Here is a 56005-nt window from a genome sequence, read left to right as displayed (position 1 = left end):
CGGCCTTCACCAGGCCGGACGCCTTGCCGAAATCCATCTGTCCGGCGTATTTCGCTCGCAATACCGCGATCACCTTGCCCATGTCCTTCATGCCGGCGGCGCCCGTTTCAGCGATCGCATCCGCGATCGCCTTCTTCACCTCGTCGTCCGACATCTGCTTCGGTAGGTACGCCGAGATCACCGCGATCTCCTCGCGCTCCTGGGCGGCGAGCTCGGCGCGGCCACCCTTGTCGTAGAGCTCGACCGCCTCCTGGCGCTGCTTGATCATCTTCTGCAGCACGGCGAGGATGTCGGCGTCCGACAGCGGCGGCTTGCCGCTGCCGCGCGCGTCGATGTCGGCATTCTTGATGGTCGAGTTGACCATGCGCAGCGTGGACAGCTTGCGCTCGTCCTTGGCCTTCATGGCCTCCTTGACCGCATTGTTGATGTCGTCGCGCAGCATGGTCGGATCCTCTCAATCTGTCGCGCCTGATCTAAGCCGTTCGCGGGCAAGAGGCCATACCGGACCGGCCGCCGGTGCATTGTTTCCTTGCCAGGGCTCGAAATGGCTCAAAATTGCCAGTTCCGGCTTAAGTACCTGAAGCCGCCCGCCAAATATGCAAAAACGCATGTGAATCCGGCCTCTCCCGCTTTGACGGCGGCGTTTGCGCAGACTATGAAACGCGCTCATGACACAACATGACAACGATCCCGCCTGGCCGGACCACAAACCGACCGCGCTCCTCGTGCTTGCCGATGGCACGGTGCTCGAAGGCTTTGGTCTCGGCGCCGAAGGCCACGCCGTCGGTGAAGTCTGCTTCAACACCGCGATGACCGGCTATGAGGAGATTTTGACCGATCCCTCCTATGCCGGCCAGCTCATCACCTTCACCTTCCCGCATATCGGCAATGTCGGCACCAATGAGGACGACATCGAGACGGTGAACATGGCGGCGACGCCCGGCGCGCGCGGCGTGATCCTGCGCACCGCGATCACCGATCCCTCAAACTACCGCGCCACCAAGCATCTCGACCAGTGGCTGAGGGCCCGCGGCATCATCGGCCTCTCCGGCATCGACACCCGCGCGCTGACCGCGCTGATCCGCTCGAAGGGCATGCCCAACGCCGTGATCGCCCATTCCAGGACCGGCGAGTTCGACCTGCATGGCCTCAAGGAAGAGGCGCGCGAATGGCCGGGCCTCGAAGGCATGGACCTCGTGCCGATGGTCACCTCCGGCCAGCGCTTCACCTGGGACGAGACGCCCTGGCTGTGGGACAAGGGTTTTGGCCGCCAGGACGAGCCGGAGTTCAACGTCGTCGCCATCGACTACGGCATCAAGCGCAACATCCTGCGCCTGCTCGCCGGCGTCGGCTGCAAGGTGACGGTGGTGCCGGCGACGACCTCGTCCGAAGACATTTTGGCGATGAAGCCGGACGGCGTGTTTCTGTCGAATGGCCCTGGCGATCCCGCCGCCACAGGCAAATATGCCGTGCCCGTCATCCGGGACGTGATCAAGTCGGGCACGCCGACCTTCGGCATTTGCCTCGGCCACCAGATGCTCGGCCTCGCCGTCGGCGCCAAGACCAAGAAGATGCATCAGGGCCATCACGGCGCCAATCATCCCGTCAAGGATGAGACCACCGGCAAGGTCGAAATCACTTCGATGAACCACGGCTTTGCCGTGGACGAGACGACGCTGCCGAGGGGAGCGACGCAGACCCACATCTCGCTGTTCGACGGCTCCAATTGCGGCATCCAGCTCGACGGCAAGCCGGTGTTCTCGGTGCAGTACCACCCTGAGGCATCCCCGGGTCCGCGCGACTCGCACTATCTGTTCCAGCGCTTCGCGGAGCTGATGCGGCAGAAGAAGAGCGCTTGAGGCACACTGCGGCTCTCGTGCCCCGGGCGCAGTGCAGCGCGCCGCTTTTCGCGGCGTGATGCGCTGCTGAACCGGGGCATTCTGGGTCCCGGCTCTGCGAAGCAGCGCTTCGCGCTGCATCGCGTCTGGGACACGAACGGAACGCATTGCGGGCGACTCCGGTTGAACGAGCACGCGTTCTTTTCTCGGAGCCCCGCCATGTCCGTCGTCCGCGACAAGGCCGAGCCGCTTGCCATCGTGTTCGAGGATGACGGGCTCGTGCCGAACAACATCCTCCCGTTCCTGGTTTACCAGAGCGCGGTGAAGCTCGATCCGGAGCATCCGGAGGAGACCATCGAAGAGCTGTTCAAAGCGAACGGCTGGGGCGGCACATGGCGCAACGGCGTCTTCGACTATCTGCACTATCATTCGACCGTGCACGAGGTGCTCGGCGTTGCGCGCGGCAGTGCTCGCGTCCGCTTCGGCGGCGATCATGGCCAGGAACTTCAGATCAAGGCCGGCGACGTCGCGATCCTGCCGGCCGGTACCGGCCATCAATGCATCAAGGCGAGCGACGATTTCTGCGTGATCGGCGCCTATCCGCCGGGCGCCAAGATGGAGATCACGCGCGCCACACCGGAGAACCACGCCAAGGCGCTGAAGACGATTCCGAACGTGGCGCTGCCGCCAGCTGATCCCGTGACGGGCAAGGATGGCGCGTTGATGCGGCTGTGGCGGTAGCCAAAGCGCAGGTGCCCGTGGGCAAAGCGACTCGTCCGCCGTAGCTCGAAGAGCGAAGGCGGAAGCGTGCCCACCAAACACATCGACCGTAAGGATGGATGGTGGGCACGGCGCGCAATGGCGCGCCTTTGCCCACCCTTGCAGTTGCGGCCCCTACGCCGCGTTGCTGCCCTCCTGCCGTGTCGCTTCGAACAGGAACCAGGTACGGCGCTCGGTCTCGTCGATGAAGACTTCGAGGATGCTGGCGCTGGCGACATCGCCGGCCTCGTCGCAGACGTCATGTGCCTTGCGCATCGCAGCGGCGACATGCTTGTTGTCCTGCATCAGCTCGCGCATCATCTCGCGCGGCGGGACGTAGTTCTCGTTGTTGTCCTTGATGGTCTGGAGCTTTGCGACCTGGCCGATCGACTTCAGCGTGGTGCCGCCGATCTTGCGGACGCGCTCGGCGAGCTGGTCGGTGGTGGCGAAGATCTGATCCGACTGCTCGTCGAGCAGCAAATGGTAATCGCGGAAATGCCGGCCGCTGATGTGCCAGTGGAAATTCTTGGTCTTCAGATAAAGCGCGAACGCGTCGGCCAGAAGCACGTTGAGCGCCTCCGAGACCTTCTTGACCCCATCGGGCGACAGATCGGTGGGGGTGTCGAGATCGGGCGAGACCTTGTTGTTGGTTTTGCTCACGGGAGACCTTCCTGTTAGGACGCGGACATTGACGGCGCGCCGTCGCACCCCTAACGCAAGGCGGGCAGCGCCGGTTCCCTTTAGCGGAACCATTTGGCCGGGACCCTCGAGTACCATGGACGATTGGATCGATTATTACGACTCCACGCATACGATCTATGTCAGCAAGCTGCATCGCGACTTGCACTTCCAGATCATTGCGCGGGACATCATCGGCTATATCCCCTCGCCTGAGGCCGTAGTGCTGGACTATGCCTGCGGCGAGGCGCTGTCGGCGAACCAGGTGGCATCCGCCTGCGGCAAGCTGATCCTGGCGGAGCCCGCGCCCGGGGTGCGCGGCCGACTGATCGCGCGGTTCGCCCCGAACACCAAGATCCGCGTCCGCTCGCTCGAAGACGTCCGCAAGATGCAGGACCAGTCGGTCGATCTCGTCGTGATGAACTCGGTCGCGCAATACATGACGCCGGAGGAGCTCGATGCCGCCCTCCTCAACATCCGCCGGATTCTGAAACCCTCCGGCAAGCTGGTGCTCGGCGATATCCTCCAGCCCAATGTCGGCATGGTCAGGGACGTGATGGCGCTGCTCGGCTTCGGCCTGCGGCACGGTTTCCTGAAAGACGCGCTGGTCGGGCTGATCAGCACCGCGCTGTCGGATTACCGCCAGCTGCGCACGCGCATCGGGCTCCAGCGCTACAGCGAGGCGGAGATCACCGCCAAGCTGACCGCGGCCGGGTTCGTGGTCCAGCGCGCACACAGCAATATCGGCCACAATCGCTGGCGCATGACCTTCGTCGCGCGGCAGCCTCTTATTCGTTAAGCATAACAATCAGCCGTTGTGGCTTGTCGCACTGCAATCGGTAATGATCGCCCTGGCCCGGTGGCGGAAGCGTCTACGCGAGGGCGGTGCAACGCTCTTCATCCTGGTTCAAATCCAGGCCGGGTCTCCAGCCTTCGCTGCTACCGCAGCTTCCAAGCCAGCCTCGCCTCGCCATAGCTCGCAGAGCGAAGGCGGGTTCGCTAGGCAAGCCCTTTCATAGTGAAGGCTGCCGGGGCGAACCCCGAAGGGCGAAGACGGGCGTGGCGCAGCCTCGTGAGACCCCCATGGGCGAAGCGTTTCCGGCGTAACTGAAGCGAAGCTGAAGCGTAGACGGACTGTATCCGCCGCTCAATCTGCCCCAATCAGATCGCACTCGGACAGAAGCTGAAGCCGGCGGGCATCCCTGGCTGCGGAGCTGATGATGGCATCGAGCAGGCCGGGGAAGCGCGCGTCCAGATCCTCGCGGCGCAGCCGCATGAAGCGGTTTGTTCCGGCCACGCGGGTCTGCATCAGCCCACATTCGCGCAGCTTGGCGAAGTGATAGGCGAGGTTGGACTTGCCGCCGAGGCCGCTGAAATCGCCACAACAGAGCTCGCCGCTGACACGTTTTTGCTGCGCGAGCTGATAGACGATTGCCAATCGGATCGGATCGCTCAGGCAATCCAGGACCATCGGCAGCTCGATCTGCTCGCGGGTCGGGTGAAGGGGCGTGCGGCTCATGGATCAATCATAGCGAAAAGGCCGCGATGTTCAATAGTTCTTGAACCAATTGACTCCTGGATCAGCCGAGCCAATAGTTCAATAAACATTGAACATAAGGATTTCTCCATGAGCGTGTTCTGGCTGGCCTTGGCGGCCTTCGCGATCGGCACGGAAGGCTTTGTTATTGCAGGACTTTTACCCGCGATCGCCACCGACCTCACGATTTCGGTCTCGGCCGCCGGGCAACTGGTCACGGCTTACGCCCTCACCTATGCCGTGGGCTCGCCGATCCTGGCTGTGACGCTCAACAACATCGACCGCCGCACCGTGCTGGCGCTGGCACTGACGACCTTCATCGCCGGTAACCTCGCCGCGGTGGTGGCATCCAACTACGCCCTGCTGCTGGCCTCGCGCATGCTGATGGCGCTGGGCTCGGGGCTGTGCATGCCGACGGCGCTCGCGGTGTCCGTGGCGGTCGCCTCGCCCGAACGGCGCGGACGTGCGGTGGCCCTCGTCACCTCGGGCCTCACGGTCGCGACCGTCATCGGCGTTCCCCTGGGAAATCTCGTCGGCAGCCTGCTCGGCTGGCGCGCAACTTTCGCCATGGTCGCGCTGATCGGCGCGGTGGCGCTGGCGGGCCTGCTGCTCGGGCTACCCAAAGGCCTGCCGCGCAACACGGCCTCGCTCAGCGAGCGGCTGGCGGTAGCGCGTCACAGCAACGTGCTGGTCGCGCTTGTGATCACCATTCTCTGGGCGCTCGGCGGCTTCACCGTGTTCACCTATTTCGCGATTCCGCTGCGCGGCCTCGGCTTCGACGCCTCGCAGATCAGCCTGGCGCTGCTGGTGTTCGGCGGCGCCGCCGCGATCGGCAACATGCTCGGCGGCGTCCTGGCCGACCGGCTCGGCACGCTCGCCACCGCGGCCCTCGGGCTTGCCGGCATGGCGAGCGCGCTGATCCTGCATTCGCTGGTCCTGAAGCTGATGCCGGGACAGGCGCATTATGCGGTGCTGGGCGCGATCTTCCTCTGGGGCCTCTCGGGCTGGGCATTCTATCCGGCCCAGATCGCCAGCATCATCCGGATCGAGCCGCAGGCCTCGATAATCGCGCTCTCGCTCAACGCTTCCGCGATGTATCTCGGCTTCGCGATCGGCGGCGCGCTGGGCGGCGCGGTGCTGGCCACCCTCTCGCCCAACGACCTCGGCTGGATCGGCGGAACGAGCGTTGCGGCCTCGCTTCTGGTGCACCTCGCCCGCGGCTGGCAGGCGCGGCCAAAACCGGTCAAAATTGCCGGTTGATGGGCGTTTTTCGGGGTTTCGCCGCCCCGAAAACTGGTCTAAGACCCACCCGCGCGCGAGGGAAACCCGCGCTCTCGGCTAAAGGGGACGCGCGGCAAGCGCGCCCTTTTTTTGTGCCCAAAATCCAGCCCGCGAGCGGTGATGCCTAAACGAACCGACATCTCGACCATCCTCATCATCGGCGCCGGTCCCATCGTGATCGGCCAGGCCTGCGAGTTCGACTATTCGGGCACACAGGCGGTGAAGACGCTGAAGGAAGAAGGCTATCGCATCGTCCTCGTCAATTCCAACCCGGCCACCATCATGACCGACCCGGAGTTGGCCGATGCGACCTATATCGAGCCGATCACGCCCGAGATCGTCGCCAAGATCATCGAGAAGGAACGCCACGTCATTCCCGGCGGCTTCGCGCTGCTGCCGACCATGGGCGGCCAGACCGCGCTGAACTGTGCGCTGTCGCTGCGCCGGCAGGGCACGCTGGAGAAGTTCGACGTCGAGATGATCGGCGCCACCGCTGACGCGATCGACAAGGCCGAGGACCGCCAGCTCTTCCGCAACGCCATGGAGAAGATCGGGCTGCAGACGCCGAAGTCGCGGCTCGCCAACGCGTCCGAACTGAAGAAGTCGTTCCGCGACAAATACCACGCCGAACGCGAGAAGCTGTCGGGCGCGGCTCTCGAAGAGCTCGACCGGCAATGGACGCTCGGCGAAGGCGACCGCCGCAAGCGCTATCAGGAATATGCGCTGGGCCAGGCGATGATGGCGCTGTCCGAGATCGGCCTGCCCGCGATCATCCGCCCCTCCTTCACGATGGGCGGCACCGGCGGCGGCATCGCCTACAACAAGGAAGAATTCCTCGACATCATCGAACGCGGCCTTGATGCATCGCCCACCAACGAAGTGCTGATCGAAGAATCCGTGCTCGGCTGGAAAGAGTACGAGATGGAGGTGGTGCGCGACAAGAAGGACAATTGCATCATCGTCTGCTCGATCGAGAACCTCGATCCGATGGGCGTGCACACCGGCGATTCCGTCACGGTGGCGCCGGCGCTGACGTTGACCGACAAGGAATACCAGATCATGCGCGACGCCTCGCTGGCGGTGCTGCGCGAGATCGGGGTCGAGACCGGCGGCTCCAACGTGCAGTTCGGCGTCAATCCCGACGACGGCCGCATGGTCGTCATCGAGATGAATCCGCGTGTGTCGCGCTCGTCCGCACTGGCCTCCAAGGCCACCGGCTTTCCGATCGCCAAGGTCGCCGCAAAGCTCGCGGTCGGCTACACACTCGACGAGATCGCCAACGACATCACCGGCGGTGCCACGCCCGCCTCGTTCGAGCCGACCATCGATTACGTCGTCACCAAGGTGCCGCGCTTCGCCTTCGAAAAATTCCCAGGTGCTTCGACCACGCTGACGACCTCGATGAAGTCGGTCGGTGAAGTCATGGCGATCGGCCGCACCTTCCAGGAAAGCCTTCAGAAGGCCTTGCGCGGGCTCGAGACCGGATTGACCGGCCTCGACGAGATCGAGATCGAAGGTCTCGGCCGCGACGACGACAAGAACGCGATCCGCGCCGCGCTCGGCACGCCGACGCCGAACCGGCTGCTTCAGGTCGCCCAGGCCATGCGGCTCGGCTGGTCGGACGAGGACATCTTCAACTCCTGCAAGATCGATCCGTGGTTCCTCGGCGAAATGCGCGGCATCGTCGACATGGAGGAGAAGGTTCGCAAGAACGGCCTTCCTGGCAATGCCTTCGGCATGCGCTCGCTCAAGGCCATGGGCTTCTCTGATGCGCGCCTTGCGGTGCTCGCCGAGACGACGGAGGCCGAGGTCAAGGCGAAGCGCCACTCGCTCGGCGTTCGCCCGGTCTACAAGCGCATCGACACCTGCGCGGCCGAGTTCGCCTCCCCCACCGCCTATATGTATTCGACCTATGAGGCGCCGTTTGCGGGTGCGCCTGCGGACGAGAGCACCCCGTCTGACAAGAAGAAGGTCATCATCCTGGGCGGCGGGCCGAACCGCATCGGCCAGGGCATCGAGTTCGACTATTGCTGCTGTCACGCCTGCTTCGCGCTGCATGACGCCGGCTACGAATCCATCATGGTCAACTGCAACCCGGAGACCGTGTCGACCGACTACGACACTGCCGACCGGCTCTATTTCGAGCCGCTCACCGCCGAGGACGTGCTGGAGATCATTGCCAAGGAGCGCAGCAAGGGCACGCTGCACGGCGTGATCGTGCAGTTCGGCGGTCAGACCCCGCTGAAGCTGGCGCACGCGTTGGAAGCCGCCGAAGTGCCGATCCTCGGCACCTCGCCGGACGCCATCGACCTTGCCGAGGACCGCGACCGCTTCAAGCGCGTGCTCGACAAGCTCAGGCTCAAGCAGCCGAAGAACGGCATCGCCTATTCGGTCGAGCAGGCGAGGCTCGTCTCCGCCGATCTCGGCCTGCCGCTGGTGGTGCGACCGTCCTATGTGCTCGGCGGCCGCGCCATGCAGATCATCCGCGAGGAGAACCAGCTCAACGACTATCTGCTCGGCACGCTGCCGGAGCTGGTGCCGGCCGACGTCAAGGCGCGCTATCCCAACGACAAGACCGGGCAGATCAACACCGTACTCGGCAAGAACCCGCTGCTGTTCGACCGCTACCTGTCGGATGCGACCGAAGTCGACGTCGACTGCCTCTGCGACGGCAAGGACACTTTCATCGTCGGCATCATGGAGCATATCGAGGAAGCCGGCATCCATTCCGGCGATAGCGCCTGCTCGCTGCCGCCGCACTCGCTCGATGCCGGGATGATCGAGGAGCTGAAGCGGCAGACCCGCGAGCTCGCGCTCGGCCTCGACGTGGTCGGCCTGATGAACGTGCAATACGCCATCAAGGACGGCGAGATCTACGTGCTCGAAGTCAATCCGCGCGCCTCGCGCACGGTGCCGTTCGTCGCCAAGGTGATCGGCACGCCGGTGGCAAAGATCGCCGCGCGCATCATGGCCGGCGAGAGGCTCGCCGACTTCAAATTGAAGAAGGCAGAGCTCAAGCATGTCGGCGTCAAGGAATCGGTCTTCCCCTTCGCCCGCTTCCCCGGCGTCGACACGGTGCTCGGCCCCGAGATGCGTTCGACCGGCGAAGTGATGGGCATCGACCGCTCGTTTGCGGTGGCGTTCGCCAAGAGCCAGCTCGGCGGCGGCACGCGGGTGCCGCGCAAGGGCACGGTGTTCGTCTCGGTTCGCGAGAGCGACAAGACGCGGATCGCCGACGCCGTTCGCGAGTTGCATTCGCTCGGCTTCAAGGTGCTGGCGACGTCGGGCACTCAGCGCTTCCTGACCGATCAGGGCATCCCGACCGAGAAGGTGAACAAGGTGCTGGAGGGCCGGCCGCACATCGTCGACGCAATCACCAATGGCGACGTCCAGCTCGTCTTGAACACCACCGAAGGTCCGCAGGCGCTCGCCGACAGCCGCTCGCTGCGGCGCGCGGCCCTCTTGCATAAAGTGCCGTATTACACCACTCTTTCCGGGGCCGTGGCGGCCGCGCAGGGCATCCGCGCCTATCTGGGCGGGGACCTTGAGGTTCGTACCCTGCAGAGCTACTTTTCGGAAACCTGATCGCTAGCGGGGGGCCAAGGCCTTGGGGGCTCAAGCTTTCCGCTAAGTGATTGGCAATGAAGCCACAATGGCCGGAGGAACTGTCCGGCCATGGGGGTGTTCTGTTCCGACGCTAAGCCCATATCTGTCAACGTCCGGCGGCCCGCGTGTCGAGCCCCGGAAAGACCGACGAATCAAGGTTGGGCGCTCATTCATGTTCTGGGGCGCGCGACCGAAGGACGAGAGAAAAGATGGAAAAGGTTCCGATGACTTCGGCCGGATTTGCCGCGCTCGGGGAAGAATTGAAGCATCGCCAGTCCGTGGATCGTCCGCGGATCATCGAGCATATCGCGGAGGCGCGCTCGCACGGAGACCTGTCGGAGAACGCGGAATATCATGCCGCGAAGGAAGAGCAGTCCCACAATGAAGGCCGCATCGCCGAACTCGAGGACAAGCTTGCGCGCGCCGACATCATCGACATCTCGAAACTCTCCGGTGACACCATCAAGTTCGGCGCCACCGTGACGCTGGTCGACGAGGACACCGAGAAGAAGACGGTGTGGCAGATCGTCGGCGAGGTCGAGGCCGACGCCAAGAAGGGCCGCATCTCCATCACCTCGCCGCTCGCCCGCGCACTGATCGGCAAGAAGAAGGGCGCCTCCGTCGAGGTCAACACGCCGGGCGGCGCCAAGGCGTATGAGATCACCAAGGTGGAGTGGCGGTAAGGATTTGCCGTTGCCTGTGACGACGTTTCGAAAAAGGCCGCGCACTGCGCGGCCTTTTTTGTGTGTGCGCGTTGCTCGGTGCACGAGATGAAGTCGCGCTCTCTCCACTCGCAATGACAATGTTGATGCAGCGAGCATCACTCCATCACCGTCATCCTGAGGTGGCCGCTTCTTCAGCGGCCCTCGAAGGGCGACGGCCCAACTGTTGCCGCGCGCCGCTACATATACCGGCTGTGCATCCTTCGAGGCTCCCCATCGGGCGCTTTGGATGACGGCAGGGACGCTTAGAGAGGTTACCGTCGTCCCTTCACGTCCAGCGGCACCGCCGCCTCATATTTCGAATTATGCAGCACCAGCGACGTCCGCACGTTGCGGACATGGGGCGCGGCGGTGAGATGGGTGACGAAATCCTGGAACGTCGCCATGTCGGGGGCGACGCATTTCAGGATGAAATCGACCTCGCCCGACAGCATCCAGCATTCCCGCACCAAGGGCTCGGCGCGGACGAATTCCTCGAAGGCGCGCAAATCCGTCTCGGCCTGGCTGGACAGGTGCACGGCGGCGAACACGGTGACGTCGAAGCCGAGCTTGCGGGCGTCCAGGAGGCCCCTATAGCCGTGGATGTAGCCCTCCTCCTCCAGCGCCCGGACGCGGCGCAGGCAGGGCGGCGGCGAGATGCCGACGCGCTTGGCCAGCTCGACATTCGTGATTCGACCGTCGGCCTGAATCTCGGTGAGGATCTTCAGGTCGATCTCGTCTAGGTTCCGCGACACGTGATTGGAACTCCTGCCCTTTGCGGCGGTATTGGGTGGCTTGTCGCAATCGTCATACCCTAGTCCACGCGCGCAGCGCAATTTTATTGCGCGTGCAACGCAATCGACTTTTGTTCCTTGTTGGAAAAATCCGCCGATAGGGAATGCAATTCTTGCATAGCTCACCAGAAGGCTTAGATTAGCTCTGATATTTCAGCGCCTCCGCGAGGCCTCCCGGCACGTTCCGCGCCCGCGCTGCAAAATCCCCCGTGAAAGGCGTCCATCGAAATGTCCGCTCCTGTTCATGCAAAGGTCATCATCATTGGCTCCGGCCCCGCCGGTTACACGGCGGCGATCTACGCCGCGCGTGCGATGCTCGAGCCGATCCTGATCCAGGGCATCCAGCCGGGCGGCCAGCTCACCATCACCACCGACGTCGAGAACTATCCGGGCTTCGCCGACGTGATCCAGGGCCCCTGGCTGATGGAGCAGATGGAGAAGCAGGCGGTCCATGTCGGCACCACGATCGTCACCGACCTGGTCACCAAGCTCGAGACTGCGCAGCGGCCGTTCCGCCTGACCTGCGACAGCGGCGACGTCTATCTCGCTGACACCGTCATCCTCGCCACCGGCGCCCAGGCGCGCTGGCTCGGGCTGCCGTCCGAAGGGAAATTCCAGGGCGGCGGCGTCTCGGCCTGCGCCACCTGCGACGGCTTCTTCTACCGCAACAAGGAAGTCGTGGTGGTCGGGGGCGGCAACAGCGCGGTCGAGGAAGCCCTGTACCTCACCAACCATGCCTCGCAGGTGACCATCGTGCATCGTCGCGATCACTTCCGCGCCGAGCGCATCCTGCAGGAGCGTTTGTTCAAGCACCCGAAGATCAGGGTGGTCTGGGACTCTGCCGTCGACGAGATCTGCGGCACCGAGAACCCGAACAAGGTCACCCATGTGCGCCTCAAGAACGTCAAGACCGGCGCGCTCAGGGACCTGAAGACCGACGGCATCTTCATCGCCATCGGCCACGCGCCGGCGACCGAACTCGTCAAAGGCCAGGTCAAGCTCAAACCGTCGGGCTATGTCGAGGTCGCCCCGAACTCGACCGCCACCTCGGTGCCCGGCCTGTTTGCCGCCGGCGACGTCGCCGACGAGACCTATCGCCAGGCCGTGACGGCCGCCGGCCTCGGCTGCATGGCAGCGCTCGAAGCCGAACGTTTCTTGGCCCTGCGCGCCAGCGAGCGCGCCGCAGCGGAATAGAATCATGCCCCGAACACGCGACGGATTTACGGATATGGACTGGGACAAGCTGAAGGTGTTTCACGCGGCGGCGGAAGCGGGCAGCTTCACGCATGCGGGCGAGCAGCTCGGCTTGTCGCAGTCGGCGGTGTCACGCCAGGTCTCGGCGCTGGAGCAGGAGCTCTCGGTCTCGTTGTTCCACCGCCACGCCCGCGGCCTGATCCTCACCGAGCAGGGCGACCTGCTGTTCCGCACTGCGCATGACGTATTCATGCAGCTGCAGGCGGCGCGCGCCAAGCTGACCGACAGCCGCGAGCGGCCGAGCGGCGACCTCAAGATCACCACGACGCCCGGCGTCGGCATCAACTGGCTGATCCCGCGGCTCGGCGAGTTCACTGCGCTCTATCCCGAGATCCGGATCTCGCTGATCGTCACCGATGAGGAGCTCGACCTGTCGATGCGCGAGGCCGACGTCGCGATCCGCACCCGCAAGCCGACGCAGCCCGATCTGATCCAGCGCAAGCTGTTTGCGATGGGCTTTCACGCCTATTGCTCGCCGGAATACATCAAGCGCTTCGGCACGCCGCGCACGCTGGAGGAGCTCGACTCCCACCGCATCATCACGCTTGCCGACGGCAACTTCGCGCCGCATCTGCAGAACCGCAACTGGCTGGTCGAAGCCGGTCGCAACGGGTCGGGTCCGCGCGAAGCCTATTTCAAGGTCAACAACATCCTCGGTCTCGTGCGCGCCTGCCAGCAGGGCCTCGGCATCGCGGCCCTGCCGGACTACCTCGTCGAGGAGCAGAGCAAGCTCGTGCAGCTGTTCGGTGAATCGGATTCGATCCAGCTCGACACCTATTTCGTCTATCCCGAGGAGTTGAAGACGGTCGCACGCGTGCAGGTGTTCCGCGACTTCGTGGTGAGCAAGGCGCAGCGCTGGCCGTCCTGATTTCCGCATGACTGACATGCGGCCTCGGCTGTTGCTGCAGGGCGCTCGTCAAGCTCATACTGTTTGCACGCTGAGCCTTCGCGTTGCGCATTTGTCCCCCTCCTCCAGTGGCGCGGGAGTTCAGTAATCCCTCTTGGAAGGTGATTGTGTCGGCCTCACGTGGCCAATACCTAAGCCGGGCCTTCGGGTCCGGCTTTTTTTCGTCAAAATGGCGCTTCGCCTTCCGCGTGTATTGACAGTTCCAGGCATACCTCGCATCATTTGCAAATGATCACGAAGTCGTGCGCACTCATTTCGAAAAAAGGCCCCCATCCGGGGACCTCGGAATGTTGCGCGCGCTAGGCTGACTTCGTCATCGCGAGCTGATCCCGAAAACCCCGCCGCCTGGACGGGGTTTTTTCATGTGCCCTCCGTCTCAGGTTTTTTTCCCGAGAAGGAGATGGAAACATGACCGGACTACGAGACCAATTGCACGGGCTATGGCTGCCGCTGGTGACGCCATTTCGCGATGGCCGTCTCGACGAGACATCATTGCGGCGGCTGACGCGGCACTACGGCACACAAGCCGTCGACGGCTTCATCCTGGGGGCGACCTCGGGTGAAGGCATGACGCTGCGCAACACTGAACTCGAGCGCCTCGTCGCCATCGTCCGCGACGAGATCGCGGCGGGCCGCCGCACCTTGCCGATCTGCCTCGGACTGTCAGGCGCGGACACCTCGCGGCTGAAGGATCGCCTCGATGAAACCGCGGACTGGCCGATCGACGGCTACCTGATCGCGAGCCCTTACTATGTGCGGCCGTCACAGCGCGGGCTGCTGGCGCATTTCGAGGCGCTTGCCGATCACGCCGCCTGGCCGATTGCGCTCTACAACATTCCCTATCGCACCTCGGTGAACATCACCAACCAGACGCTGCTGCGGCTCGCCGAACACAAGAACATCGTCGGCCTCAAGGATTGCGGCGCGAGCCGCGAGCAATCGATCGCGCTGCTGCGTGACCGGCCGAAGGAATTTCGCGTGCTGACCGGCGAGGACGCGAATTACTTCGAGGCGCTCAGCGACGGCGCCGATGGCGGCATCGTGCTCTCCGCCCATATCGAGACCGCGACATTTGCGGCCGTGTATGCGGAGCTCAAGCGCGGCAACCACGACGCCGCGCAGGCGCGCTGGCAGGAGGTCGCCGAGCTGACGCGGCTGCTGTTTGCCGAACCGAGCCCCGCACCGGCGAAGTACTGGCTGTGGCGGAGCGGCCTGATCGACAGCCCTGAGGTGCGCCTGCCGATGGTGGAAGTGAGCAGCGAGCTCGCCGCGACGATCGATCGCGAGATCGAGCGACGGATGAAAGTCGCGGCGTAGGGCTTCATTTACCCTCCCCTGGAGGGGGAGGGTCGATCGCGCGCAGCGCGAGCGGGGTGGGGTGACGGTCTCTCGGCATCGAACACTGCCTGTGTCGAGAGATCACCCCACCCCGCTCCGCATTTCGCTTCGCTTCATGCGGAGCGACCCTCCCCCTCCAGGGGAGGGTAAGAGGCGCCCGTGGTTAATCCCACCCCACACGGCCTTCGCATTCGCCGCATGGAGCATCCACGCCTCGTTTACCGAACCACACCTGTCGTTTCTGCCTGAGACCTTCCAAAGGGGGAATGACCATGGGACATCGCACCCGGCCTACGGCCGCGAGCCAATTCGCGCCGGCCGATCTCTTGCAGGGAATTCTGGTGGTGTCGTCGTTCGGGTTCTGGGCGGTGATGCTCGGCCTGATGCCGGTGCTGCTGTTTCGCGTCTGGCTGGCGGGCTGACAGCGCCACTGGGATGGTTAACCCGTGGTAGCAGCTGCGTTCAAATGTGCAGCTAGCTGCGCCCCGGAATCTTAAAACATCCCGCGTATCACTGACGCCCATAAGCGAAGAACTCGCGGAGGCGTTTGTGAATAATCATAATGAGATGGCGTCGCATTACGACGCCGGCCAGCAGAGCTTTACCACCGAGGACATTCTCTGGGCCGCCGGCATCTGGTCGGTGATCCTGAGCCTGTCGCCGGTCATCGTGTTCTACATGCTGATGGTGGCGTAGCCTCATTCAGCAGACCCGAAAAACGCAAAACGCGCGGCTCGTCCGCGCGTTTTCGTCCGGGGAAATGAATGATGAAATTATGCCGCCTGCTTGTGCATTGCGCCGGACGCCGACGCCGTGCCGCGAATAGCCTTCACTGAGCGCTCGATCGCCGCCCACAGCCGTGCAATTTCCTGAGCTGCACGACTCTCGGCCTGATACTCCCGCGCGCCTTCGCCGTGGCTGAGCGCCATCAGCAGATCGGAACGGTTGGTGATCTGGCCGCCCCACACCGGAGCGCGGAATTTCGCCAGCGCCTCGCGCGCGATGGTGACGATCGGGCTTTCGGACTCGTCGCGGCGCGCCGGCGCACCGTTGAGCACGACCGCGTAGGGCTTGCGCGCGGCGCGGCACATCTGGATGGTTTCCTGCACCGCGTTGACGTCGAACACGCCGGGACGCGCCGGAATGATCACCATCGTCGCGTTCCTGATGGCGTCGTCGACGACGGCCGAGAGGTTCGGCGGCGTGTCGATCAACACCCATTCATAACCGTCGCGCTTGGCCGCGGAGACGATGCCGCTGACGGAGTTCACGGCCGGCTTGATCGGCGGCTCGTTGGTGCCACGCAGCTTGTGCCACAGCGTGAGCGAGCCTTGCGGATCCGCGTCCACCAGCATGACCTGCTTGCTCGCCTTGATCTGCGCGGCGAGATGTGCAGCCAGGGTGCTCTTGCCCGAGCCGCCTTTACGCGATGCAAAAACGATAACGTTCATACCTTCGGCCTCCAGATTGACCCCGTGGCTCGAAAATGAATCAGCGCGGTGATTCGTGAAAGAAAAATTTATCGGGAGTTGCGTTGCCGCCACGAAATAACAAGGCGTGTTGGCTTTTGAGTCACACTGCCTGGTACGACGCCCGATGAAAACTGCAAGAAAACGCCTGCAATCGTGCGTTTCTTGAGCAGCGAGGCGGGATAAAGTGGAATGCAACCTTGCCGGGCAAACCTGCTCGCGACTCTTTTCCATCGCGCGCTCGCAATTGCCGCAAGCCCAGGGCGCCGATTGCGCGAACAAAACGCGTCCGACGGGGCAAACGCAGCTGCCGGGTTTCAAGGACGAACGTGCTGTCGCGCTCAGCCTTCGCTGGATTTCTTCTTCTTGCTCGCCTTCGCCGCCGGCTTGGTGGTCTTCTTCGCGGTTTTGGGCGCGATGTGGGTCGGCTTGCCGGCGCGAACCTCGCCCGGCTCTGGCCCCGGCCTGAAGAACACCCGGCACTGCGGCGAGAGCTGCGACTTCTTCGCGATCATGCAGGCGGTGATGGCATCGACGTTCGGAACGAACTCGCCGCACAGCCGCATCGCATCGGGCGTGCAGGCCTGCTGCTCCTCCTGGGTGTAGGCGAAGCCGGCGCGCGGCAGGACCAGGACGGCCAGCGCAATCCCGAGGGTTGCAGCGGCCAAGGCTTTTGACTTCTTCAAGCGAAACGCCAGCATCGATCCCCCCACATGTCGAGTTCAGTGGGAATAGTGGGTGAACGGGCGTTGGTTGGCAACCGAGGGGAGATGCGAAAGCCGGCACGTGTGCGGTCTCGGCAACAGGGTGGGCGGTCTGGTGTCGGCACGGAGCTGCTTCCAGCAAAACAGGTGTCATCCCGCGCCTTGTGCGCAATTGCGCACTGGGGCGGGGGATTCAGTATTCCAGAGGCGCCTGACGTTCCCCGAGCAGCCGCGGCGTACTGGATCCCCCGCCTTCGCGGGGGATGACGGTTGTGGGTGGGGGCGAGATCGAGCTCCAGCCCGCCGCTCCAGCGACCATCCAACCAAAAACCGCGAAAACAACCCCATGCACAGTAGCCAAGTCCAGCTGCGGATTGATCTTTACGGATTTTACGAAATCAATTTGACGCGTCGGGCAAAACAGTGGCATGATGGCATGATCGAGAATGCGTGGGGTGGTCAGCCAGATCCCCGTGAGGTGAGGGGTGCATGGCCACATTGCTGATCGTCGCGCCGGTGTTTGCGCTGATTGCGGCGGGCTATGCCGCGGTGCTGTTTCGCTTCGTCTCGGACAGCGCGCACAAGGGCATCAGCGAATTCGCCTTCAGCATCGCCATCCCCGCTTTGCTCTTCCGCACCATCGTCGTCTCGGAATTCCCCGACGTCAGCCCCTACAGGATGTGGGGCGCCTATTACGGCGCGCTCGCCCTCACCTGGATCGCGGCGCTGGCGCTCTCGGCGCTGCTGCGCCAGCGGCGCGAGGACAGCGAGGACGGCGTCGTGTTCGCGATCGGCTCGGTCTACGGCAACATCGTGATGCTCGGCATTCCCTTGACGCTCTCGGCGCTTGGCAATGAGGCCGCAGGGCCGATGGCGCTGATCCTGTCGGTGAACACGCCACTGCTCTGGCTCTGCGGCATCCTGCAGATGGAGCTTGTCAGCCGCAAGCGGACCGACTCGGCGCTGTCGGTGATCTCGCCCGTGCTCGCGGATCTCGCGCGCAATCCGCTGATGCTGGCGATCGGTTTTGGCGTGATCTGGCGTTTTACGGGCCTCGGCCTCAATCCCGTCGTCGACCGAACGATCGAACTGCTGGCGCAGGCGGGATCGCCGACCGCGCTGATCGCGCTCGGCATCAACCTGTTCCGCTTCGAGGTGAAAGGCGAGAAGCTGAGCATTTTGGTGATGTGCGCGCTCAAGCTGATGGCGATGCCGGCAGCGGCGTTCGCGCTGGCAAAACTGCTCGACCTGCCGCCGCTTGCCGCCGGCGTGATCGTGCTGTTCGCGGCCATGCCGACCGGCGCCAACGCATACATCTTCGCGGTCCAGTATCAGCGGCTGGTGAACCCGGTGTCGGGCGCGGTGGCGCTGGGCACGCTGCTGGCGGCGGTGACGTTGCCGGTGGTGGTGTGGGTGGTGGCGGGCGTGAGGTAGTTCGGCCGGCCCCGCTCCAACGGCAAGCGGCGCCACACCGACTATCTGATCTAAAGCATCCGTGAGATCGAGCGGAATGACCGCTCCTTCGAAGTCCCGACGGTTAGGAAGCTAAGTAGAGCAGAATAGGCTCTGCTCACCGCGCCTGCTCGCGCTACGCTTATCCTGCGTCAGTTCGACGTGGGACGGCTATTTTTGGCCGCAAGCCGAGATTCTCGAAATCGAGCTTTTTGCTCCAATGCCTTCAAGACAGGTGGGTTTGCCTGACCCATCGGAACGACCGGCGGATCGTCGGGATCCAGGGCCACGCTGTCAGCGTCGTTCTCCGAAATTGTCCACGCTGGACGGACGACTATGTCGAATTTCTCAAGCGTAATTTCGGACGCTGGCTCTGGAGCCGTCGTTTTACTCACCATATGCGCCGCCACTATCCTTCACTGCGGACACAATCGCATTAATAAAATCAGTCTTGCGATAGCCGTTCAACAAGTAGAGCGGCTGCTGGAAGTTTATTGGTTTCGAAAATAGAGAGACCAAGTCTCCGGACGGCGGGTCGAGCAATATCGTTTTCAGTCCGTCCGAATTTTCATATGACTTGTAGCGGACGTTGTCGAAGAAACCATCGCGCTGGATGGCCGCTGAAGCGCCCGCGAATGACGAATTTAGTACAGGCGCGATTGGCTTGCCTTTCCCTATGGCGAAGCCGGCTTCGTAGTAGACGTTCAGATTTGGTTGCGTGATATCGCAAGCAAAGACGTCCGCATCAACGATAGCGCTTCGGACGTCGTCCGGAATGCTCAGACCGAAATTATTCAGCTGGGGCCAAATCCGTACATCGACGGATGCATTTGCTGCCTTGACCAGTTTGCTCGCGGACTCGATCGGCCCGACTAGTTCAGCATCGCCCGCAGGATAAGCAAAGAATACTTTCTTGAACGCCATGAGTCGCCCCCCACCGCTAGCAAACTGCAGCTAGAAGTGGAGCGCAAGGGCCGAGAAGCGGATCAAGTGCATTCTTTGGACTAAATTCCCGGTCGTTAAAACGCGGGATCGTTGCACGAGCCCCAACGCTACCCAAATTCGCTACCTAAACAGCTTGAACAGATCAGGCACAGATCTAAGTGGTTGAATTTGTTGGTACAGTTGGGTGGGCTCGAACCACCGACCTCCTGTTCCACAGACAGGCGCTCTAACCAACTGAGCTACAACTGCATCCTGGCGAGCCGCTCCAAGGCGGGCCTGAAAAGGCCGGCGACCTAAGGGGCTGGACGGGGCGGAAACTAGGTGCAACGGGCGTTTTTGGCAAGGCCGCAGACGGACGAAAAACCAGCGGAAATCACCCTCGGCGCAATGAAATCGGACTTGATGGCGACGATAAGGGGGGCTGCGCTGCCTATCTCCGTCTGCTGAGAAACTCCCCGTGGGGAGAGAACCCTCACCCGGCGCGCGGGACGATGCTTCGCATCGCCCGGACGCGCCGACCTCTCCCGCAAGCGGGAGAGGTGAAAAAACCCGGGCCTTTCGGCCCGGGTTTCTCAACTCAAACCGGCCAATCCGCTCAGGCGGCGGGCGGGTAATACTTCGAGGCGGAGGCCTTGATCGGCTCGGCGGTCTCATTGGCGACGCGCTGGCTGAGCTCGACCAGTTCCTTGGCCTGGGACTGGAAGGTCTCGAGCTGCTTGCGGGCGTGGCCGGTCCACAGCTCCAGCGCTTCCGACGGCGACTTGGCGCCGAACAGCTGCTGGGCGAAGTCCAGCTGGGCGCTGCTGTTGGCCTTCATGAACTCCACCAGCTTGGCGGTGTACTCGCTCGCGCCCTTGCTGGCGGAGGTGAACACAGCCTCGACGGTGCCATTGTGGGTCTCGGCGGCGTCCTTGAACTTGGCGTAGTTCTCGCGGGCCTGCGACACGCCCTTTTCGGCGAACGCACGCATCTGCTCGGGAACCTCGAACGGGATGATCGAGGCAGAAAACGGATCAGTCGCACCTGTCATGGTTGTCCTCACGCAAATTGAAAAAATGGAGTGAGCCTTCTGGCGCGCCCGCCGGCCCCGATTGTGGGCCCTTCGCATTGAGCGGGTACGAAAGACTGGAAACGCGAAACAAACGAGATGGCTCGCCCAGTGCCGCCATTATTGCCGCGCATCATGTCAAGATTGTGCATCGCAATGCGATCCAACAGGCGTCGTGAAAATTTAATCTCGGAGAGGGTGAGGTTCCTGGGATGGGGAACCGGTGGTTGAGGAGGATTGGTGCCGAGGCGAGGCCGGCCCTTACCCTCCCCTGGAGGGGGAGGGTCGATCGCGCAAAGCGCGAGCGGGGTGGGGTGATCTCTCCACTCGGGCACCGCCTCCGTGGAAAGACTGTCACCCCACCTCGGTTCGCATGTCGCTTCGCTCTATGCGAACCGATCCTCCCCCTTCAGGGGAGGATGGGCCACCGGTGATGCCGCGACGGCTTTGAGCCGTCCGCCCGCGAATCCCTTGGATGCAACCGGGCTGCGGCTTGCGGGTTCGGGACCATTAAGGTTATCGCGGCTTTAGGACGGCTGTGAGAGACCGTGGCCGTGGACCTGCCCGCGCCTGCGGGCGATACTAACCCTTTCTTAAGGCTGCCATTCCCGGCAGCCGCCCCACGCTGACAAGCGAGACTTAAAGCCGGTCGGATGAAGAGTTCGGATTTCCAGTTGCGAGGCGTGGGCGATCCCCGGCTGGCCGTGCACGCGACCTCTGCGCTGCCCGCCTGGCTGTGGTCGATCGACGGCACGCGCGTGCTCTGGGCCAATCCGGTCGGCGCAAAACTGTTCGGCGCGGCGCATGCCGCCGCGCTCGCGGACAGGATCTTCGGCCCGGCGGACAGCCACCGCCGCCAGGTCGCCCGGCTGGCCCGCAGCCTGCCGGCGAACGGGACCGTGCGGCTCGAGCGGCTGCGCGGCTTCGGCGCCCGGCTCGGCATGCTGATGACCTGCGCCTGCGCGCGGCTCGACTTTGCCGATGGCGGCCATGGCGTGCTCGTTGCCGCGATGGACCCGACGCTACGCCCGATGCCGCTGGTCGAGCGGCTGCATCGTCTCGTCGCTGGCGCCAAGGTGCCGATGGCCGCGTTCGCGCCCGACGGGATGTTCGTCGGCGCCAGCGAAGCCGCCCGTTCCCTGCTCGGCTTTCGCGATCTCTTTGAGGCCGGCCTCGACCGCGCCCGCAGCGAAGCGCTGACCTGCGGCCGCGCCGCGACGCCGATCGGCATCGGCCAGATGGTGCTGCAACGGGTCGGTGTCGGCGCCGATATCGGCCTCGTCGCGCTGATCGATCCCGCGCAGGAGGCGCGCGCAGCGGCCTCGCCTAAAAGCATGCCGAACGAGCCGCCATCGCAGGATCCGCCGGTCGGGATCGCATTGTTCGACGCCTTCGCAGAGCCGGCCGATGCAAGCGAAACCGCCGAGACGCTGACGCCCGCGCCTGAACCTGCCGTGAGCGAAGCGCTGGTGGAGGCCTTCCAAGAACCGGTGCCCGACCAGAGCACCGAAGCCGCGGCCAAAACTCCAGTTGAAAACTGCGCCCGAGCCATTGTGTCGCCGCAGGCCGCGCCGATCACGTCAGCCATGTTCGAGCTGCCGTCGGGCCACACAGAGACGCCCGCACCGCATCAGCATCCGCTGCGCTTCCTCTGGCAGATGGATGCCGAGGGACGCTTTGTGCTGCTCTCCGACGAATTCATCCGCCTGATGGGCCCGCACACCGCCGCCGGCTTCGGCCGCCCCTGGCACGAGATCGCCGCGGACTTTGCGCTCGATCCCGAGGGGCGCGTTGCGCGGGCGCTGGAAAGCCACGACACCTGGGCCGGCATCACCGTGAACTGGCCCGCCGATGGCGGCGAGCATTTGCCGGTCGAGCTCGCGGGCCTCCCGATCTACGATCGCGAGCGCAATTTCGCCGGCTTCAAAGGCTTTGGCGTCTGCCGCGATCTCGACGGCCTCAACCGGCTCGAAGCGCTCCGGCGCTTCGAGCGACTGGCCGAGGTGCCGGCGCAGCGCGGCCTGTCCGCCGACGTCGTCGAGCCGGACTCCGAGCCGGAGGCCGAGGCCGCGGCGCCGCCTCCGCCCATCGCGCCGCCTGCAGGCGAGCCTGAGCCTGAAGCTGAACTGCCCGAACCCGCAACTGATGTGACTTCACACCCAAGCGAGCCCGAGACGTCCGTGGAAACGCCAGTGGAAACGCCTCCCAATGTCGTGCCATTCCGCCCGCATGGCGATGCGCGCTCGCCGACGCTGACGCCGGTCGAGAACAGCGCGTTCAACGAGCTCGCCCGGCAATTGTCCGAGCGCCTCGAACGCGAGCGCGAGTCGATCGCGGCTGATACATCCGAGCCACCGGCGGCAGAGATCACGCCCGAACCGCCTGCGCCGGAGCTTGAAGCGCCGCAAACCGCAGCCGAATGGCTGAGCGAGCCCGCGCCGCCGGCACGCGGCGCGCCGGCGCGCGACCGCGCGCTGCTCGACCTGTTGCCGACGGGCATCCTGATCTATCGCCTCGATCGCCTGCTTTACGCCAACCCCGCCTTCCTCGCGCGCATGGGCCACGCCAACCTCGGCGCACTGGAGCATGCCGGGGGGCTCGACGCGCTCTATGTCGAGCCGGGCGTGTCCACGGCCAGCAGCACCTCGCAAGGCGGCACGCCGGTGACGATCAGCGCGGCGATCGCGAACGGCGAAGCGCCGCTTGCGACCACCGAGGCGCATCTGCACACGATCGACTGGGACGGCGAGAGCGCGCATGCGCTGATCTGCGCGTTGCCGCAGGCGGCGCCAATGGTCGCCGCGCCCGTCATCGCCGAGACCATTGTCCCCGAATCCTTCCCCTACGCGCCCGACCTCGAGCCCGCGGCCGGCGATGCCGACGCCGAGGATCTCGCCGCGATCCTGGACACCACGGCCGAGGGCATCGTGATGTTCGATGCCGAAGGCAACATCCACGCCTGCAACCGCAGCGCCGAGGCGCTGTTCGGCTATGACGGCGATGCGCTGCTCGAGCAGAATTTGGCGACGCTGTTCGCGCCGGAGAGCCAGCAGATCGTCGCCGACTATCTCGAAAGCCTCAAGAGCCAGGACATTGCCAGCCTGCTCGACCACGGCCGCGAGGTGCTGGGCCGCGAGAAGAAAGGCGGCGTGATTCCGCTGGCGATGATCATGGGCCGCACACGGCCGGACGGGCCGAACTTCTTCGCCGTGTTCCGCGATCTCTCGCAGAGCAAGAAGGGCGAGAGCGAGCTGACCCAGGCCCGCCGTCGCGCCGACGGCGCAGCGACGGCCAAGGCCGACATGCTGGCGCGGATCAGCCACGAGATCCGCACGCCGCTCAATGCCATCATCGGCTTTGCCGAGGTGATGATCTCCGAGCGCTTCGGCGCGCTCGGCAACGAGCGCTACGGCGAATACATGAAGGACATCCGCGCCTCCGGCGAGCGCGTCATCGCCATCATCGACGATCTCTTGGAGCTGTCGCGGATCGAGACCGGCAAGCTTGATCTCAACTTCGCCAACCTCAATCTCAACGACCTCGTCGAAGCCTGCGTTACGGTGATGCAGCCGCAGGCCAACCGCGAGCGCATCATCATCCGCACCTCGCTGGCGCACGCGCTGCCGCAGGTGACAGTGGATGCGCGCGCGATGCGGCAGATCACCGTGAACCTGATCTCGAACTCGATCCGGCTGGCGAGCGCCGGCGGCCAGGTCATCGTCTCGACCGCGCTGACCGATCGCGGCGAGATCGCGCTTCGCATCCGCGACACCGGCCATGGCCTCAGCGAACGCGAAGTCGCCGCCGCGATGGAGCCGTTCCGCACCCCGCCGCCGGGCGATGCCGCGGACAGCGCCGCGCTCAGCCTGTCGCTGACCAAGGCGCTGGTCGAAGCCAACCGCGCCCAGTTCAACATCAAGAGCGCGGGCAATTCCGGCACGCTGATCGAAGTGGTGTTCGCGCCGGCGCTGGCGAAGGCGTAGAGCGGCGTCGGAGGCCCACCTCTCTCTGCGCAGGGAAATCGCATTTGAAAGCGACCTCCCTGCGGCCATCCTTCGAGACGCCCGCTTGAGGCGGGCTCCTCAGGATGAGGGCGGAGTGTGCGGCAGCAAATTCAACGGACACCGATGCCGCTTAGCCTTATCCTGAGACGATCAGGCTACGGGATTGTCCGTCATCCTATCGTCGAAAGGACGCGCCCGGCTTGGGTCAACTGACTTGGGTCAACTCGACGACAAACCACCCTCGACCTCGGCGCTCAGAAGAGTGGACATGATTTTCTGTCCCACGGACGAGGCGAGGCTGCCGGCGGACAGAACGACGACGCCATTGCCCGACGGAGCGTTTGCGCCGTTCTGAACCCAGCTCTCAAACCCCATCCACGAGCTGGGTGCCGGAGCCGTCAAAATCCGTGAAGACGTAGACTGCCATCCCCATGTAATCGCTGACGGCCGCGTCTATGATGTTTTGGATCGCCAAGCTCGGGTCCGAAAAGGCCATTTGCGCCCCTCCCCCATTACAAGCTGCATCGCAAGCAAGCTTTAGCACCTTTCGCTGCGGTTGTCTTTATTAGAATAGTACCGTATAGGTTGATCGCGTGATTTGCCCGAGTTCCCGCGTAGGCGCTCAAATAACTCAAATAAAAAGGCACGGCGCTTGCGGCGCCGTGCCCTTTCGCGTTCCTGCGGCCTGGATCAGCTGTAGATCTCGAACAGGCCGGCGCCACCCTGGCCGCCGCCGATGCACATCGTCACCACGCCCCACTTGGCCTTGCGGCGCGCGCCTTCCTGCAGCAAATGGCCGGTGAGCCGCGCGCCGGTCATGCCGAAGGGATGGCCGATCGCGATCGAGCCGCCGTTGACGTTGTACTTGGCGGGATCGATCTCGAGCTTGTCGCGGCAATACAGGCACTGGCTGGCGAAGGCTTCGTTGAGCTCCCACAGATCGATGTCGTCGATCTTGAGGCCGGTGCGCTTCAACAGCTTCGGGATCGCGAATACCGGGCCGATGCCCATCTCGTCGGGCTCGCAGCCCGCGGTCGCCCAGGCGACGAAGCGGCCGAGCGGCTTGAGGCCGCGCTTCTCGGCGTCCTTGGCTTCCATCAGCACCACGGCGGCGGCGCCGTCGGAGAGCTGGCTGGCATTGCCGGCGGTGACGAACTTGCCGGGACCCTTGACCGGCTCGAGCTTGGCAAGGCCTTCCATCGTGGTGTCGGGCCGGTTGCACTCGTCGCGATCGACGACGTAGTCGACGATGCTCTCGGCCTTGGTCTGCTTGTCGACGACCTTCATCTTGGTCTTCATCGGGACGATCTCGTCCTTGAACTTGCCGGCCTGCTGCGCCGCGGCCATGCGGCGCTGCGATTCCAGCGAGAACTCGTCCTGATATTCGCGGCTGAGCTTGTAGCGCTCGGCGACGATGTCGGCGGTGTCGATCATCGCCATGAAGATGTCGGGCGCGACCTTGAGCAGTTCCGGATCGATCGACTCCTTCGGCGAGCCGCCGCCCGGAATCGAGATGCTCTCGACGCCGCCGGCGACGATGCAGTCGGCGCCGTCGGAGCGGATCGAGTTGGCGGCCATCGCGATGGTCTGCAGCCCCGAGGAGCAGAAGCGGTTCACCGAGACGCCCGCGGTGGTCTTCGGGAGCCCTGCGAGCAGCGCGGCCTGGCGGCCGATGTTCGGCGCGCCATGGGCGCAATTGCCGAGATAGCAGTCCTCGACATAGTCCTTGTCGACGCCGGCGCGCTTCACCGCGTGCTGGATGGCGTGGGCCGCGAGCGACATCGGCGGCGTGATGTTGAACCCGCCGCGGCCGGATTTCGCAAGGCCCGTGCGCGCATAGGAAACGATGACGGCTTCACGCATTGTGTTCTCCCTTTTCGAACGATTTTGAACGGAGCGTCCTTATCGCCATTGGTACACAAAGTTTGGCGAGCGCGGGAAAATAAAACGCCGCCTCCAGGTATTGGAGGCGGCGTTGTTCCGCGCGTCGGAATATCGATAGGAGCGTGACTCTATCCGCGCGTCATGCCCGGGCTTGTCCCGGGCATCCACGTTCTTCGTGCCGAGTGCCAAGACGTGGATGGCCGGGACAAGCCCGGCCATGACGACGGTGAGAGCGCGATCAGAACGTCAGCGCCTTGGCCTGCTTGACCTGCGGCAGCGCCTGCACCTTGGCGAGCACGTCTGTCGGCACCGCGCCGTCGACCTCGACGAGGGCAATGGCATCGCTGCCGGGCGCGACGCGGCCGAGATGGAAGGTGGCGATGTTGATCTTGGCGTCGCCGAGCAGGCTGGCGAACCTGCCGATGAAGCCGGGCTTGTCCTCGTTGGTGACGTAGATCATCGACTTGCCGAACTCGGCGTCGACGCGGATGCCCTTGATGTCGACGAGGCGCGGCTTGCCGTCGGCATAGACGGTGCCGGAGACCGACCGCTCCTGTCGCTCGGTGGTGACGGTGACGGTGATCAGGCTCTCATAGTCGCTCTGGGCTGCGCGCACGATCTCGTCCACCACCATGCCGCGCTCCTTGGCGACGACGGGGGCGGACACCACGTTGACCTCGCCCAGCATCGGCCGCAGCAGGCCCGACAGCACGGCGGAGGTGATCGCCTTGATCTTCATCTCGGCGACGTGGCCCTCATAGGTGATCTCGACCTTGAGGATGCCGCTTTCGGTGAGCTGGCCGGCGAACGAGCCGAGCTTCTCGGCGAGGGCGATGAACGGCTTCAGCTTCGGCGCTTCTTCCGCGGTGATCGAGGGAAAGTTGACCGCGTTCGAGATCGCACCGGTGAGCAGATAGTCCGACATCTGCTCGGCGACCTGCAGCGCGACGTTCTCCTGCGCTTCCGTGGTGGAGGCGCCGAGATGCGGCGTGCAGATCACGTTGGGATGGCCGAACAGCACGTTGGACGTCGCAGGCTCCTCGATGAAGACGTCGAAGGCGGCGCCAGCGATGTGCTTGGAATTGAGCGCATCGACCACGGCCTGCTCGTCGACGAGGCCACCACGGGCACAGTTGATCAGGCGCACGCCCTTCTTCATCTTGGCGATCGCGGCCGCGTCGATGATGTTCCTGGTCTTCTCGGTCAGCGGCGTGTGCAGGGTGATGAAGTCGGCGCGCTTGAGGAGATCGTCGAGATCGACCTTCTCGACGCCGATGTCCTTGGCGCGCTCCGGCGACAGGAACGGATCGAACGCGATCACCTTCATGCGCAGGCCGAGCGCGCGGTCGGCGACGATCGAGCCGATATTGCCGCAGCCGACGACGCCCAGCACCTTGCCGGTGATCTCGACGCCCATGAAGCGGTTCTTCTCCCACTTGCCGGCCTGGGTCGAGGCATCGGCCTGCGGGATCTCGCGGGCGAGCGCGAGCATCAGGGTGATGGCGTGCTCGGCGGTGGTGATCGAATTGCCGAATGGCGTGTTCATCACGATGATGCCCTTGGCCGTGGCGGCGGGAATCTCGACATTGTCGACGCCGATGCCGGCGCGGCCGATCACCTTCAGCTTCGTCGCCTTGTCGATAATCTTGGCCGTCGCTTTGGTCGCGGAGCGGATCGCGAGGCCGTCATAATTGCCGATGATCTCGGCGAGCTTGTCCTTGTCCTTGCCGAGATTGGGCTGGAAGTCGACCTCGACGCCGCGGTCCTTGAAGATCTGCACGGCTGCGGGCGAGAGCGCGTCGGAAATGAGAACTTTGGGTTTGGTCATGGGGATGATCCTTCGCCTTCCCTAGAGGGAGGATCGGCCTGCGATGGCCGAATTGAATGAAGAGGCTTTGTCTTCCCCCTCTCCCCGTTCTTACGGAGAGAGGGTTGGGGTGAGGGGCAGCCACAGGCGAAGGTGCAAGCGGAGAGAGCCCCTCACCCGGATTGCTGCGCAATCCGGCCTCTCCCCGTAAGAACGGGGAGAGGCGAAAAAGAAACTCACGCTGCCTTGGCCAGCTGCGCCTTGGTCTCGGCAAAGGCCCAATCGATCCACTGCGTCAAGAGCTCGACGTCCTTGGCCTCGACAGTGGCGCCGCACCAGATGCGCAGGCCGGCCGGCGCATCGCGGTAATAGGCGAAGTCGAAGCCGGCGCCTTCCTTCTCGACCAGCGCGACCAGCTTCTTGGAGAAGTCGGCTTGCGCGTCCTCGGAGAGCGAGGTGATCGCGGGATCGGTGAACTTCAGGCACACCGAGGTGTTGGAGCGGATCGAAGGATCCTTCGCCAGGAAGTCGATCCACGGCGTCTTCGCCTTCCAGTCGGCGAGCACCTTGGTGTTGGCGTCGGCACGCGCGATCAGCGCCTTGAGGCCGCCGATCGACTTGGCCCAGTTCAGCGCATCGAGATAATCCTCGACGCAGAGCATCGAGGGCGTGTTGATGGTCTCGCCGACGAAGATGCCTTCGTTGATCTTGCCGCCCTTGGTCATGCGGAAGATTTTTGGCAGCGGCCAGGCCGGCTTGTAGGTCTCGAGCCGCTCCACCGCGCGGGGCGAGAGGATCAGCATGCCGTGCGCGGCCTCGCCGCCGAGCGCCTTCTGCCAGGAGAAGGTGACGACGTCGAGTTTTGCGAAATCGAGCGGCTGCGCGAAAGCGGCCGAGGTCGCGTCGCAGATCGTGAGCCCTTCGCGGTTGGCGCTGATCCAGTCCGCATTCGGCACGCGCACGCCTGAGGTGGTGCCGTTCCAGGTGAAGACGACGTCGCTCTTGGGATCCACCTTGGAGAGGTCGGGGATCTCACCATAGGCTGCATTCAGCTTGGTGACGTCCTTGAGCTTCAATTCCTTGACGATATCGCTGACCCAGCCTTCGCCGAAGGATTCCCAGGCGAGCGTGGTGACGGGCCGCGCACCGAGCAGCGACCACAGCGCCATCTCGACCGCGCCGGTATCGGAGGCCGGCACGATGCCGATGCGGTAATCGGCGGGGACCTCGAGCACTTCGCGCGTCAGATCGATCGCGAGCTTGAGCTTGGCCTTGCCGATCTTCGCGCGATGCGAGCGACCGAGGGCTGCGTCCTTGAGATTTTGGGCGTTCCAGCCGGGGCGCTTGGCGCAGGGGCCGGAGGAGAAGTGCGGCACGTTCGGCCGCGAAGCGGGCTTCGCTACAGTCATCATCTACCCTTCCAGATAGTAAGCCTCCCGTTGGGGGGAGGTGTCCCGCCGCGGCTGATACGGGAATCGGGAAGGGCAGTCAAGGAAGTTCCGGCGTCTCACGGGGGAGTGAAGGCGCCTCTGGCGCGATACCAGGGGATTCGACGGCAGCGAGCGCATTCAGCAAGTCCGTGGCCTCGCTGATCAATTGCGCGGCTTTGCGGCGGCTGCCGACCTTCAAAATGCATTTGTCATTGGCCTGCACGACGTAGTCGTTGCCGACCTTGATCATCGAATAGCTTGTCATCGAAATCCCCGAACCGACCGAGCTCGGTGTCTGACGCTGCCGTAGCACCGTTCGTTCTTGTACAAACATGAACGACGGTCAGGTAGTTTATCAGCTCTTAAGATGAACGAATGCGCGATCCGGATGTGCTGATCGCGCAAGGCCCGCGACGAGCTGCCTCAAAAGCGGACAGTCATGCCCACATGACTCGCAGCGAATCCGAGCCGCGTATAGAAGCGCTGCGCATCGACGCGCGTCTGATGCGTCAGCAGCTCGACCAGATTGCAGCCGCGCGCTTTCGCTTCCGCGATCGCCCATTGCACCAATCGCTCGCCGATGCCGCGGCTGCGACAATCGGAAGCAACGCGGACGTCTTCGAGCAGGCCGCGCACGCCGCCTTGCGAGCTGATGCCGGGCAGGATCGCGAGTTGCAGGCAGCCGACCACCCTGCCCTCGCTCTCGGCGACCACAAGCGTCAGATTCGGATCGCGCTCGACCCGCGCGAATGCCTCGTCATAGGCGGCGGGCAGTGGATCCTCGACGCGCTCACGCCCGCGCCCGAGATGATCATCGGCGAGCATCGCCACGATCGCGGCGACATCGTCGCGGCGCGCGCGGCGAATGGAAACGGCCTCAGTGTTCATTCGCGATACTCCAGGCTCAGCGCGCCGGCGCAAGGCCGAGAAAGGCCTCGGCATCGCCGATCCAGCGACGGACGGCCGCATGGCGAGCGAGATCGAAGCCGCCCTCATGCGCAACGCGGGTATAGGCGAGCAGCGAGACATCCGCGAGCGAAACCGCCTCACCAGTGAAGAAGCGGCTGACCGAAAGATGCTGCTCCATGCGGTCGAGCGCCGCATAGCCGCGCTTGACCTTCTCGGGGTCGAGCTCGGATGCCTTCTTGCCGAGATAGACCAGGAGGAAGCGGCACACCGCGATATAGGGCTCGTGGCTGTACTGCTCCCAGAACAGCCATTCGTCCATCTTGGCGGCAACGAAGGCGTCGCGCGGAACGAGCGCGCTGTCGCGGGCGAGATAGCGGATGATGGCATTGGATTGCGCCAGCGTGCGGCCGTTGTCGAACGCGACGGTCGGCACCTGACCGGCGCCGTTCATCTTCAGGAATTGCGGCGTGCGGGTCTCGCCCTTGCGTGTGTCGATTTCAATCCACTGGTAGGGCAGCGCGAGCTTGTCGCAGACCCACTTCACCTTCAGACAATTGCCGGAATTGCTATCGCCGTAGATCTGCATCGCCGCCGCCCTACTTTTGAGCGACAGAGCATCAGGACGGACGGGAGCTGTCAACCGCGGCGTGCGCGGCCGCGTCAGAACTTGTAGCCGAGGCCGGCGCGGACGGTGTTGATGCTGGTGTCGACCTGGGAGGTGAAGCGGATGTATTCGTACTCCGCACGCATGAACAATCCGCCGACCAGGTTGACGTCGACGCCGAGACCGGCGGTGTAGCCGTAGATCAGGTGATTGTGCTGGGCATCGGTCGAGCTCAACGGCGCGAGCGGCGTGTAGGTCCCCAACTGGGTCGCGCTCACGCGATCCTGCACGTAGGCAGTGCGCACAATGTCCGCATTACCGAGCGCGAGACCGGCAAACATGTAGGGCAGGAAGCATCCCCATGCGTAAGCGGCGCGGCCGCGGAACGTTCCGATGTCGCTGATGCTGATCGAAGATGTGGACGTCGCCGTGACATCATGGAAATTGCCGTCCGCCAGTGCAGTGGCGCTGACGCGCCTTTCGCTGGCCGACGACATTCCTCCGAACTTGCCGTGCAGCCAGCTCACTTCGAGCCCCATCACGACGTCGTCCCACTGCGCGTTGTAGCCGACGAAGGCGCCGTAACCGGTCGTGCGCTGCGAGGCCTTGCCCAGTCCAAGATTCCACTGGGACACGCCCATCGAGCTCTCGATCAACGTATCCGCCAACAATGAAGCCATCATGTTGCTGGTCGAGCCGTTGAAGTTCTCGTCGGACGAGCCATAACCGGCCTGCGCTCCGATATACGAGCCTTGCCAGTTGACTGTGGAGGTGCTCAGACCGTCGGTGAAGCTGCCGCGCAGGATCGGCAGGTCCGGCATGTCGGCCGCGTGCGCGGCAGACACCGTCCCCAACATCGCCGCCGCCACCATCAGCCTACGCATCGCAACGCTCCATCGGACTCGAACTGTTGCGATGATCATCGCCTGTTAACCTTAACCAATGGTTGCGTCAGGCGCGTTCGTCGCTGCCGCGCCATGAAAAATCCGCAAAGCAAAACGGCGCGGGATGAACCCGCGCCGTTAAGACGTCTTAAGCGATGAGGCTGACGATCAGCCCTTGGTGACCAGCGGCGGCGGCGCGTAGACCGGAGGGCTGTTGAGATCCCAGCGCACGCCGAGCTTGACGTCGTGCGAGGTGAGCTCCTTGATCTTGATCGAGGTCGGACCCGAGGCGCTGTTGTCGAACAAGCGGAAGTTGCCGGGCGCCGCGTCGCCGAGGTTCATGTAGCTGTAGGCCAGTTCGACGGTGAAGCCGGGGTTGACCTTATAGGCGAGACCGGCGTGAGCGGCCCAGGCGAAGTTCCACTTTCCGTTGTCGGCGAAGTAGGCGACGCTGGCGCTCGGGGTCGGGGTCAGCGCGGCGATATATGCAATGCCGTCGTCGCGGAAGCCGCTGATCTTGTTGTAGGAGCCGCCGACACCGGCGCCGATGAACGGAGTGATGCACCACCAGGTGCCGAGATCGACATAGGCGTTGGCCATGACGACCCACTCGGACTTGCTGCCGCTATAATTGTCGGAACCGACGAAGCCGGGCCCAATGACGTTGTCTGCACCATGCAGGTTAGCCTTGCCGCGGTACTGGCCGATCACGTCCGCACGAAACCAGTTGTTGAAGCGATAGCCGACACCGAGGTCGAACAACGGCGACGAGTCGAAGCCGAGTCCCTCCGTCGTCCTCGTAAACCCCGGCGCTACGGCGGCGTCGATGCGCTTGGCGCTCTGGTTGGTCATGCCGATGTCGCCGCGCAGATACCAGCCACCAAAATCGGCGGGCGGAGCCGGCGGCGCGTACATCGGAGGCGGAGCCGCGATCGGCATATCAGCGGCGAACGCCATCGACGAGATCAGGGTTGCCGCACCCGCGGCAAGGAGAGACTTAACGCTACGCATTTGGCTTCGTCCTTATGGCCGGTGAGGCAAAAATGCAGACGCCCCACGTTCTGGAAACTCACGACCCGGACGATGGCAGCAAATGTTTAAGCGCCACTTAACCCTAATTTTTAAGGTTGATTTTTTCTCACCATACACGCGCGCGCCGCGCCAGCGTTGCAAGAACGCCGCGCCAGATGCGACGACCTCGCCGCAATTCCTAACGATGTGTGAAACCGCAACACGGCGAGAGAGGATGCGTTAACGCGCGTGCCGCGGCAGCCTGGGCAGGAATCGCGATCTTGCGGCCAAATCGGTCGCCCAAGGGACCACCGAGAAACGCACCGACGGCGTTGGCCGCGAGCAAGATGAAGAGATAGATCTGCGCAGCTTGTCTTACCCGCTCCGCGAGTCCGGAATCGTAGGGTGGGCAAAGGCGCACTTGCGCCGTGCCCACCATCAATCCAACACTGCAAATGAAACGGTGGGCACGCTTCCGCCTTCGCTCTTCGAGCTACGGCGGACAAGTCGCTTTGCCCACCCTACGTCACTGCGGGAGAAGGAAGACCTTACGCCGCCGCTTGGCCGAGCGCGGAGACGATGGTGTCGACGACGTCCTCGACCAGGATACGGTCCTCGCCCTCGCCCATGACGCGGATCACCGGTTCGGTGCCGGAGGAGCGGATCAGGAGGCGGCCGCAGCCGTTGAGGCGTTTCTCGCCGTCGGAGATCGCCGACTTGACGTCGGAATCGTCGAGCGGCTTGCCGCCCTTGTGACGGACGTTCTTCAGGATCTGCGGCAGCGGATCGAAGCGGTGGCAGACTTCGGACACCGGACGGCGCAGCTTCTGCACCACCGCCAGCACCTGCAAGGCCGCAACGAAGCCGTCGCCGGTGGTGGCGTAGTCGGACAGGATGATGTGGCCGGACTGCTCGCCGCCGAGATTGTAGCCGCCGTTCAGCATCTGCTCGAGCACGTAGCGGTCGCCGACCGGCGTGCGGACGAGATCGAGCCCCTGCCCGTTCAGGAAGCGCTCGAGACCGAGATTGGACATCACGGTCGCGACGATGCCCGGCCGCGACAGCCGGCCGTCTTCCTTCCAGCTCTGCGCGATCACCGCGAGCAGCTGGTCGCCGTCGACGAGATGACCGCGCTCGTCGACCAGGATGACGCGATCGGCGTCACCGTCGAGCGCGATGCCGATGTCGGCGCGCATCTCGCGCACTTTCTTCGACAGCGCTTCCGGCGAGGTCGAGCCGCATTCCTTGTTGATGTTGAAGCCGTCGGGCTCGACGCCGATCGGAACGACGTCGGCACCCAATTCCCACAGCGCTTCCGGTACCACCTTGTAGGCAGCGCCGTTGGCGCAATCGATCACGACGCGCAAGCCATCCAGCGACAGATCGCGCGGCAGCGTGCGCTTGGCGAATTCGATGTAGCGGTCATGCACGCCGTCGATGCGGCGGGCGCGTCCCAAGCTCGCGCTCTGCGCGAGCCTCTTGTCGAGGGATTCATCGAGCAGCTGCTCGATCTGCCGCTCGACGTCGTCGGAGAGCTTGAAGCCCTGCGGGCCGAACAGCTTGATGCCGTTGTCCTCGAACAGATTGTGCGAAGCCGAGATCATCACGCCGAGATCGGCGCGCATCGACTTGGTCAGCATCGCGACCGCCGGTGTCGGCATCGGGCCGACCAGCAGCACGTCCATGCCGACCGAGGTGAAGCCAGCGACCATCGCATATTCGATCATGTAGCCGGACAGGCGGGTGTCCTTACCGATCACAACCCGATGGCGGTGGTCGCCGCGTTGAAACGCAAGGCCCGCGGCCTGGCCGACCTTGAGCGCGAGCTCCGGCGTGATCAGTCCGTTGGCGCGGCCCCGAATCCCGTCCGTCCCGAAATATTTGCGGCTCATATCGTCCCCCAGGCAACAATCAGGGGTCCCCTCGACAACCACGGGCTGCCCGAAAAGGCCCCGCATCCCTGATTTGCTGAGCTCTTATAAAACCATCGCGGCTAACTTGGCTTCAAAAAATATGATGAATCATTACGGAACCGGGCCCGCCGCGTGCCCGATAACATATTGTTAACACTATATTTCCCTGCAGGGAAGCCGGAACGGGATGGAACCCGGCCCTAGCCGGTGCGCTTCACATGGCCGTCGCCGCGGCTCGGCGGTGGCTGGGTGACATTGACGGGATCGGAGGCCGGAAAGGTCTCTTCCAGGCCCTCTTCCAGCGCTTCCTCGAGGTCGCGCTTCTCCTTGATCTCTTCCGGCGAAGGTGCGGCGTGCGGCCTCGTCATGGCGCCCTCCTCTCAAACGATTTGGCTGTGCATCTAACCATGCTAGATGACCCCGAAATCATCCGATGCAAGACGGGCCGGGGAAACGATCATGAAGCACATCACCTGTATCGACGATCTTCGCGCGCTGCATAAGCGCCGCGTGCCGAAGGCGTTCTTCGACTATTGCGACCGCGGCTCCTATGCCGAGGAGACGCTGCGCGCCAACCGCGAGGACATGCAGGCGATCAAGTTCCGCCAGCGCATCCTGGTCGACGTCTCCAAGCGCGACACCTCGACCACGATCCTCGGCGAGCCCTCGACCATGCCGCTGATCCTGGCGCCTGTCGGCTTGCTCGGCATGCAGCATGGCGACGGCGAGATCCATGCCTGCCGCGCCGCGCAGGCCGCCGGTATCCCGTTCACGCAATCGACTATGTCGATCTGCTCGATCGAGGACATCGCCGCGAGTGTCGAGAAGCCGTTCTGGTTCCAGCTCTACGTCATGAAGGACCGCGGCTTCATCAAGGATCTGATCCAGCGCGCCATCGCGGCCAAGTGCAGCGCGCTGGTGCTCACCGTCGACCTGCAGGTGATCGGCCAACGCCACGCCGACATCAAGAACGGCATGACGGTGCCGCCGGAATGGTCGCTATCGAAGCTTCTGGATTTCGCCAGCAAGCCGGCCTGGGTCTCAGGCGTGCTGCAAGGCAAGCGCCGCACCTTCGGCAACATCGCCGGCCACGTGAAGAACACCGAGGATCTCAACCGCCTCGCCGAATGGACCGCATCGCAGTTCGACACCTCCTTGAACTGGAAGGACGTCGAGTGGGTCCGCAGCATCTGGCCGGGCAAGCTCGTCATCAAGGGCATCCTCGACGTCGAGGACGCCGAGGAAGCCGCCAAGACCGGCGCGCAGGCCCTGGTCGTCTCCAACCATGGCGGCCGGCAGCTCGACGGCGCGCCGTCCTCGATCGAGGTGCTGCCCGAGATCGCGGACGCGGTCGGCGACAAGATGGAGATCATGTTCGACGGCGGCATCCGCTCCGGCCAGGACGTGATGCGCGCGCTCGCGCTCGGCGCAAAATCCTGCATGATCGGCCGCGCCTATGCCTATGGCTTAGGGGCCGGCGGCCAGGCCGGCGTCGCCAAGGCGATCGACATCATCCAGAAAGAGCTGCTCACCACCATGGGCCTGTGCGGCGTCAACAGGATCGACGAGATCGACGATCACGTCATTGCGGTGTGAGGCGAAACCGTCGCGTCAAACACAGCCGTCGTCCCGGACAAGCGCGCCCTAAGCGCGCGCCGATCCGGGACCCATAGCCACAGGCGGACGTGGCTACGGGGACTCGGAGTGACCTCCTTCGCGCAACAACTTGACCCTGTGGTTATGGGTCCCGGATTTGCGCTGACGCTTGTCCGGGACGACAGCGGTGTCTGTCGCGGTAGTTGCGCAATATATCCCGCGGCTCACATCGGCGGCGTGACGCCGTCGCGGCCGACGCCGACGCGGTTGGTCTCGAAAGAGCCGTCCGGCAATTGCTTCGTGAAGGCGATGATCTTGGCGCCGGCTTTGAGCTCGGACTTCTCGCCCGGCACATAAGTGACGACCGGGGTGTTGTCGGCGACGAACACCTTCTTCTCGCCGTCCTTGTACTTGACCAGCAGCGTGTGGCCGTCATTGCCGACCACGCTCTCGGCGACCGTCGCATTGGTCATGCTGGAATTGGGCTTGAGATCCCAGGGCCGCGAGCCCTCCCCGGTGCCGCGCATGCTCTCCGGAAAGACGTGGACCTCGACCGCATTCTGGCCGCCGTCCGGCCCAGGCACGGTGGTTGCGCCGATGAACGAACCCGGCTTGATGTCGGCGAGTGAAATCTTGGTGATGCCTGCGACGTTCACGTCAGAGGCGATGTGAAGCTTGACGTCTTCGCCGCTGCGCGACTTGACCTGCATGGTGTCGCCATTGACGCTCTCGATCGTGCCGCGCACGCGCGTCGGCACCGGCGCTTTCTGGGCGAAGGCGCAGTAGGTCGAGAGGGCCACCATTGCGACGGCGAGAAGTGGACGTGTGAAAGTTGCACGTTGAACAGACATGACGGTCTCCGGTTATCCCCACGGAGGGAGAACTCCGGAACAGCCGCGCTATTCTCTCAAGTCTTTGTGAGATCGGCCTCGACCAGCGCGCGCAGCTCGGCGGTGACCTCAGGCCGCTGGCCGAACCACAGCTCGAAGCCGCGCACCGCCTGGTGCAGCAGCATGCCGAGCCCGTCGGCGGTCTTCAGGCCGCGCGCTTTTGCTGCCGCAAGCAGCGGCGTCACCAGCGGGACATAAACGAGATCGGCGACCACGGCGGCCTGCGGCAGGCGCGCAACATCGACGTCGAGTGAAGGCTGGCCATGCATACCGAGCGAGGTCGTGTTCACGAGAAGTTTTGCACGCGGCAGAACGTCGTTGATCGCATCCCATGCAACGGGGTGCACGTTCGGCCCGAACTGTCTTGCCAGCGTCTCCGCCCGCGCGATGGTGCGATTGGCGAGATGGATGTGCTTGATGCCCCGCTCGCGCAGCCCGAACACGACGGCGCGCGAAGAGCCGCCGGCCCCGAGCACAAGCGCCTCTTCAGCCGTATCCCAGCCGGGCGCGCTGGCGTCGAGATTGCCGATGAAGCCTTCGACGTCGGTGTTGGTGGCGTGCAGCTCGCCGTCTTCGAACCACAGCGTGTTGGCCGCGCCGACGGCCGTTGCGCGCGCATCGGGTTTCGACAGCGCCAGCACGCCCTCCTTGTGCGGGATGGTGACGTTGGCACCGACGAAGCCGCGCAGCGACAGCCGCAGCACGAAGTCGCGCAGATCCTCGGGCGGAACCGCCTCGATGACGTAGCCCCCCTCGATCCCGAGCGTGCGCAGCCAGTAATGATGAATCAGCGGCGAGCGCGAATGCGCCGCCGGCCATCCGATCAGACAAGCGGCGGGAGCCCTGGTCACGTCATCCTTCCCTCAAGCGATGTGGAAGGCGATCCATTTCGCGTCCCGAAGGCTCTGTCAAGCGCACGAGCGCCGCATCGCCACGGCGCCGTCAGCTCGCGGCAACCTCATCGGCCTCGGGCTGCGTTGCGCGGCCCTTGATGTCGGCAATCGCTCGCTCGAGGCTCTGGCGATAGCGCGCGCGGGGCGGCGTCACGCCATGGGTGAGCAGCGCGCGGCGAACCGCCGGCGATGCCCCCGTGATGAACAGCCTGATGCCCTGGCGATGGGCCTTGGCGGCGACGCGCCCGAGCACGTTCGCCGCGGTGGAGTCCAGGAACGGCACCGCGGCGAAATCGACCACGAAGGCCTTGCGCTGGTCGGCGACGCCGTCGAGCACGCCTCCAATCGCAGAGGCGGCGCCGAAGAAGAACGCACCGGTGATGCGATAGACCAGCACGTCGCGGTCGACCGCCAGCGCGGAATCGTAGGGAACGCGCGCACCGTTGCTGTCATCGGGACGATCGGGGACCACCAGCGGCGTGCGCTCCTCGATGCCCGTCATCTCCGCCATGCGATGGATGAACAGCACCGCGCCGAGCGCGAAGCCGACCAGAATGCCTTCGGTCAGATCGCGGAAGATCGTGAGCAGGAAGGTTGCGAGCAGCACGACGGCATCGCCCCATGATGAGCGCAGGAGCGTCGCGAATTCCTGCTTCTCCGCCATGGTCCAGGCCACCACGACGAGCACGGAGGCGAGCGCTGCGAGCGGAATGTAGCTTGCGAGCGGCGCCGCGATCAGCATGAACAGCAGCAGGAAGACCGAATGCAGCATGCCCGCGAGCGGGCCGCGCGCACCGGCGCGGATGTTGGTCGCGGTGCGCGCAATCAGGCCGGTAACGCAGATGCCGCCGAACAGCGCCGAGCCGATATTGGCGACGCCTTGCGCCACCAGCTCGCAATTGGAGCGATGACGGCGTCCGGTCATGCCGTCGGCCACCACGGCCGACAACAACGATTCGATGGCCGCCAGCAGCGCAAACGCAATCGCGTCCGGCAGCACGGCCTTTGCCTTCTCCAGCGAGAACGCGGGCAGCGCCGGCGAGGGCAGCTCGCGCGGAATGCCGCCGAAGCGCGAGCCGATGGTCTCGACCGGCAGCGACAGCACGGCGCTGGCGACCGCCGCGAGCGCAACCGCGATCAGGATGCCGGGCCAGGACGGCCGCCAGCGCCGCAAGGCGGCGATGATGACGATGCTGCCGATCGCGACCACGACGGCCGATGGATTGATGGTGTTGAGGCCTCCGGCGAGCGCAACGAGCTTGGGAACGAATTCGCTGGGCTCTTTCCCGGCAAGCGTGATCCCGCCGAGATCGCGGAGCTGGCTCGCAAAGATGATGACGGCGATGCCGGCGGTGAAGCCGACGGTCACAGGATAGGGAATGAACTTGATGTAGGTGCCGACCCGCAACAGGCCTGCGGCGACCAGGAACAGCCCCGCCATCATGGTGGCGAGGATCACGCCGTCGACGCCGTGCCGCTCGGCCGTCACCGCAACCAGGACGATAAAGGCGCCCGCGGGTCCGCCGATCTGGAAACGGCTGCCGCCGAGCAGGGACACGATGAAGCCGCCGACGACGGCGGTGTAGAGGCCGCGGTCCGGTGTCACGCCCGAGGCGATCGCGATCGCCATCGACAGCGGCAGTGCCACGATCGCGACGGTGAGGCCGGCGAAGACGTCGGCGCGAAAGTCCGCGACGCCGTACCCCTCACGCCAAATGGTGACGAGCTTTGGCAAATACAATTCGACAAAGGTCGGCCGGCGAAGCTGATGCAGTTGGCCCGCTTGATCGCTTGTGATGCTCATGCCCACGATGCTCCGAAGCATCGTGCGTCCCGTGTTGCCGAGGTGCGACGATGCGCTATCCCATTCCTGATCCCGAGCATGATCAACCCCCGATCATGCCCCCACCCGCCGCGGCGGCCCCGGCTCCTTGAGGCGAACGCCGCGCCCGCCAATGTCGCTGCGCGCCTGCTCACCGATCAGCTCGACGCCGGCCCGATCGAACGCCTCGACCACCTTGATCAGGGTCTCGACCACGCCGCGAACATTGCCGGTGCTGGCTTCCATCCGCTGGATGGTCGGCAGCGAAACGCCGGCGAGCTCGGCCAGGGTTTTCTGGTCAATGCCGAGCAGCGCCCGCGCTGCCCGCATCTGGAACGACGTGATCACCGTGGCCTCACGTATCAGAGCGTATAAATGATATCTAGGACATATACAATGATATAAGATACATCATTTATGGCCGGGCGCAAGGCCTGTATCGACTGCCCCACCGGCCTCCGTCGTCATTGCGAGGAGCTCTTGCGACGAAGCAATCCCAGATCGCCTCCTCGGAGACAGTCTGGATTGCTTCCGCCTTCGCCAAAGGCTTCGGCGGACAAGTCGCTGCGCTCGCAATGACGGAGGTTGGGCGTGGGTTCGGCTCAATGAAATGCCGCATCCGCGGAAACAGCCCCTCGCCCCACCCTCTCCCCGTGAAGAACGGGGAGAGGGAGTGAGAGGCCGGTTGCCTCACTTACAGATCACGCCGCGTGCTGGTGGGCGGCGATGATCTGGTCGGCGGCGCGGCCGGTCACTTCGGCCATGTGGTCGAACTGGCGGGTGAAGCTGCCGGCGCCGGCGGTGGCCGAGCGCAGTTCGACGATGAGCTCGCCGATCTCGGCTTCCGGCATCATGGCGCGGACGCAGTCCCAGCCGCTCCAGCCGTCGCGCGTGTCAAAGCCGAGGATCTGGCCACGCCGCGCCGACAGGATCGCGTTGATCTTGGCGGTGGCGTCGGTCGGGCAGACGATCTCGACCATGTGGATCGGCTCGAGCAACACCGGCTGGCATTGCGGCAGGCCCTCATTGAGTCCGACCCGCGCCGCCGTGCGGAAGGCGAGGTCCGACGAGTCGACGCTGTGATAGGAGCCGTCGGTCAGCGTCACCTCCACGTCGGTGACGGGGAAACCGAGCGGGCCGCGCGCCAGCCCGTCGACGACGCCTTCCTCCACCGCCGGGATGTAATTGCGCGGCACCGCGCCGCCGACCACCTTCTCGGCGAACTTGAAGCCGTCGCCGCGCGGCAGCGGCCTGATGTCGAGCACGACATCGCCGAACTGGCCGTGACCGCCGGACTGCTTCTTGTGACGCCCGCGCTGGGTGATCGGCTTGCGGATGGTCTCCTGATAGCCGATCGCGGGCGGATGCGAGGTGATCTTAACGCCGAAGCGGTCGCGCAGCCGCTCGCCGGCGACGCGCAGATGCATCTCGCCCTGGCCCCACAGCACGGTGTCATGGGTCTTGGCGTTCTGCACCACGACCAGCGAGGGATCCTCCTCGTGCAGCCGGGCCATCGCCTGGCCGAGCTTCACGTCGTCCTTGCGATCTGTGGCCGCGATCGAGATCGCGAGCACCGGCGGCGTCGGCTCCACGGCGACGAGCGCAGCCGGCGGGGTCTTGCCGCTCGAGACGGTGTCGCCGGTCTTTACGGGATCGAGCTTGGCGAGCGCCACGGTGTCGCCGGCTTCGGCCGAGGCACGCTTGGTGTCGTAGGCGCCGTTGACGGCGAGGATACCGGAGATGCGCCCCGTGCCACCGGCTGAGGATTGCAGCGTCGCACCATCGTCGAGATGGCCGGCGAGCAGCCGCGTCAGCGACAGCTTGCCGCCGTGCTGCGAATGCAGCGTCTTGAAGACGTAGCCGAGCGCATCCTTGGTGTCGGGAACGCCGAGACGTTTTGCGGTCTCCGCAACGCCGGGCGCCTCGTGGCGCAGCGCTTTCATCAGACGCAGCACGCCGTTTTCGCGCGCGGCGGCGCCCAGCAGCACCGGACAGATCAGTCCTTCGCGTAATTCGCGGGCAAGATCGTCGAACACGGCATCGCGCGGCGGCTGGATGTCTTCGAGCAGCTGCTCCATCAGCGCATCGTCGTGATCGGCGAGCTTCTCCAGCATCGAGAAGCGAGCCTCCTTCTCGCGGTCGAGATTGCCGCCTTCGAGCACGATCACCTCGGAGGCCTTGTGCTCGCGATAGATGAAGGCGCGCTCCAGCGCGAGATCGACGAAGCCCTCGATCAGCTCGCCGTTCCAGATCGGAATCTGGCGCAGCACCAGCGGCACGCACGAGGCGGGCTGCAGCATTGCGAGCGTCTCGCGGATCCGCTCGCTGGCGCGGTCGATCTTGTTGAGGAACAGGAAACGCGGGATCTTCAGCTCCTCCAGCTCGCGCAGGATGATCTGAAGCTGCGGCAGCTTCTTCTCATCGGCCTCGCAGACCACGACCGCGGCATCGACCGCGGGCAGCACGGCGCGCATGTCGTGGGCGAATTCGACGGAACCGGGACAGTCGAGGAAGGTGTAGCTGTCGCCCATGAAACTCGTGGTGGCGGCAGTCAGCCCGACGGTCATCTTGTGATCACGGGCCTCTGGCGTGGCGTCGCCGACGGAAGTTCCGGCATCGACGCTGCCGGCGCGCGGGATCGCACCCGTTCGCGCCAGGATTGCTTCGAGAAGTGTGGTTTTACCGCTTTGGAATGGGCCCACCAGCGCGATGCACCGTGGACCTCGGGGACTTCTGACGTCTTGTCCCATTCGCCGCCTCCTTCTTGTGGAGCTCGGCCCATGATTGGGTCGGCAAACGCAGATGCTCTGCCCGTCCCCAAGATTTGGCAAGCATCAAACGTCGCTGCGGTGCGTCGTCGGTATTCACCTCTCCCGGAGGGAGAGGTGAGTCTCGCAGCTGGCTCAGTCAATTAGAATTGACGGCGGCTCAACGCCCCGGACGAAGTTCCAGGCTCTCCAGACCCGCGGCGACGTTGAGGCCGACCTGGCCCTGCACGCTGAGCGGCTGGAGCGCGATCGAATTGTTGGAGCCGCCGACCAGCACATTGCCCCCTAAGCCAACGCCGACCGAGGCGCTGCCCTGCGCGCCCGCGTAATTGCCGGAGAGATCACCGGGGCCGAGCCGGTCGACCGGCGCGAACACGCCCCAGGCGAGCGCCGTCTCCTGGGTGATGCCGATGTCGAGACCGACTTTGCGGATGGTCGCGACGTAGCGGTCGTCGGGCAGGCCGTCGGCGCGCAGCACGCAGCCGAGATGGGTCACCGATCCCACGATGAAGCCGACGCTGGCGCCGCCGCGACATTCGAGCACGCCGATCCGCGTCATCCGTTGCTGCGCGCTGGCATCAGCGACGGAGACAACGAGGCTTGCGGCGGCAAGCCCGGCGAGGAGGAACGAACGGCGCATGAAACGTCTCCGGCGATGAATGGGATGCGAGCAGGAAGGACGCGGCACACGCCGCGCGATCGTCTATGCCACAAGAGTCTTGGCGGTGCCAGATCGGACATATCTGGAATCGAATTCGCGGAGAGAGACCCCTCACCCCACCCTCTCCCCGTAAGAACGGGGCGAGGGAGTGCGCGAGCCTGCGCTCCTCACGATGCGAGAAGAATTAGAGTGCGCAATCGGACGCGACTTAACCTCTCCCCGCCCTTCTGCGGGGAGAGGTCGGATCGCGCAGCGATCCGGGTGAGGGGCATGGCAAGATGCCGACCAGAACAAAGGACCGTCCGACTCCGCTTATCGAAACACAACAAAAAAGCCCGCACGAAGCGGGCCTTTTCAACTTGCACTGTCGCGACAGGCTTACCGCAGATTGCCGCAGAAGCGCTGGATGCGCTTGCAGGCGTCTTCGAGGTCGGAGGTCTTGGTCGCATAGGAGATGCGGAACGCAGGTCCGAGGCCGAAGGCCGAGCCCTGCACCACGGCGACGCCTTCGGTCTCCAGGAGCTCGGTGACGAACGTCTCGTCATTATCGATCACCTTGCCCGACGGCGCGGTCTTGCCGATCGTGCCGGCGCAGGACGGATAGACGTAGAACGCGCCTTCGGGCCGCGGGCACTCGATGCCCTTGGCCTGGTTGAGCATGGAGACGACGAGATCGCGGCGCTCCTTGAACACCTTGTTGTTGGCGGGGATGAAGTCCTGCGGACCGTTCAGCGCTTCGACCGCCGCCCATTGCGCAATCGACGACGGGTTCGAGGTCGATTGCGACTGGATGGTCGACATCGCCTTGATCAGCTGAGCCGGGCCACCGGCATAGCCGATGCGCCAGCCGGTCATGCAATAGGCCTTCGACACGCCGTTCACGGTGAGCGTGCGGTCGTAGAGTTTCGGCTCGACCTGCGCGACCGTGGTGAACTGGAAGTCGTCATAGACGAGATGCTCGTACATGTCGTCGGTCATCACCCAGACATGGGGATGCCTGAGCAGCACGTCGGTGAGCGCCTTCAGTTCGGACTTGGTGTAGGCAGCTCCCGTCGGATTCGACGGCGAGCACAGGATCACCCATTTGGTCTTCGGCGTGATCGCGCGCTCCAGCGCCTCGGCCTGGAGCTTGAAGCCGGTCGCGGCGGTGCAGACCACCGGCACCGGCTCGCCGCCGGCAAGCGCCACCATTTCAGGATAGCTGACCCAATAGGGCGCGGGAATGATCACCTCGTCGCCCGGATTGATGGTCGCCATCAGCGCGTTGTAGAGCACCTGCTTGCCGCCGGTGCCGACGATGATCTGGTTCGGCTTGTAGGCGACGCCGTTCTCGCGCTGAAACTTGCCGATGATGGCTTCCTTCAGCTCGGGGATGCCGTCAACCGCGGTGTACTTGGTCTTGCCGGCCTCGATGGCGCGGATCGCCGCCAGCTTGATGTTGGCGGGCGTGTCGAAGTCGGGCTCGCCGGCACCTAGGCCGATGACGTTGCGGCCCGCCGCTTTCAGCGCGCGTGCTTTATCCGTGACCGCGATGGTCGCGGACGGCTTCACACGGTCGAGCGCAGCGGCAAGGAAGGACATCGTCATCTCCTGACAAGCGTCGTGAAGCCCTCGGCCTCACGACTCTGATTGTGGGAATGAGCCACCCTAAAACGTGAGCCGCTGCACCGCAAGAAACTTCGGCCCGATCCGGCAAAAGTTTGCGGATTTCCCGCGTTTCGAGGCGCGATTGACCGCAATGTTCCGCAACTTTGCCGGCCAAATTCCTCATATCCGGCAAGGCTTGTCCTCGGAGCAATTGATAGCCGGGTCCCGGGCATCCACGTTCTTCGAACCGCTTGACGCGGCGTGGATGGCCGGGACCTAGCCGAGCGGAAGCGATGGCGTCCTTCGGTCGGCTATGCCCGGCCATGACAACGCGGAAGCACCAGCGCCCTAAACCCGATGCATACGGTCGTCCGCGGACTTCACGATTGCGCGGAGCAACGCATTGGTGTGCTGACGCAAGCGTGATCTCGGTTGCACGGTCGCGCGGAAATGATCTTCCGTGGCGTTGCAGTGCGGTAGGGTTTTCGAGTTTTTCTATGGGCCGGCTCTTGCGGCGGATTCGCATCGGCATCATTGTCTAGCCGCGCTGCAGGGCTGCCAGCGCCGCGCCTTCCCATCCTCGGAAACGAACTCCCAGAATGTACAAGCTCTATTCGATGCAGCGCTCCGGCAACAGCTACAAGGTCCGCCTTGCGCTGGCGCTGCTCAACGTGCCCTATGAGGCCATCGAGATCGACATTCTGCGCGGCGAGAGCCGCACGCCGGACTTTCTGTCGAAGAACCCGTCCGGCCAGGTGCCGCTGCTCGAGGTCGGGAACGACCGCTATCTCGCCGAGTCCAACGCCATCCTCTGGTACGTTGCCGTCGGCACGCCGCTCGCGCCGGAGAACCGCATCGACCGCGCCGAGGCGCTGCAGTGGATGTTCTTCGAGCAGCACGCGCTCGAACCCAACATCGGCGCGGCCTATTTCTGGCTGTCGCTGGTCAAGGGCGGCCGCGATCTGCAGACCCATTCGCTGGAGGATTGGATGGAGCGCGGCTATGGCGCGCTCCAGGTGATGGAGAACCACCTCAAGACCAACGCCTATTTCGCCGCCCGCCAGCTCACGGTCGCCGATATCGCGCTCTATGGCTACACCCATCTCGCCGACCGCTGCGACTTCGATCTTTCGACCTTCCCGGCGGTCCGGGACTGGCTGAAGCGCGTGGAAGCTGCGCCCGGCTTCGTGACGATGGACTGGCGCCCGGCCGACATCGACGACCCCGCCAGCATTGCCGCGGGCGCCTGACAGGCCTGCCCCCCGCTCCGGCAAATAGTGGGCATAAGGGCCGCCCTTGCCGCAATGTCGCCGCTTTCGGCGCGACAGCCGCCGCAATATTGCCGGTTGAAACTGGGAAATTGTGGAAAGTCGCGGGTGATTCGCTCGCGTGTTGAGGGATTTAGACCCATGATTCGGGCGTCCGGCACGGCAGGCTTTCAGGGCCAATCCGCCACCGTCGCGTCTTCCCGGCTGACCAACGCGGTCGCGGCCTCGCTCGCCGTCGCCGCACTCTCGCTGTGCCTGATCGTCACTCTGACGGTGATGTCGACCAAGGCGACCATGGCGATGGGCCTGCCGATCTGATTCCCGTTTCATCCTGGACCAGCCTTCAAGGCGCCGTGCGGCCCGTGCCGACCGGCATTGCGACAGGACGTCGATGAAGTCACCTGTGGTAGTCGTTGCGATCACTCTGACTGCGGCCATCCTGGTCGCGGCATCGCTGTTGATTTTCACCGGCATGCGCAAGAGCTCGGGCAGCTCGACGCTGAATGCGCCCGCGCTGCAACAGCGCCTCAGGCACGCGCACTTGGTCTAAAATCATCCGAAAGATTTGCGCTCCGCCGCAAGCGCCCATTAAGCGCATCGCGCGAAATCGCATCGCATCGGCGCAACGATCCGCCAGTGTTGCGGTCTTACCTCGTGGGGGAGGAGCGAGACTGGCCCATGCGGTTCGGATGGCGCGCGATCTCCGGTCCGGTGCTGACGGCAGCGACCCTGCTGCTGGCAATGCTCTTCGATCGCGTCGTCCCCACTCCCTCGCCTGCGCCGCTGCTGGTCTGCCTCGTGGCGCTTGCCGGCGCGCTGTCGGGCCTCGCCTCGGCCATGACCAGTGCAGCCGTCGCGGTGATCGGCGCGGCACTGCTCTTCCTCAACCATCACGGCGTCTCCGGCTATGGCAACGCCGATCTGGTCCGGCTCGGCCTCCTGGCAATCACGGTTGCCGGCACCGCTGGCATCACCGGCCTGATGCGCGCGCGGATGCTCGGCACGTTCGCGGCCGAGCGCCAGAGCCACGCCACCGCCGCACGCCTGTCGGCCGCGCTCGACCAGATCGATATCGGCGTCGTGCTGCTCGATGCTGAGACGCGGGCCGAATTCATCAACCGCGCGTTCCGCGAATATTTTGCGGTGCCGGACCAGATCGCCGACGGCAAGCCGCCCTTCATCGCGCTGATGTATCACGGCCGCGACACCGGCGCGTTCGAGCTGCCCGAGGACGAGCTCGGCACCTTCATCGCCCAGCGCATGGAGATGGTGCGGATCGGCGATGCCACGCCGATCAACATTGCCTTGCGCAACGGCGAGGTGCTGCGTTTCGTCTGCACCGCGCTGCCCGACGGCGGCCGCATGCTGAGCTACACGCCGGTGACCGACCTCGTGCGCCACACCGATGCGCCGGCGAGCGCCGACTACTATCGCTCGCTGCGCGATCCCGCGAACCGAAGGCTGATGAGCTATCTCCGCGTTGCGGAGTAGGCGCGGCAACGTGCGCGCATCGTACGCCGGCGCTCGCGGATACAGCCCCTCACCCCACCGTCTCCCCGTAAGAACGGGGCGAGGGAGCGAGAAGCCGGTGCGCACCTCACTTTCGACTGTGCCGATATCTCTACCTCTCCCCGCCCTTCTGCGGGGAGAGGTCGGATCGCGCAAGCGATCCGGGTGAGGGGCAAGGCAAGCTGTCGCCACGACTGAATGTCCATCCGACTCGCGAGACAAATTGATCAGCAAGCCCGTCATGGGTATGAAGTATCCTTCATCGATCGCGGAAATTCACATGTCCCTCACCATTCGAGCCGTCACCAAACAGGACTACGATCAATGGCTGCCGCTGTGGGACGGCTACAATGCCTTCTACGGCCGTTCGGGTCCGACCGCGCTTGCGCCCGAGATCACGCGCATGACGTGGCAGCGTTTCTTCGACGCCTACGAGCCGATGCACGCGCTGGTCGCCGAGAGCGATGGCCAATTGCTTGGACTGACGCACTATCTTTTCCATCGCAGCACCACGGCGATCGAACCGTCCTGCTATTTGCAGGATTTGTTCACGCGTGAGGTTGTGCGCGGCAAGGGCGTCGGCTCCGCGCTGATCCATGGTGTGTATGAACGGGCGAAACTGGCGGGGTCGCCGCGCGTCTACTGGCAGACGCACGAGACCAATCTCACGGCGCAGCGCCTGTACGACAAGGTCGCCGAGCGCTCCGGATTCATCGTCTACCGCAAGCTGCTCTGATTCCTCTCCACACCCTGTGGATAAGTCCCACTGTCACCCTCGCGTAACATAGCAGGGCTACGCTCGCGCCTGCGTCTGATCAGGCCCCCCGTCACCGATCAAGCGCCCCAAGCGGTCCCCGTCAGTCGCCGCGTCTGACAGGGGCCGCATTTTTTTGTCCGCCTCATGGGCATGGCAGCAGCGCGGCGAGCGGCTTGCTGATGGGGGGCGCCGTGGTCAGAATACGCCGCGGCTCATCTGACAGGATCTCCCATGGACATTCGCAATCTCGGCGCCTCCGGCCTGCGCGTCTCTGCGGTCGGACTCGGCTGCAACAATTTCGGCCAGCGCACAGATCTGGAGACCTCGCGCAAGGTGATCCATCGCGCGCTCGATCTCGGCATCACGCTGTTCGACACTGCCGACATCTATTCGAACATGGGCGGCTCGGAGACGGTGCTCGGCACCGTGCTGGGCGACCACCGCAAGGATATCGTGCTGGCGACGAAATATTCGAAGCCGATGGCGGAGGACGGCACCAAGCAGGGTGCCTCGCGCCGTTACATCATGAACGCGGTCGAGGCGAGCCTGAGACGGCTCAAGACCGACTACATCGACCTCTACCAGCAGCATGATTACGATCCGCTGACGCCGATCGAGGAGAGCCTGCGCGCCCTCGACGATCTCGTCCGGCAGGGCAAAGTCCGCTACATCGGCAATTCGAACTTTCCGGCCTGGCGCGTCGCAGAGGCGGAGTACGTCGCACGCGCGATGAATCTCAGCCGCTTCGTCTCCTGCCAGGACGAATATTCCCTCCTCGTGCGCGACATCGAGAAAGATCTGTTGCCGGCAGCAACGGAATACAAGCTCGGGCTATTGCCGTTCTTCCCGCTCGCAAGCGGACTTCTGACCGGCAAATACCGAAGGGGCGAGGCCGCGCCTGATGATACCCGCTTCGGCAAGGTGCCGCGGCTGCGCGACCGCTACGTCACGCCGCGCAACGAGGACATCGTCGAGAAGCTCACGGCCTTCGCCAAAATACGCGGGCACAGCATGCTCGAGCTCGCCTTCTCCTGGCTCGCCGCGCGACCGCAAGTGTCGAGCGTGATCGCCGGCGCCACCCGCGTCGAGCAGGTCGAGGAGAATGTCAAGGCGATCGCGTGGAAGCTCAGCGCGGAGGAGACGGTGGAGATCGACAAGATCACTCTGAGCTAAACGATGCGGCGCGCTACTTTGCGCCGCGCCCCACAGTCTGCATCACCTCAAAACCTTCGAATTGGGGATGACCGAGATAGAGCGGCTTGTTATCGCCGGCCCGGTGATGCGCCGCGCGAAACGCCTCCGACTTGGTCCACGCCTCGAACGCCGCATAATTCGCCCAGACCGTGTGCGAGGCATACAGCGTGTGGTCCTCGAGCTCGGGGCCCTTCAACAGATGGAATTCGACGAAGCCCGGCACCTTGTCCAGATGCGTGTCGCGCGTGAGCCAGACCTGCTCGAACGCGGACTCGGAGCCCTTGGCGACGCGGAAGCGGTTCATGGCGATGTACATGGCGGCGGTTCTCCTGATGCTAGGCTCATCATGTCGTCATTCCGGGACGCGCCGCAAGGCGCGGGCCCGGAATCCATTTTGCGACAGAACCGGTGGAGGAATGGATTCTTAGATGCGCAATTGCGCATCATAGCTCGCGCCACGCGCACCCCGGAATGACGACGGCAGTTGTTAAGCCACCAATCCCTTCATCGGCCGTGCTGCGACGCTATCCGGGAACACCGCCTCCGCCAGCACGCGATCCGAGAGCCCAAATTGCCCCTGCAGCACGCCCTTGATCACGGAGCGCAGATCCGTGGTGGGCTTGAGGTCGCGCCCTTCATGGAGGTTGGCGAGTTTGAGGCCCGGCCAGTCGGAGATGACGCGGCCGCCCTTCACGGCGCCGCCGGCGAGCAGCGCTATCGTTCCCGTGCCGTGATCGGTGCCGTCGGTGCCGTTGATGCGCGCGGTGCGGCCGAACTCGGTGGCGACGACGACCACAGCGTCGCGCCAGCGCGCGCCGAGCCCGTTTTCAAATTCGGCGAGCGCGCCGTCGAGCCCGCCGAGCAGGAAGGCGAGACGCCCCACCGGGCCGCCTTCATTGGCGTGTGTGTCCCAGCCGTCGAAGGCGAGCGCGGCGATGCGCGGACCGTCGTCGGCGGCCATCAGCTTTGCCGCGCCGCGCGCCACCTGCCGCATCTGCGCGGCTGCATTGCCGCGTTTCGGCTTCATGTCGTCGCCGCTTGCAGCCTTGTCGAGCTGGAGGCCTTGCGACAAAGCCGTCGCCAGCACGGGATCGCGATGGCGGTAGAGCTCGACGAGGCGCATCGCGGTGTCGTCGTCGGCCTGCGGCAGGGCGACCGGCGCCCAGCCGACGGTCGGTGCATTGCCGCGCAGCACCAGCGGCGTGGTCGGGCCGACGGCAAGCCCGCTCGATACCCGCTCGCCGCGCGGCAGCGCTTCCAGCGCGCGATTGAGCCAGCCGGAATGCACCCGGCCCGGGCCGGCATAGCCGCTTTCGAGCACGTCCTGGCCGTCGAAATGCGAACGATCGCGATACGGTGTTGCGACCGCGTGGATCACCGCGGCGTGCATCTCGCGATACATGCGGGAAAACTCCGGCATCGCCGGATGCAGCGCGAAGAACGAGTCGAGCATGATCGCGGGATGCGTACCATCAGCCGTGAGCGCGATCGAGCCGTGCAGGCCGGCGTAATCGGGGTCGCCGATCGGGGCGACGGTCGAAAGCCCGTCAAGCGCGCCGCGCAGGATCACCACGACCAGGCGCGGATCGCGCCCGTCGGCAGCGCGGGCGAATTTGGGCAGATAAGCCCAGGCCGCGAAGGAGGCGCCGCCGAGCAGGAGTCCTCGGCGCGAGGTGAGGAGCCGGTTCTCGACGCAGTCAATCATCGTCATCTCCGCTGCATTTCCGGCGACATCAACAGCAGCGCCAGCGCCTGCTGCCGCGACTCCGCGCGCTCGATGGTTCGCCGTGTCTCGATGGAGGCCGCGTCCGCAGCCGCGAATTCCAGGAGGTCGAGCGGATCGATGTTGTTGCCGAGCCGCGCCCCCATCTGCGCCGCGATGTCGAGCCGCAGCTTCATGCCTTCGGGCGCGGCCCAGGCGGCGCTGGTGTCAGGGAAACCGTTCGGTCCCGCCGGCGACCACAGGGGTTGGCCGAGCAAATTCAGATTGTTCAGATAGGTGCCGGGATCCTCCGGCACGCGCGCGAGCAGCCGGCCGCTGGCGACCAGGAAATCGTATGGCGAGCGCATCTTGGTCAGCGGCGCTTTCCACGCTTCATCGGAATCGACCAGCGCCATGGCAAGCGCCTTCAGGTCGCCGTCGGTCTTGACGAAGATGTCGCGCAACCGCGCAACCAGAGCAGGCGGCGGATCATCGGCGACGAAGTGACGGACCAATTTGGTGGCGATGAAATTCGCGGTCGAGGCATGGCGCGCGATGTCGGCGAGCGCGGCCTCGCCCTGCGCGAGACCCGCCTGAGCGTAAGTCTTGCTGAGCAGGATCTGCGACCCGGGCTGATGCGCATTGACATTGAACACGAAGGAGCCAGGCACTCCTAATTGTCCCTGCCGTCCGGCAAAGGTCCAGCCGGTGATGATGCGCGCGAGCGAGGTGACGTCGTCCTGCGTATAGCCGCCGCCGACGCCGAGCGTATGCAGCTCCATGATCTCGCGCGCCAGATTTTCGTTCAGCCCGCGCTTGCGGTTTTGCCCGGCGCGCGAATCCGGTCCGAGCGATTGCTGGTTGTCGAGGAAGAACAGCATCGCCGGATGCTGCTCGGCCGCCCTCAGCATATCGGCGAAGCGCCCGAGCACGTGCGGCCTGATCGCCTCGCGCTCGAACGCGCCGGCCCAGATCCGCGCCAGCTCCCCCTTGCTGGCGGAGATGCAGAAATGGTTTGACCAGAACACGACGAGACGCTCGGTGAAGCCGCAGTCGGCAAGGGTGGCGCGCTGCAACCGGGCCAGCGCCTCGGCGCGAAACGTCTTCTGGATGACGTTGAGCGGTTGCGGCGCGGGCTTTGCGGCAGGCAGCGCGGCGGCGTTGGGCTGCATGGCCTCCGGCTTCGCCGCATGATCGGCCGGTCTTGCATCCGCCATCTGGCCGGCGACCTCGGCCGCCGCTGCGTTCAGCGAGAGATTGCGGCGCAGGGCGGGCTTCTGATCGGCAGGCGCTTGTGTCGACGGTGCTTCAGCGGCCGCCTTCGCGGCCTCGCGCGCCTGCTTGACCTGGTCCTGATAGGCGAACACTGCCTGCCCCAGCTGCGGCGTCGATTGCAGGCCCGGCGCTTCCAGCAGCACGCCATGGGGGCGCGCGAGCTCTGCCTTCACGAAACCGCGCGGATCGGAGGCTGCGTTGATGAGATCGCCGGACGCGCCGCCGCGGGCGCCGAAGCCGAAGCGGTTGAGCGCAACAAGCGCGGCTTGCGAATCGCGGGCCATCGATCTGTCCTTCGCGCGTTGGGGGCCGCTTTCGGAGTCCGTGCGCAACGCGTAATATACCGCAGCGACAGATGAACCCGACATGAAAATGACGGCGAAGCTTCGACGTAGATCATGACAAATCCGCAAGAATCCTCATTGCAGGAACCGCGCCGCCTCACCTGCTCCCGCTGCGGCACCGAGTTCGGCTGCGACCTCTCAGGCAATTGCTGGTGCGCGGAGGAGACGGCAAAACTGCCGATGCCAATCGAGGGCGAGGATTGTTTGTGCCGGGAGTGTTTGCGCAAGGCGGCGGCAGAGGCGCGTAGCCCGGATGGAATGCAAGCGTAATCCGGGAATCATTCCGCGAACGCAAATCCCGGATTGCGCTTCGCTCCATCCGGGCTACGGCAGTATCGTAGGGTGGGCAAAGCGAAGCGTGCCCACCATTTCATTGCGTGTGTGGGAGATGGTGGGCACGGCGCTTTGCGCCTTTGCCCACCCTACGAGGCTTATACCTCATGCCCCGGCGACTTCCGCGCCATGCCGTCGAACGCATCGAGCAGTTTCTCGCGCCAGACGTAGACCGGGTCGTCCGCCTCGAGCAGCTTGAACGGGCTCACCACCCGCGCCCATTGAAAACCGCCGAACACAATGTAGTCGGCATAGTTCGGCGCGGCGCCGCCGATGAAGGGCTGCTTCTTCAAGGTCTGCCGCATCACCTCCAGCGACCTGCGGAACGCGACCACGCCGGTGTCGCGGTCGGCCATGACCTCTTCCAGAGACTTGCCGCCGAAGCGCGCCTCGCGCGACTGGCGGAAATAGGCGGCATCGACCTCGGCGAGGTTGTTCGGAATGTCGGCGACGATCAGCGGAAAGATGCCGCCGACGATGGCGATATCGCCGAAGGCATTGATCATGCGCGCCATGGCGCGACCGCCCTCGCCGCCAAACAACGACGGACGATCCGCAAAATTGTCTTCGAGATAGTTCGCGATCGTCCAGGAATCGACCACGGGCTTGTCGTGATGCAGCAGCACCGGGACTTTCTCCGAGCCGTGCGGCGCGATCGCGCTCTTCTCGGTGAAGCGCCAGGGCAGCGATTGCGCCGTCAGGCCCTTGTGCGCCAGCGCCATCCGCGTGCGCCAGCAATACGGGCTGAACGGGCGCGCGGCGTCGGTGCCGACGAGTTCGAACAGTTTGAGTGACATGAAAGGCAACTCCATCCGCTCCGTCATTGCGAGGAGCTCTTGCGACGAAGCAATCCAGACCGCCGCCGCAGGGACATTCTGGATTGCTTCGCTTGCGCTCGCAATGACGATGTGGAGAGATCACCGCCCGTTCGCGCGCAACAGCCGCTCGCCGCCTTCCGTCACCGCGATGATCAGCCCGATTCCGGGCACCGTCTCGCGCGCGACATAGCCACGCTCAGTGGCGTCTTCCCAGATGGTGAGGCGCGGGCACGAGGTCTTCCAGGTCGCGATCACCTCGGCATAAGCGCGCGGCTCGCGTGCGACCCATTCGACGAAATCCAGCACCAGCGGATCGGTGGCCTCGCTCATTGCAAACCTCCCTTGTCGAAGGCCGCCAGCACCGGTGTGCGAACCAGGAGCCAGCCGCCATAGGCCATGTAGTAGCAGGCGATGGTGGTGATCAGCTTATTCGACCAGGCCACGAATTGCTGGTCGGTCATCGCTTCCAGGATGCGCCGCGCCAGCGTGGTGCCGAGCATGGAGGCCGCAATCGCGACGCCGGCGAGCACGGGATCGAGGCTCGCGGCCTGGTCGATGATGCCGCCGAAATAGACCAGCTTGGTGAAATGGCTGACGAGCTGGCACATTGCCTTGGTCGCCACCTTCTCGCGCCGGCCGAAATCGCCGCCGAGGAAGAAGGTGTCGAGCAGCGGGCCGGAGACGCCGGTCATCAGCATCAATCCCATGCAAATCGTGCCGTAGGCCGTGCCCTGCCAGAGCCTATCAGGGTCCGGCTTGATGTTCGCGGGCAGCAGGCGCGCCATGAACGGGGTGATGCCGAGCAGCAGCAGCGCCATCGGCTTGTCCGGCACGTAGCGGGTGAGCGACCACGCCGCGAGTGCGATGGCAGCGCCGACCATGTAGTTCGCGACCGGCCGCCAGCGGATATGCGTCCGCCAGAGCAATGCGCGCCAGCCGTTCGAGGCCATCTGCGTGATCGCATGCAGCACCATCGCGGTCGGCAGCGGCATCAAGGCCAAGAGCACGCCGATCAGGATCAGCCCGCCCGCCATGCCGAACAGCCCGGATAGGAACGCTGTGGCGACCATCAGCAATCCGAGGGCAGCGATCATGATGGACGTCACGAAGGGAGTCTCCTGTCGGCTGGTAAGGGACGCAGGCTGCTTGCGCCGCGCTTCGGACGATGCTTCGCATCGCTCGGCGCGCGTCGGCCTCTCCCCGCACGCGGGGAGAGGCGAAGAGACCGTGCCTCGCTTGCCCTTCCTTCGCAAACTGAGTTATCTTGGCCTGGCATCAGCTTTCCTGAGGGTGGGGCATTTGCGGCGGCTGTTGTTTCTCAACGGCATCAAGGCATTCGAGGCGGCGGCGCGGACCGGCAGCTTTGCCGCGGCCGGCGTCGAGCTCAACGTGTCGGCGGCTGCCGTCAGCCGCATGGTGCATCTGCTGGAACAGCGGCTCGGCCTCGCGCTGTTCGAGCGCAAGGCCAACAAGCTCGTGCTGACGCAGGCCGGCCGTGCCTATCAGAGCGGTCTGACGCCGATCTTCGATGCCCTGGCGAGCCTCACCGCGCAGGTGACCGCGCCCTCCAGCATGCGCGTGCTCACCATCGGCGTCGGCCACACCTTTGCGATGCGCTGGCTGATCCCACGCCTGTCGGAGTTTCGCAGCGAGGAGCCTGACATCGAGGTGCGCTTCACCACCGGCGGCGCCTCGGTGCCATTTGGCGAGGATTGGAGCTGCGGCATCAAGCTCGGCACCGGCGACTGGCCCGGCCTCGTCGCCGAGCCGCTGTTCGCCGGCGACCTCACGCCGGTCTGCGTGCCGCGCCTTGCGAGCGGCCTGAAGCGGC

54 protein-coding genes and 2 tRNA genes (2 of these 56 cut by a window edge) are annotated in these 56005 nt (G+C 64.6%); 23 read left to right on the top strand and 33 right to left on the bottom strand.

The window, feature by feature from the left end; all coding sequences use genetic code 11:
• Positions 1 to 442 carry the 5' portion of a GatB/YqeY domain-containing protein gene (locus tag ACNJX8_RS06145; RefSeq protein WP_128931490.1) on the bottom strand. 14 nt of this gene lie to the left of the window's left edge, so the window shows 442 of its 456 coding nt (coding positions 1-442); its start codon is at positions 440 to 442; the stop codon falls past the left edge of the window.
• Between the two features lie 226 nt (positions 443 to 668).
• Here ACNJX8_RS06145 and carA point away from each other — a divergent pair, with 226 nt between their 5' ends.
• Entirely contained in the window at positions 669 to 1859 is a 1191-nt protein-coding gene (gene carA, locus ACNJX8_RS06140; protein WP_091898753.1) for a glutamine-hydrolyzing carbamoyl-phosphate synthase small subunit, read from the top strand.
• Positions 1860 to 2057: 198 nt separating this feature from the next.
• On the top strand, positions 2058 to 2579 hold the full coding sequence (locus tag ACNJX8_RS06135; RefSeq protein ID WP_439359911.1) for a cupin domain-containing protein: 522 nt from the start codon (positions 2058 to 2060) through the stop codon (positions 2577 to 2579).
• Positions 2580 to 2732: 153 nt separating this feature from the next.
• Here the strand turns inward: ACNJX8_RS06135 and ACNJX8_RS06130 are convergent, their stop codons facing one another.
• A complete protein-coding gene (locus tag ACNJX8_RS06130) occupies positions 2733 to 3257 on the bottom strand; it encodes a Dps family protein (RefSeq protein ID WP_128931488.1) in 525 nt (174 codons plus the stop codon).
• Positions 3258 to 3372: 115 nt separating this feature from the next.
• Between ACNJX8_RS06130 and ACNJX8_RS06125 the strand changes: the two genes are divergently transcribed.
• Together ACNJX8_RS06125 and ACNJX8_RS06120 are read left to right on the top strand one after the other, a co-directional pair.
• A complete protein-coding gene (locus tag ACNJX8_RS06125) occupies positions 3373 to 4074 on the top strand; it encodes a class I SAM-dependent methyltransferase (RefSeq protein ID WP_439359910.1) in 702 nt (233 codons plus the stop codon).
• A gap of 54 nt (positions 4075 to 4128) precedes the next feature.
• Positions 4129 to 4204: transfer RNA gene (locus ACNJX8_RS06120), tRNA-OTHER, on the top strand.
• A 218-nt stretch (positions 4205 to 4422) separates the two neighbouring features.
• Here ACNJX8_RS06120 and ACNJX8_RS06115 read toward each other — a convergent pair.
• Entirely contained in the window at positions 4423 to 4794 is a 372-nt protein-coding gene (locus ACNJX8_RS06115; protein ID WP_439359909.1) for an ArsR/SmtB family transcription factor, read from the bottom strand.
• Positions 4795 to 4902: 108 nt separating this feature from the next.
• On the opposite strand from ACNJX8_RS06115, the gene ACNJX8_RS06110 reads away from it, so the two are divergent.
• The 3 genes from ACNJX8_RS06110 to greA all read left to right on the top strand — a co-directional run bounded on the left by ACNJX8_RS06110 (position 4903) and on the right by greA (position 10382).
• A complete protein-coding gene (locus ACNJX8_RS06110; RefSeq protein ID WP_439359908.1) occupies positions 4903 to 6072 on the top strand; it encodes an MFS transporter in 1170 nt (389 codons plus the stop codon).
• A gap of 141 nt (positions 6073 to 6213) precedes the next feature.
• Positions 6214 to 9678, top strand: coding sequence for a carbamoyl-phosphate synthase large subunit (gene carB, locus ACNJX8_RS06105; RefSeq protein WP_439359907.1), 3465 nt, complete (start codon positions 6214 to 6216; stop codon positions 9676 to 9678).
• 230 nt (positions 9679 to 9908) lie between these two features.
• A complete protein-coding gene (gene greA, locus ACNJX8_RS06100) occupies positions 9909 to 10382 on the top strand; it encodes a transcription elongation factor GreA (RefSeq protein ID WP_027525218.1) in 474 nt (157 codons plus the stop codon).
• 293 nt (positions 10383 to 10675) lie between these two features.
• On the opposite strand, the gene ACNJX8_RS06095 is transcribed toward greA, so the two are convergent.
• Complete coding sequence (locus ACNJX8_RS06095) at positions 10676 to 11155, bottom strand: Lrp/AsnC family transcriptional regulator (RefSeq protein WP_091886563.1); 480 nt, start codon at positions 11153 to 11155, stop codon at positions 10676 to 10678.
• A gap of 267 nt (positions 11156 to 11422) precedes the next feature.
• Between ACNJX8_RS06095 and trxB the strand changes: the two genes are divergently transcribed.
• From trxB to ACNJX8_RS06070, 5 genes are all read left to right on the top strand, one after another.
• On the top strand, positions 11423 to 12388 hold the full coding sequence (trxB, locus tag ACNJX8_RS06090) for a thioredoxin-disulfide reductase (RefSeq protein WP_439359906.1): 966 nt from the start codon (positions 11423 to 11425) through the stop codon (positions 12386 to 12388).
• 4 nt (positions 12389 to 12392) lie between these two features.
• Positions 12393 to 13316, top strand: a complete 924-nt coding sequence (locus ACNJX8_RS06085; protein ID WP_027575284.1) for a LysR family transcriptional regulator — start codon at positions 12393 to 12395, stop codon at positions 13314 to 13316.
• Between the two features lie 447 nt (positions 13317 to 13763).
• On the top strand, positions 13764 to 14672 hold the full coding sequence (locus ACNJX8_RS06080; protein WP_439359905.1) for a 4-hydroxy-tetrahydrodipicolinate synthase family protein: 909 nt from the start codon (positions 13764 to 13766) through the stop codon (positions 14670 to 14672).
• 293 nt (positions 14673 to 14965) lie between these two features.
• A complete protein-coding gene (locus ACNJX8_RS06075) occupies positions 14966 to 15115 on the top strand; it encodes a hypothetical protein (RefSeq protein WP_164934661.1) in 150 nt (49 codons plus the stop codon).
• 127 nt (positions 15116 to 15242) lie between these two features.
• Positions 15243 to 15389: a hypothetical protein gene (locus ACNJX8_RS06070; protein ID WP_164934659.1), complete on the top strand. Its 147-nt coding sequence runs from the start codon at positions 15243 to 15245 to the stop codon at positions 15387 to 15389.
• A 77-nt stretch (positions 15390 to 15466) separates the two neighbouring features.
• Here the strand turns inward: ACNJX8_RS06070 and ACNJX8_RS06065 are convergent, their stop codons facing one another.
• Positions 15467 to 16144 (bottom strand): ParA family protein, encoded by a 678-nt coding sequence (locus ACNJX8_RS06065; RefSeq protein WP_091886574.1) that lies wholly within the window; start codon positions 16142 to 16144, stop codon positions 15467 to 15469.
• A 359-nt stretch (positions 16145 to 16503) separates the two neighbouring features.
• Positions 16504 to 16863, bottom strand: coding sequence for a hypothetical protein (locus ACNJX8_RS06060; protein ID WP_439359904.1), 360 nt, complete (start codon positions 16861 to 16863; stop codon positions 16504 to 16506).
• Positions 16864 to 17355: 492 nt separating this feature from the next.
• Here ACNJX8_RS06060 and ACNJX8_RS06055 point away from each other — a divergent pair, with 492 nt between their 5' ends.
• A complete protein-coding gene (locus tag ACNJX8_RS06055; RefSeq protein ID WP_439359903.1) occupies positions 17356 to 18300 on the top strand; it encodes an AEC family transporter in 945 nt (314 codons plus the stop codon).
• A gap of 405 nt (positions 18301 to 18705) precedes the next feature.
• On the opposite strand, the gene ACNJX8_RS06050 is transcribed toward ACNJX8_RS06055, so the two are convergent.
• The 3 genes from ACNJX8_RS06050 to ACNJX8_RS06040 form a co-directional block, all read right to left on the bottom strand.
• Positions 18706 to 19242 (bottom strand): hypothetical protein, encoded by a 537-nt coding sequence (locus ACNJX8_RS06050; protein ID WP_439359902.1) that lies wholly within the window; start codon positions 19240 to 19242, stop codon positions 18706 to 18708.
• 193 nt (positions 19243 to 19435) lie between these two features.
• Positions 19436 to 19512: transfer RNA gene (locus ACNJX8_RS06045), tRNA-His, on the bottom strand.
• 346 nt (positions 19513 to 19858) lie between these two features.
• On the bottom strand, positions 19859 to 20293 hold the full coding sequence (locus ACNJX8_RS06040) for a phasin (RefSeq protein ID WP_130212981.1): 435 nt from the start codon (positions 20291 to 20293) through the stop codon (positions 19859 to 19861).
• A gap of 671 nt (positions 20294 to 20964) precedes the next feature.
• On the opposite strand from ACNJX8_RS06040, the gene ACNJX8_RS06035 reads away from it, so the two are divergent.
• A complete protein-coding gene (locus ACNJX8_RS06035; protein WP_439359901.1) occupies positions 20965 to 24294 on the top strand; it encodes a PAS domain-containing protein in 3330 nt (1109 codons plus the stop codon).
• 385 nt (positions 24295 to 24679) lie between these two features.
• On the opposite strand, the gene ACNJX8_RS06030 is transcribed toward ACNJX8_RS06035, so the two are convergent.
• The 11 genes from ACNJX8_RS06030 to ACNJX8_RS05980 all read right to left on the bottom strand — a co-directional run bounded on the left by ACNJX8_RS06030 (position 24680) and on the right by ACNJX8_RS05980 (position 35125).
• Positions 24680 to 24811 (bottom strand): hypothetical protein, encoded by a 132-nt coding sequence (locus ACNJX8_RS06030; protein WP_439359900.1) that lies wholly within the window; start codon positions 24809 to 24811, stop codon positions 24680 to 24682.
• Between the two features lie 194 nt (positions 24812 to 25005).
• Positions 25006 to 26178, bottom strand: coding sequence for a thiolase family protein (locus ACNJX8_RS06025; RefSeq protein WP_128931474.1), 1173 nt, complete (start codon positions 26176 to 26178; stop codon positions 25006 to 25008).
• Positions 26179 to 26437: 259 nt separating this feature from the next.
• Entirely contained in the window at positions 26438 to 28027 is a 1590-nt protein-coding gene (gene serA / locus ACNJX8_RS06020) for a phosphoglycerate dehydrogenase (RefSeq protein ID WP_128931473.1), read from the bottom strand.
• A gap of 215 nt (positions 28028 to 28242) precedes the next feature.
• On the bottom strand, positions 28243 to 29415 hold the full coding sequence (locus ACNJX8_RS06015; RefSeq protein WP_128937149.1) for a phosphoserine transaminase: 1173 nt from the start codon (positions 29413 to 29415) through the stop codon (positions 28243 to 28245).
• A 79-nt stretch (positions 29416 to 29494) separates the two neighbouring features.
• Positions 29495 to 29686: a hypothetical protein gene (locus tag ACNJX8_RS06010; RefSeq protein ID WP_249759615.1), complete on the bottom strand. Its 192-nt coding sequence runs from the start codon at positions 29684 to 29686 to the stop codon at positions 29495 to 29497.
• A gap of 173 nt (positions 29687 to 29859) precedes the next feature.
• Positions 29860 to 30324, bottom strand: a complete 465-nt coding sequence (locus ACNJX8_RS06005; protein WP_249759614.1) for a GNAT family N-acetyltransferase — start codon at positions 30322 to 30324, stop codon at positions 29860 to 29862.
• Between the two features lie 16 nt (positions 30325 to 30340).
• Positions 30341 to 30931, bottom strand: a complete 591-nt coding sequence (locus ACNJX8_RS06000; RefSeq protein WP_439359899.1) for a glutathione S-transferase family protein — start codon at positions 30929 to 30931, stop codon at positions 30341 to 30343.
• A gap of 74 nt (positions 30932 to 31005) precedes the next feature.
• Positions 31006 to 31833 carry an outer membrane protein gene (locus ACNJX8_RS05995; RefSeq protein WP_439359898.1) on the bottom strand — a complete coding sequence of 276 codons (828 nt, stop codon included), beginning with the start codon at positions 31831 to 31833 and terminating at the stop codon, positions 31006 to 31008.
• A gap of 168 nt (positions 31834 to 32001) precedes the next feature.
• The gene (locus ACNJX8_RS05990; protein WP_439359897.1) at positions 32002 to 32844 is read right to left on the bottom strand and encodes an outer membrane protein; all 843 of its coding nucleotides are present in this window, start codon (positions 32842 to 32844) and stop codon (positions 32002 to 32004) included.
• 548 nt (positions 32845 to 33392) lie between these two features.
• Positions 33393 to 34736 (bottom strand): phosphoglucosamine mutase, encoded by a 1344-nt coding sequence (gene glmM / locus ACNJX8_RS05985; protein WP_091886618.1) that lies wholly within the window; start codon positions 34734 to 34736, stop codon positions 33393 to 33395.
• A gap of 221 nt (positions 34737 to 34957) precedes the next feature.
• Positions 34958 to 35125, bottom strand: coding sequence for a hypothetical protein (locus ACNJX8_RS05980; protein WP_164939789.1), 168 nt, complete (start codon positions 35123 to 35125; stop codon positions 34958 to 34960).
• Between the two features lie 91 nt (positions 35126 to 35216).
• Here ACNJX8_RS05980 and ACNJX8_RS05975 point away from each other — a divergent pair, with 91 nt between their 5' ends.
• Entirely contained in the window at positions 35217 to 36353 is a 1137-nt protein-coding gene (locus ACNJX8_RS05975; RefSeq protein WP_128939778.1) for an alpha-hydroxy acid oxidase, read from the top strand.
• A 224-nt stretch (positions 36354 to 36577) separates the two neighbouring features.
• Here ACNJX8_RS05975 and ACNJX8_RS05970 read toward each other — a convergent pair whose 3' ends face one another.
• The 7 genes from ACNJX8_RS05970 to ACNJX8_RS05940 form a co-directional block, all read right to left on the bottom strand.
• The gene (locus ACNJX8_RS05970; RefSeq protein ID WP_128939779.1) at positions 36578 to 37204 is read right to left on the bottom strand and encodes a hypothetical protein; all 627 of its coding nucleotides are present in this window, start codon (positions 37202 to 37204) and stop codon (positions 36578 to 36580) included.
• A 56-nt stretch (positions 37205 to 37260) separates the two neighbouring features.
• Positions 37261 to 38094, bottom strand: a complete 834-nt coding sequence (locus ACNJX8_RS05965) for a shikimate dehydrogenase (RefSeq protein ID WP_439359895.1) — start codon at positions 38092 to 38094, stop codon at positions 37261 to 37263.
• 91 nt (positions 38095 to 38185) lie between these two features.
• On the bottom strand, positions 38186 to 39940 hold the full coding sequence (locus ACNJX8_RS05960; protein ID WP_128931464.1) for a SulP family inorganic anion transporter: 1755 nt from the start codon (positions 39938 to 39940) through the stop codon (positions 38186 to 38188).
• Between the two features lie 93 nt (positions 39941 to 40033).
• A complete protein-coding gene (locus tag ACNJX8_RS05955; protein WP_091886630.1) occupies positions 40034 to 40306 on the bottom strand; it encodes a helix-turn-helix domain-containing protein in 273 nt (90 codons plus the stop codon).
• A 353-nt stretch (positions 40307 to 40659) separates the two neighbouring features.
• Positions 40660 to 42708 (bottom strand): elongation factor G, encoded by a 2049-nt coding sequence (locus ACNJX8_RS05950; RefSeq protein ID WP_439359894.1) that lies wholly within the window; start codon positions 42706 to 42708, stop codon positions 40660 to 40662.
• Between the two features lie 178 nt (positions 42709 to 42886).
• Positions 42887 to 43366 (bottom strand): DUF992 domain-containing protein, encoded by a 480-nt coding sequence (locus ACNJX8_RS05945; protein WP_439359893.1) that lies wholly within the window; start codon positions 43364 to 43366, stop codon positions 42887 to 42889.
• A gap of 399 nt (positions 43367 to 43765) precedes the next feature.
• On the bottom strand, positions 43766 to 44968 hold the full coding sequence (locus ACNJX8_RS05940) for a pyridoxal phosphate-dependent aminotransferase (protein WP_091887068.1): 1203 nt from the start codon (positions 44966 to 44968) through the stop codon (positions 43766 to 43768).
• Positions 44969 to 45573: 605 nt separating this feature from the next.
• Between ACNJX8_RS05940 and ACNJX8_RS05935 the strand changes: the two genes are divergently transcribed.
• The 6 genes from ACNJX8_RS05935 (at position 45574) to ACNJX8_RS05910 (ending at position 49681) form a co-directional block, all read left to right on the top strand.
• On the top strand, positions 45574 to 46224 hold the full coding sequence (locus ACNJX8_RS05935) for a glutathione S-transferase family protein (protein ID WP_128931461.1): 651 nt from the start codon (positions 45574 to 45576) through the stop codon (positions 46222 to 46224).
• Between the two features lie 159 nt (positions 46225 to 46383).
• Positions 46384 to 46560, top strand: coding sequence for a hypothetical protein (locus tag ACNJX8_RS05930; protein WP_164934664.1), 177 nt, complete (start codon positions 46384 to 46386; stop codon positions 46558 to 46560).
• A gap of 73 nt (positions 46561 to 46633) precedes the next feature.
• The gene (locus tag ACNJX8_RS05925) at positions 46634 to 46792 is read left to right on the top strand and encodes a hypothetical protein (protein WP_091886648.1); all 159 of its coding nucleotides are present in this window, start codon (positions 46634 to 46636) and stop codon (positions 46790 to 46792) included.
• A 128-nt stretch (positions 46793 to 46920) separates the two neighbouring features.
• On the top strand, positions 46921 to 47733 hold the full coding sequence (locus tag ACNJX8_RS05920; protein ID WP_128939785.1) for a PAS-domain containing protein: 813 nt from the start codon (positions 46921 to 46923) through the stop codon (positions 47731 to 47733).
• 298 nt (positions 47734 to 48031) lie between these two features.
• Entirely contained in the window at positions 48032 to 48487 is a 456-nt protein-coding gene (locus tag ACNJX8_RS05915) for a GNAT family N-acetyltransferase (protein WP_439359892.1), read from the top strand.
• 252 nt (positions 48488 to 48739) lie between these two features.
• Positions 48740 to 49681, top strand: a complete 942-nt coding sequence (locus tag ACNJX8_RS05910; RefSeq protein ID WP_439359891.1) for an aldo/keto reductase — start codon at positions 48740 to 48742, stop codon at positions 49679 to 49681.
• Between the two features lie 13 nt (positions 49682 to 49694).
• Here ACNJX8_RS05910 and ACNJX8_RS05905 read toward each other — a convergent pair whose 3' ends face one another.
• The 3 genes from ACNJX8_RS05905 to ACNJX8_RS05895 form a co-directional block, all read right to left on the bottom strand.
• Positions 49695 to 50018 (bottom strand): antibiotic biosynthesis monooxygenase family protein, encoded by a 324-nt coding sequence (locus ACNJX8_RS05905; protein ID WP_439359890.1) that lies wholly within the window; start codon positions 50016 to 50018, stop codon positions 49695 to 49697.
• A gap of 171 nt (positions 50019 to 50189) precedes the next feature.
• Positions 50190 to 51413, bottom strand: coding sequence for a DUF1501 domain-containing protein (locus ACNJX8_RS05900; RefSeq protein ID WP_439359889.1), 1224 nt, complete (start codon positions 51411 to 51413; stop codon positions 50190 to 50192).
• Positions 51410 to 52963: a DUF1800 domain-containing protein gene (locus ACNJX8_RS05895; protein WP_439359888.1), complete on the bottom strand. Its 1554-nt coding sequence runs from the start codon at positions 52961 to 52963 to the stop codon at positions 51410 to 51412. Before ACNJX8_RS05895 ends, ACNJX8_RS05900 begins: the two co-directional genes overlap by 4 nt.
• Before the next feature lie 114 nt (positions 52964 to 53077).
• On the opposite strand from ACNJX8_RS05895, the gene ACNJX8_RS05890 reads away from it, so the two are divergent.
• Positions 53078 to 53293: a cysteine-rich CWC family protein gene (locus ACNJX8_RS05890; RefSeq protein WP_439359887.1), complete on the top strand. Its 216-nt coding sequence runs from the start codon at positions 53078 to 53080 to the stop codon at positions 53291 to 53293.
• A gap of 161 nt (positions 53294 to 53454) precedes the next feature.
• On the opposite strand, the gene ACNJX8_RS05885 is transcribed toward ACNJX8_RS05890, so the two are convergent.
• The 3 genes from ACNJX8_RS05885 to ACNJX8_RS05875 form a co-directional block, all read right to left on the bottom strand.
• Positions 53455 to 54153 (bottom strand): glutathione S-transferase family protein, encoded by a 699-nt coding sequence (locus tag ACNJX8_RS05885; RefSeq protein ID WP_439359886.1) that lies wholly within the window; start codon positions 54151 to 54153, stop codon positions 53455 to 53457.
• Positions 54154 to 54273: 120 nt separating this feature from the next.
• Positions 54274 to 54504, bottom strand: coding sequence for a hypothetical protein (locus tag ACNJX8_RS05880; protein WP_091886673.1), 231 nt, complete (start codon positions 54502 to 54504; stop codon positions 54274 to 54276).
• Positions 54501 to 55280 carry a sulfite exporter TauE/SafE family protein gene (locus ACNJX8_RS05875; RefSeq protein ID WP_128931452.1) on the bottom strand — a complete coding sequence of 260 codons (780 nt, stop codon included), beginning with the start codon at positions 55278 to 55280 and terminating at the stop codon, positions 54501 to 54503. The genes ACNJX8_RS05880 and ACNJX8_RS05875 overlap by 4 nt, the downstream gene beginning before the upstream one ends.
• A gap of 193 nt (positions 55281 to 55473) precedes the next feature.
• Between ACNJX8_RS05875 and ACNJX8_RS05870 the strand changes: the two genes are divergently transcribed.
• Positions 55474 to 56005, top strand: partial view of a LysR substrate-binding domain-containing protein gene (locus tag ACNJX8_RS05870; protein WP_439359885.1) — the 5' portion only. 386 nt of this gene lie beyond the right edge of the window; the window shows 532 of its 918 coding nt (coding positions 1-532); it begins with the start codon at positions 55474 to 55476; the stop codon falls past the right edge of the window.

This window comes from Bradyrhizobium sp. SPXBL-04 (genome assembly GCF_051853035.1).
Taxonomy (GTDB): domain Bacteria; phylum Pseudomonadota; class Alphaproteobacteria; order Rhizobiales; family Xanthobacteraceae; genus Bradyrhizobium; species Bradyrhizobium zhanjiangense.
The sequence above is the reverse complement of the archived record's forward strand: the minus strand, read 5'-3'. Positions and strand labels throughout refer to the sequence as shown.

Excerpts from the sequence above, each read along its gene's own strand:
- carA (WP_091898753.1), top strand. The coding sequence starts at position 669 with ATGACACAACATGACAACGATCCCGCCTGGCCGGACCACAAACCGACC.
- ACNJX8_RS06135 (WP_439359911.1), top strand. The coding sequence starts at position 2,058 with ATGTCCGTCGTCCGCGACAAGGCCGAGCCGCTTGCCATCGTGTTCGAG.
- ACNJX8_RS06125 (WP_439359910.1), top strand. The coding sequence starts at position 3,373 with ATGGACGATTGGATCGATTATTACGACTCCACGCATACGATCTATGTC.
- ACNJX8_RS06115 (WP_439359909.1), bottom strand. The coding sequence starts at position 4,794 with ATGAGCCGCACGCCCCTTCACCCGACCCGCGAGCAGATCGAGCTGCCG.
- ACNJX8_RS06110 (WP_439359908.1), top strand. The coding sequence starts at position 4,903 with ATGAGCGTGTTCTGGCTGGCCTTGGCGGCCTTCGCGATCGGCACGGAA.
- carB (WP_439359907.1), top strand. The coding sequence starts at position 6,214 with ATGCCTAAACGAACCGACATCTCGACCATCCTCATCATCGGCGCCGGT.
- greA (WP_027525218.1), top strand. The coding sequence starts at position 9,909 with ATGGAAAAGGTTCCGATGACTTCGGCCGGATTTGCCGCGCTCGGGGAA.
- trxB (WP_439359906.1), top strand. The coding sequence starts at position 11,423 with ATGTCCGCTCCTGTTCATGCAAAGGTCATCATCATTGGCTCCGGCCCC.
- ACNJX8_RS06085 (WP_027575284.1), top strand. The coding sequence starts at position 12,393 with ATGCCCCGAACACGCGACGGATTTACGGATATGGACTGGGACAAGCTG.
- ACNJX8_RS06080 (WP_439359905.1), top strand. The coding sequence starts at position 13,764 with ATGACCGGACTACGAGACCAATTGCACGGGCTATGGCTGCCGCTGGTG.
- ACNJX8_RS06075 (WP_164934661.1), top strand. The coding sequence starts at position 14,966 with ATGGGACATCGCACCCGGCCTACGGCCGCGAGCCAATTCGCGCCGGCC.
- ACNJX8_RS06065 (WP_091886574.1), bottom strand. The coding sequence starts at position 16,144 with ATGAACGTTATCGTTTTTGCATCGCGTAAAGGCGGCTCGGGCAAGAGC.
- ACNJX8_RS06060 (WP_439359904.1), bottom strand. The coding sequence starts at position 16,863 with ATGCTGGCGTTTCGCTTGAAGAAGTCAAAAGCCTTGGCCGCTGCAACC.
- ACNJX8_RS06055 (WP_439359903.1), top strand. The coding sequence starts at position 17,356 with ATGGCCACATTGCTGATCGTCGCGCCGGTGTTTGCGCTGATTGCGGCG.
- ACNJX8_RS06050 (WP_439359902.1), bottom strand. The coding sequence starts at position 19,242 with ATGGCGTTCAAGAAAGTATTCTTTGCTTATCCTGCGGGCGATGCTGAA.
- ACNJX8_RS06040 (WP_130212981.1), bottom strand. The coding sequence starts at position 20,293 with ATGACAGGTGCGACTGATCCGTTTTCTGCCTCGATCATCCCGTTCGAG.
- ACNJX8_RS06035 (WP_439359901.1), top strand. The coding sequence starts at position 20,965 with ATGAAGAGTTCGGATTTCCAGTTGCGAGGCGTGGGCGATCCCCGGCTG.
- ACNJX8_RS06030 (WP_439359900.1), bottom strand. The coding sequence starts at position 24,811 with ATGGCCTTTTCGGACCCGAGCTTGGCGATCCAAAACATCATAGACGCG.
- ACNJX8_RS06025 (WP_128931474.1), bottom strand. The coding sequence starts at position 26,178 with ATGCGTGAAGCCGTCATCGTTTCCTATGCGCGCACGGGCCTTGCGAAA.
- serA (WP_128931473.1), bottom strand. The coding sequence starts at position 28,027 with ATGACCAAACCCAAAGTTCTCATTTCCGACGCGCTCTCGCCCGCAGCC.
- ACNJX8_RS06015 (WP_128937149.1), bottom strand. The coding sequence starts at position 29,415 with ATGACTGTAGCGAAGCCCGCTTCGCGGCCGAACGTGCCGCACTTCTCC.
- ACNJX8_RS06010 (WP_249759615.1), bottom strand. The coding sequence starts at position 29,686 with ATGATCAAGGTCGGCAACGACTACGTCGTGCAGGCCAATGACAAATGC.
- ACNJX8_RS06005 (WP_249759614.1), bottom strand. The coding sequence starts at position 30,324 with ATGAACACTGAGGCCGTTTCCATTCGCCGCGCGCGCCGCGACGATGTC.
- ACNJX8_RS06000 (WP_439359899.1), bottom strand. The coding sequence starts at position 30,931 with ATGCAGATCTACGGCGATAGCAATTCCGGCAATTGTCTGAAGGTGAAG.
- ACNJX8_RS05995 (WP_439359898.1), bottom strand. The coding sequence starts at position 31,833 with ATGCGTAGGCTGATGGTGGCGGCGGCGATGTTGGGGACGGTGTCTGCC.
- ACNJX8_RS05990 (WP_439359897.1), bottom strand. The coding sequence starts at position 32,844 with ATGCGTAGCGTTAAGTCTCTCCTTGCCGCGGGTGCGGCAACCCTGATC.
- glmM (WP_091886618.1), bottom strand. The coding sequence starts at position 34,736 with ATGAGCCGCAAATATTTCGGGACGGACGGGATTCGGGGCCGCGCCAAC.
- ACNJX8_RS05980 (WP_164939789.1), bottom strand. The coding sequence starts at position 35,125 with ATGACGAGGCCGCACGCCGCACCTTCGCCGGAAGAGATCAAGGAGAAG.
- ACNJX8_RS05975 (WP_128939778.1), top strand. The coding sequence starts at position 35,217 with ATGAAGCACATCACCTGTATCGACGATCTTCGCGCGCTGCATAAGCGC.
- ACNJX8_RS05970 (WP_128939779.1), bottom strand. The coding sequence starts at position 37,204 with ATGTCTGTTCAACGTGCAACTTTCACACGTCCACTTCTCGCCGTCGCA.
- ACNJX8_RS05960 (WP_128931464.1), bottom strand. The coding sequence starts at position 39,940 with ATGAGCATCACAAGCGATCAAGCGGGCCAACTGCATCAGCTTCGCCGG.
- ACNJX8_RS05950 (WP_439359894.1), bottom strand. The coding sequence starts at position 42,708 with ATGGGACAAGACGTCAGAAGTCCCCGAGGTCCACGGTGCATCGCGCTG.
- ACNJX8_RS05945 (WP_439359893.1), bottom strand. The coding sequence starts at position 43,366 with ATGCGCCGTTCGTTCCTCCTCGCCGGGCTTGCCGCCGCAAGCCTCGTT.
- ACNJX8_RS05940 (WP_091887068.1), bottom strand. The coding sequence starts at position 44,968 with ATGTCCTTCCTTGCCGCTGCGCTCGACCGTGTGAAGCCGTCCGCGACC.
- ACNJX8_RS05935 (WP_128931461.1), top strand. The coding sequence starts at position 45,574 with ATGTACAAGCTCTATTCGATGCAGCGCTCCGGCAACAGCTACAAGGTC.
- ACNJX8_RS05930 (WP_164934664.1), top strand. The coding sequence starts at position 46,384 with ATGATTCGGGCGTCCGGCACGGCAGGCTTTCAGGGCCAATCCGCCACC.
- ACNJX8_RS05925 (WP_091886648.1), top strand. The coding sequence starts at position 46,634 with ATGAAGTCACCTGTGGTAGTCGTTGCGATCACTCTGACTGCGGCCATC.
- ACNJX8_RS05920 (WP_128939785.1), top strand. The coding sequence starts at position 46,921 with ATGCGGTTCGGATGGCGCGCGATCTCCGGTCCGGTGCTGACGGCAGCG.
- ACNJX8_RS05915 (WP_439359892.1), top strand. The coding sequence starts at position 48,032 with ATGTCCCTCACCATTCGAGCCGTCACCAAACAGGACTACGATCAATGG.
- ACNJX8_RS05910 (WP_439359891.1), top strand. The coding sequence starts at position 48,740 with ATGGACATTCGCAATCTCGGCGCCTCCGGCCTGCGCGTCTCTGCGGTC.
- ACNJX8_RS05905 (WP_439359890.1), bottom strand. The coding sequence starts at position 50,018 with ATGTACATCGCCATGAACCGCTTCCGCGTCGCCAAGGGCTCCGAGTCC.
- ACNJX8_RS05900 (WP_439359889.1), bottom strand. The coding sequence starts at position 51,413 with ATGACGATGATTGACTGCGTCGAGAACCGGCTCCTCACCTCGCGCCGA.
- ACNJX8_RS05895 (WP_439359888.1), bottom strand. The coding sequence starts at position 52,963 with ATGGCCCGCGATTCGCAAGCCGCGCTTGTTGCGCTCAACCGCTTCGGC.
- ACNJX8_RS05890 (WP_439359887.1), top strand. The coding sequence starts at position 53,078 with ATGACAAATCCGCAAGAATCCTCATTGCAGGAACCGCGCCGCCTCACC.
- ACNJX8_RS05885 (WP_439359886.1), bottom strand. The coding sequence starts at position 54,153 with ATGTCACTCAAACTGTTCGAACTCGTCGGCACCGACGCCGCGCGCCCG.
- ACNJX8_RS05880 (WP_091886673.1), bottom strand. The coding sequence starts at position 54,504 with ATGAGCGAGGCCACCGATCCGCTGGTGCTGGATTTCGTCGAATGGGTC.